This window comes from Chondromyces apiculatus DSM 436 (assembly GCF_000601485.1).
Taxonomy (GTDB): Bacteria; Myxococcota_A; Polyangia; order Polyangiales; family Polyangiaceae; genus Chondromyces; species Chondromyces apiculatus.
The window spans coordinates 56977-112400 of sequence record NZ_ASRX01000044.1 but is presented as its reverse complement, the minus strand read 5'-3'; the positions used below and the strand labels follow the sequence as shown (position 1 = coordinate 112400).

The 55424-nt window shown below is 71.8% G+C and carries 39 protein-coding genes (1 of these 39 running past the window's edge); 15 read left to right on the top strand and 24 right to left on the bottom strand.

Features of this window, described 5'->3' with window-relative positions; genetic code table 11:
• From CAP_RS25990 to CAP_RS45550, 5 genes are all read right to left on the bottom strand, one after another.
• Window positions 1-1397: MXAN_5187 family protein (locus CAP_RS25990; RefSeq protein WP_044245774.1), on the bottom strand; the 1397-nt coding region annotated here is incomplete at its 3' end.
• Between the two features lie 3 nt (window positions 1398-1400).
• The gene (locus CAP_RS25985) at window positions 1401-2219 is read right to left on the bottom strand and encodes a cupredoxin domain-containing protein (protein ID WP_156041146.1); all 819 of its coding nucleotides are present in this window, start codon (window positions 2217-2219) and stop codon (window positions 1401-1403) included.
• A gap of 510 nt (window positions 2220-2729) precedes the next feature.
• Entirely contained in the window at window positions 2730-3566 is an 837-nt protein-coding gene (locus tag CAP_RS25980; RefSeq protein WP_044245770.1) for an inositol monophosphatase family protein, read from the bottom strand.
• A complete protein-coding gene (locus CAP_RS25975; protein ID WP_044245767.1) occupies window positions 3566-5059 on the bottom strand; it encodes a UDP-N-acetylmuramate--L-alanine ligase in 1494 nt (497 codons plus the stop codon). The genes CAP_RS25980 and CAP_RS25975 overlap by 1 nt, the downstream gene beginning before the upstream one ends.
• Window positions 5060-5165: 106 nt before the next feature.
• Window positions 5166-5858, bottom strand: a complete 693-nt coding sequence (locus tag CAP_RS45550) for a ComEA family DNA-binding protein (RefSeq protein ID WP_197041356.1) — start codon at window positions 5856-5858, stop codon at window positions 5166-5168.
• Between the two features lie 386 nt (window positions 5859-6244).
• Between CAP_RS45550 and CAP_RS25965 the strand changes: the two genes are divergently transcribed.
• A complete protein-coding gene (locus CAP_RS25965) occupies window positions 6245-7345 on the top strand; it encodes a DUF362 domain-containing protein (protein WP_231511698.1) in 1101 nt (366 codons plus the stop codon).
• 45 nt (window positions 7346-7390) lie between these two features.
• Window positions 7391-8116 (top strand): hypothetical protein, encoded by a 726-nt coding sequence (locus CAP_RS25960; protein WP_197041355.1) that lies wholly within the window; start codon window positions 7391-7393, stop codon window positions 8114-8116.
• 22 nt (window positions 8117-8138) lie between these two features.
• Here CAP_RS25960 and CAP_RS25955 read toward each other — a convergent pair whose 3' ends face one another.
• Together CAP_RS25955 and CAP_RS25950 are read right to left on the bottom strand one after the other, a co-directional pair.
• Window positions 8139-9866, bottom strand: a complete 1728-nt coding sequence (locus CAP_RS25955; protein WP_044245764.1) for an acyl-CoA dehydrogenase family protein — start codon at window positions 9864-9866, stop codon at window positions 8139-8141.
• A gap of 42 nt (window positions 9867-9908) precedes the next feature.
• On the bottom strand, window positions 9909-12065 hold the full coding sequence (locus CAP_RS25950; RefSeq protein WP_156041145.1) for an HDIG domain-containing metalloprotein: 2157 nt from the start codon (window positions 12063-12065) through the stop codon (window positions 9909-9911).
• Window positions 12066-12269: 204 nt separating this feature from the next.
• Here CAP_RS25950 and folP point away from each other — a divergent pair, with 204 nt between their 5' ends.
• The 3 genes from folP to CAP_RS25935 are packed head-to-tail and all read left to right on the top strand — an operon-like array spanning window position 12270 to window position 15456.
• Window positions 12270-13175 carry a dihydropteroate synthase gene (gene folP, locus CAP_RS25945; protein ID WP_044245761.1) on the top strand — a complete coding sequence of 302 codons (906 nt, stop codon included), beginning with the start codon at window positions 12270-12272 and terminating at the stop codon, window positions 13173-13175.
• Window positions 13172-14524: a diadenylate cyclase CdaA gene (gene cdaA / locus CAP_RS25940; RefSeq protein WP_044245758.1), complete on the top strand. Its 1353-nt coding sequence runs from the start codon at window positions 13172-13174 to the stop codon at window positions 14522-14524. The genes folP and cdaA overlap by 4 nt, the downstream gene beginning before the upstream one ends.
• A complete protein-coding gene (locus CAP_RS25935; protein WP_044245757.1) occupies window positions 14521-15456 on the top strand; it encodes a CdaR family protein in 936 nt (311 codons plus the stop codon). Before cdaA ends, CAP_RS25935 begins: the two co-directional genes overlap by 4 nt.
• Before the next feature lie 175 nt (window positions 15457-15631).
• On the opposite strand, the gene CAP_RS25930 is transcribed toward CAP_RS25935, so the two are convergent.
• Window positions 15632-17452 carry a c-type cytochrome gene (locus CAP_RS25930; RefSeq protein ID WP_044245755.1) on the bottom strand — a complete coding sequence of 607 codons (1821 nt, stop codon included), beginning with the start codon at window positions 17450-17452 and terminating at the stop codon, window positions 15632-15634.
• Between the two features lie 431 nt (window positions 17453-17883).
• Window positions 17884-19179 (bottom strand): aminotransferase class V-fold PLP-dependent enzyme, encoded by a 1296-nt coding sequence (locus CAP_RS25925; RefSeq protein WP_044245752.1) that lies wholly within the window; start codon window positions 19177-19179, stop codon window positions 17884-17886.
• A gap of 612 nt (window positions 19180-19791) precedes the next feature.
• Between CAP_RS25925 and CAP_RS25920 the strand changes: the two genes are divergently transcribed.
• Window positions 19792-20349 (top strand): hypothetical protein, encoded by a 558-nt coding sequence (locus tag CAP_RS25920; protein WP_156041144.1) that lies wholly within the window; start codon window positions 19792-19794, stop codon window positions 20347-20349.
• Here the strand turns inward: CAP_RS25920 and CAP_RS25915 are convergent.
• From CAP_RS25915 to CAP_RS25905, 3 genes are all read right to left on the bottom strand, one after another.
• A complete protein-coding gene (locus CAP_RS25915; protein ID WP_044245746.1) occupies window positions 20322-20873 on the bottom strand; it encodes a hypothetical protein in 552 nt (183 codons plus the stop codon). The genes CAP_RS25920 and CAP_RS25915 overlap by 28 nt on opposite strands.
• A gap of 227 nt (window positions 20874-21100) precedes the next feature.
• Window positions 21101-22591: a vWA domain-containing protein gene (locus CAP_RS25910; protein ID WP_044245744.1), complete on the bottom strand. Its 1491-nt coding sequence runs from the start codon at window positions 22589-22591 to the stop codon at window positions 21101-21103.
• Window positions 22592-22817: 226 nt separating this feature from the next.
• The gene (locus tag CAP_RS25905) at window positions 22818-25046 is read right to left on the bottom strand and encodes a serine/threonine-protein kinase (protein WP_156041143.1); all 2229 of its coding nucleotides are present in this window, start codon (window positions 25044-25046) and stop codon (window positions 22818-22820) included.
• A 523-nt stretch (window positions 25047-25569) separates the two neighbouring features.
• On the opposite strand from CAP_RS25905, the gene CAP_RS25900 reads away from it, so the two are divergent.
• From CAP_RS25900 to CAP_RS25890, 3 genes are all read left to right on the top strand, one after another.
• Entirely contained in the window at window positions 25570-26739 is a 1170-nt protein-coding gene (locus CAP_RS25900) for a hypothetical protein (protein ID WP_044245741.1), read from the top strand.
• 3 nt (window positions 26740-26742) lie between these two features.
• Window positions 26743-27273, top strand: coding sequence for a tRNA (adenosine(37)-N6)-threonylcarbamoyltransferase complex ATPase subunit type 1 TsaE (tsaE, locus tag CAP_RS25895; protein ID WP_044245739.1), 531 nt, complete (start codon window positions 26743-26745; stop codon window positions 27271-27273).
• A 64-nt stretch (window positions 27274-27337) separates the two neighbouring features.
• Window positions 27338-28099 carry an MlaE family ABC transporter permease gene (locus tag CAP_RS25890; RefSeq protein WP_044245827.1) on the top strand — a complete coding sequence of 254 codons (762 nt, stop codon included), beginning with the start codon at window positions 27338-27340 and terminating at the stop codon, window positions 28097-28099.
• A gap of 103 nt (window positions 28100-28202) precedes the next feature.
• Here CAP_RS25890 and CAP_RS25885 read toward each other — a convergent pair whose 3' ends face one another.
• Window positions 28203-29372: a beta/alpha barrel domain-containing protein gene (locus tag CAP_RS25885; protein ID WP_044245738.1), complete on the bottom strand. Its 1170-nt coding sequence runs from the start codon at window positions 29370-29372 to the stop codon at window positions 28203-28205.
• 62 nt (window positions 29373-29434) lie between these two features.
• Window positions 29435-30427, bottom strand: coding sequence for an ArsA family ATPase (locus CAP_RS25880; protein WP_044245736.1), 993 nt, complete (start codon window positions 30425-30427; stop codon window positions 29435-29437).
• Window positions 30428-30703: 276 nt separating this feature from the next.
• Here CAP_RS25880 and CAP_RS25875 point away from each other — a divergent pair, with 276 nt between their 5' ends.
• Window positions 30704-31471, top strand: coding sequence for a phosphoadenylyl-sulfate reductase (locus CAP_RS25875; RefSeq protein ID WP_044245735.1), 768 nt, complete (start codon window positions 30704-30706; stop codon window positions 31469-31471).
• On the opposite strand, the gene CAP_RS25870 is transcribed toward CAP_RS25875, so the two are convergent.
• Window positions 31447-32139, bottom strand: a complete 693-nt coding sequence (locus tag CAP_RS25870; RefSeq protein ID WP_063748756.1) for a hypothetical protein — start codon at window positions 32137-32139, stop codon at window positions 31447-31449. The two genes, CAP_RS25875 and CAP_RS25870, sit on opposite strands and share 25 nt — an antisense overlap.
• Before the next feature lie 112 nt (window positions 32140-32251).
• Between CAP_RS25870 and CAP_RS25865 the strand changes: the two genes are divergently transcribed.
• Window positions 32252-32869, top strand: coding sequence for a TetR/AcrR family transcriptional regulator (locus CAP_RS25865; protein WP_231511696.1), 618 nt, complete (start codon window positions 32252-32254; stop codon window positions 32867-32869).
• On the opposite strand, the gene CAP_RS25860 is transcribed toward CAP_RS25865, so the two are convergent.
• The 3 genes from CAP_RS25860 to CAP_RS25850 form a co-directional block, all read right to left on the bottom strand.
• Window positions 32859-35117 (bottom strand): molybdopterin oxidoreductase family protein, encoded by a 2259-nt coding sequence (locus CAP_RS25860; RefSeq protein ID WP_044245732.1) that lies wholly within the window; start codon window positions 35115-35117, stop codon window positions 32859-32861. The genes CAP_RS25865 and CAP_RS25860 overlap by 11 nt on opposite strands.
• 78 nt (window positions 35118-35195) lie before the next feature.
• Window positions 35196-36215, bottom strand: a complete 1020-nt coding sequence (locus CAP_RS25855; RefSeq protein ID WP_044245729.1) for an LLM class flavin-dependent oxidoreductase — start codon at window positions 36213-36215, stop codon at window positions 35196-35198.
• Between the two features lies 1 nt (window position 36216).
• The gene (locus tag CAP_RS25850; RefSeq protein ID WP_044245727.1) at window positions 36217-37662 is read right to left on the bottom strand and encodes an aminotransferase-like domain-containing protein; all 1446 of its coding nucleotides are present in this window, start codon (window positions 37660-37662) and stop codon (window positions 36217-36219) included.
• A gap of 154 nt (window positions 37663-37816) precedes the next feature.
• On the opposite strand from CAP_RS25850, the gene yedA reads away from it, so the two are divergent.
• Window positions 37817-38851, top strand: a complete 1035-nt coding sequence (gene yedA, locus CAP_RS25845; RefSeq protein ID WP_231511695.1) for a drug/metabolite exporter YedA — start codon at window positions 37817-37819, stop codon at window positions 38849-38851.
• 132 nt (window positions 38852-38983) lie between these two features.
• On the opposite strand, the gene CAP_RS25840 is transcribed toward yedA, so the two are convergent.
• The 5 genes from CAP_RS25840 to acnA form a co-directional block, all read right to left on the bottom strand.
• Window positions 38984-39439 (bottom strand): universal stress protein, encoded by a 456-nt coding sequence (locus CAP_RS25840; protein WP_044245724.1) that lies wholly within the window; start codon window positions 39437-39439, stop codon window positions 38984-38986.
• Window positions 39440-39661: 222 nt separating this feature from the next.
• Entirely contained in the window at window positions 39662-40678 is a 1017-nt protein-coding gene (locus CAP_RS25835; RefSeq protein WP_044245722.1) for a hypothetical protein, read from the bottom strand.
• A gap of 29 nt (window positions 40679-40707) precedes the next feature.
• On the bottom strand, window positions 40708-42912 hold the full coding sequence (locus CAP_RS25830) for an ATP-binding response regulator (protein ID WP_231511700.1): 2205 nt from the start codon (window positions 42910-42912) through the stop codon (window positions 40708-40710).
• A 5-nt stretch (window positions 42913-42917) separates the two neighbouring features.
• On the bottom strand, window positions 42918-44219 hold the full coding sequence (gene serS / locus CAP_RS25825) for a serine--tRNA ligase (protein ID WP_044245719.1): 1302 nt from the start codon (window positions 44217-44219) through the stop codon (window positions 42918-42920).
• 41 nt (window positions 44220-44260) lie between these two features.
• Window positions 44261-47002, bottom strand: a complete 2742-nt coding sequence (acnA, locus tag CAP_RS25820; RefSeq protein ID WP_044245716.1) for an aconitate hydratase AcnA — start codon at window positions 47000-47002, stop codon at window positions 44261-44263.
• Between the two features lie 237 nt (window positions 47003-47239).
• Here acnA and CAP_RS25815 point away from each other — a divergent pair, with 237 nt between their 5' ends.
• From CAP_RS25815 to CAP_RS45545, 3 genes are all read left to right on the top strand, one after another.
• The gene (locus CAP_RS25815; RefSeq protein WP_063748755.1) at window positions 47240-48109 is read left to right on the top strand and encodes an SOS response-associated peptidase; all 870 of its coding nucleotides are present in this window, start codon (window positions 47240-47242) and stop codon (window positions 48107-48109) included.
• 143 nt (window positions 48110-48252) lie between these two features.
• Window positions 48253-50625 (top strand): sulfatase-like hydrolase/transferase, encoded by a 2373-nt coding sequence (locus tag CAP_RS50900; RefSeq protein ID WP_044245714.1) that lies wholly within the window; start codon window positions 48253-48255, stop codon window positions 50623-50625.
• Window positions 50626-51010: 385 nt separating this feature from the next.
• A complete protein-coding gene (locus CAP_RS45545; protein ID WP_052375942.1) occupies window positions 51011-52012 on the top strand; it encodes a hemerythrin domain-containing protein in 1002 nt (333 codons plus the stop codon).
• Between the two features lie 46 nt (window positions 52013-52058).
• Here the strand turns inward: CAP_RS45545 and CAP_RS55145 are convergent, their stop codons facing one another.
• Window positions 52059-55424: the 3' portion of a response regulator gene (locus tag CAP_RS55145; protein ID WP_081865254.1), read on the bottom strand. The gene runs 333 nt beyond the window's last position; only the last 3366 of its 3699 coding nucleotides appear in the window; the start codon falls outside the window, past its right edge; it ends in the stop codon at window positions 52059-52061.

The following is a 55424-nucleotide window of genomic DNA, read 5'->3' as shown; positions in this document are numbered from 1 at the left end:
CGTCGCGGCGGCGGCGGGCGCGGCGGCCCACCCGGAGGACCCGGCGGCTCCGACTGCATGTCCACCGCGGCCTCCTCGGCGCGCGCGGCGGGGCTCGGCCCAGGGCCTGACGGACGCGGCCCCGGCCCCCGCCCGCTCAGCGGAGGACGTTGCGCCCCCGAGCGAGGCCCGCTCGACGGCCCCGGCACGTCCGGCACCGCGAACGCGCTCATCGCCGGCTGCGCGGGGATCGGCCCCAGCACCTGCTCCAGATCCGCAGCCTTGCGCGGGGCTCCCCCCTTGGCCGCGACCTTGTCGATGCCGTCGTTCAGGTCAGCCGCGATCTTCTTGTAGGCGCCGCCGAACCGGCTCGGGGCGAGCACGTCGATCTCGCCCTTGGCCAGGCGGATCGCCTCGGCCCGGAACACCTGCAGCGGCCGCGTGTGCTCCAGGAACGAGAACAGGAGCCCCAGCGCCGCGACCACGAGCACCCCGAGGAGCACGAACACCGTCGGCACCTGGGCCTTGTCCTCGTTGGTCGCCAGGTCCAGGAACCCTCCTGGCGAGTCCACCGCGGCGGCCAGCCGACCCACCGCGTACCCGGCGCCGAGCTCCCAGGCCTCACCCGCGAGCCGCGCGTACACCACGCCGAGGTGGGCGCCGATCACCCGCACCTCGGTGCGCCCCTTCTCCTTGTAGTCCTTGTTGTCGTCGAGCAGCTTCAGATCCTGGGTGATCTGATCCATGTTCGCCTTGTCGAACCCCTCCGGCGCGCCCGACGCCACCCGGGCACCCTCCGCGTAGAAGGCGATCGCGGCGCCCGTGCGCTTCGACACCGCGCGCGCGAAGCCGTCGTCGACGATCTTGGCGCCGATGATCGCGCCGACCGGATCGCCGTTCACCTCTTGCTCCACCGGGCGCGTCATCACCCGGTAGATCCTCCCCTTCCACACCCACGCGTCGTCACGGATCCAGCCGTGCAGCGCGTCGGCCACCGCCGGGTAGCCGCCGAGCTCCCAGTCCTCCCGGTGCTCGAAGCCCACGGCGGCGATCACCCGACCCCCCGCGTCCACGGCCCACACGGCGTCGAACTTCAGGTCGGCCGGGAAGTCCTCGACGTCCGCGCGCAGCGCCTTGCGCGCCTTCTCCCGCACCTCGGCGCCGGGCTTCGCCTCGCTCGACGCCTTGGCCAGCGCGGCGCGCAGGTCGGTGTTGAGCGAGGGCCGGATGAGGAGCGCCGAGCGCTTGCGCGCGTCGTCGTTCAGATACCACTCGACGGCGCTCGAATCGGCGCCGAGCGCCTCGCTCATCGCCCGGTGACCGACGCGGTTGTACACCTGCGCGGCGACGAAGAGCATGAACACTGCCGCGCCGAGCGCGAGGGCCAGGACGCCGTACCAGAAGCGGGAGAGCAGCATCGCCTACTTGTCCTTCGCCTTGTCGGGCTCGGCGACCTTGAGCGGGTCGCGCAGGAGTTGCTCGGCAGGCGCGGGGGTCACCGTGATCGGCAGCTCCACGCCGACGGGCTCACCGTTGTGATACCCCCGCAGCGAGTACGTCCCCGGGGCCAGATCGATCGCAAAGTTGCCGAGCCGGTCCGGGAACCCCACGGCCACCGTCTTCGGCTCCACCACGATCCAGGAGCGCACGCTCGGCGCGAGCTGATCGCGCACCTCGTACTTCCCCGGCCCTGGCGGCGTCCACGTGCGCGACTTCCCGGAAGCGGTCTCCACCGCCTGCAGCCCCTTGCCCCCCAGGTCGTAGAGCTTGTGCGGGAATGGATCCTGGTTCTCGAACAGGATCTGCTGACCCTCGGCGACCACCAGCGTCACCGGCGTGGTGCGCCCCCCGGCGACGACCACCCGCAGCGGCGCGCTGAGCGGCGTCCCCTTCGCCCCGAGCGCGGCCACGCACACCTCCTTGGGGAGGTAGCTCGTCAACGTGCGCACGTCCGCGCGCACCGTCGGCGACGGCTCGCGGAACGTGTACCGGCTCGACTTCGCCTCCTTCGCCTCGCCCCACACAGGGTTGAGGAGCTTCGCCGCCCCGACGAGCTTCCCCTTGACCGAGACCGTCGCCCCGATCGCGGCGCCGGGCACGAGGAGGATGGCCACCGCGAGGGCGGCACGCCGGAGCACGCGCACCGCGCGGGAAGAGGATCGGGTGCGCAGGTTGCCGCCCACGGTGAGACCTTCACCAGGGCAGCCCACCCCGGTGGGCTGAGGGGATTTCGTCTCCATCGCAGGGGGAAGCTACCGGAAGGGCCTAGAGAAATGAAAGCAAAAGCCCTTCTGCAGGCCCGCGCTTCCGCGGCCTCACCTCACCCGCGCACCGAGCACCGCCGGAGCGCCGCCGGAGCGCCACCCAAGCGGAATGCGCTGCGCGCCGGAGCCAGCGTCACGGTGGAAAATGACCGCGTACCCTGGACCTGGTGTCCTGCGCCCGCCTCTGCGCGCGCCGCTGCGCACGCGCCCGGAATCCAGGCGACAAAAAAGCCACGGGCCGGCGCGAGCCAGCCCGTAGATGTTCCGTACCGCCAAGAGCGTGGGCGAACAAGGGCGTGAACCCCTAGCGCATACGCTAGGTGGGAGCCGATATACCGCTTCAGGCTTCCCGGTGATTGATTTCCGGGCCTAGCACACCGCGGCAGCGAGAGGCTCCCTGGTTCGTGCTTACTCGGGATTCATTCGCCCTTACCCACAGGACTGGCAGAGGGAACACTCAGAATGATAGGTCGCCGGTCTGCGACGTCAACCGATCGTTGAAGCTCGCGAGGCCGCGAGCACCCGGAGCAGCTCGGCGTGCAGGTGGCCGTTCGAGGCCACCAGGTGACCCACGTGCCAGCGCGGCGCCCCCCCGTCCAGGGCAGTGATCGTCCCGCCAGCCGCCCGCACGATCGCGGCCCCGGCAGCGACATCCCAGACGTGCAGCTTGCGCTCCCAGTAGCCGTCGTACGTGCCATCGGCGACCATGCAGAGATCGATCGCCGCGCTACCGCATCGCCGCACCGCGCGCGCCCGCCGCTTGACGGCCTCGAACGACGCGAAGTTGTTGTCGGGCGCGCGGTCTCGCTGGGTGGGGAACCCCGTCGCGATCATGGCGCGGCCGATCTCGGTCGTCGCGCTCACCGCGCAGCGCGCTTGACCCCGCTGCGCCTCGCCGCTGCTCCCTGGCGTGCGCGCGCGGAACCCCACCCAGTGCAGGTTGAGCTCGGGCGCGACGACGGCGCCCACCACGGGCTCGTCCCCCTCCATCAGCCCCACCGACACGCACCAGAACGGGTGACCGTGGACGAAGTTCACCGTCCCATCGAGGGGATCGACGTACCACACCGGCCCGGCGCGCCCTGGCTCGTCGGCGACGCCGGTCCCCTCCTCCGCCACGATCGGCACGCCCGGCGTGAGCGCGCCGAGGCGCTCCACCAGCAGCGCCTCGCTGGCCCGATCGAACTGGGTCACCAGATCGTGCTCGCCCTTCTCCTGCACGAAGGGCCGTGACCTGAACCCCGCGCGCGCCACCCCCGCCGCCTCGTGGGCGATGCGCAGCGCGGCTGCCGCGAGCTCGGGCAGCTCTCGCTCACCGAGCATCACGGCACCTCCCGCGCCGCCGCGCCGCGCGCCGTGAGCGCCGCCCGCAGCTTGTCGTAGATGCCGCCGAACGCCCCGTTCGAGAGCAGCGCCACCGTGTCGCCAGGGCGCGCATCCACCGCGATCATCCCCACGATCTCCTCCACGGAGGACGCGGCATCGGCGTCCTTCCCTCCCCCCCGGATCGCCGCCACGATGCGCTCCCGATCCAGCCGCTCCTCCGCCGGGATCTCCGACCTCCCGAGCGGCGCGAGCACCACCCGGTCCGCCGCGCCGAACGCGCGCTCGTACGCCTCCTGGTGGAGCGCCCGGCAGGCCGTCGCGCTGCGCGGCTCGAACACGGCCCACAGCCGCCCGCCCTGGTGCCGCGTGCGCAAGCCACGCAGCGTCTCGTCCACCGCCGTCGGGTGGTGCGCGAAGTCGTCGTAGACGCGCACGCCACCGATCTCGAACAGCAGATCCTGCCGGCGCCGCACCCCCTCGAACCGCGCCAGCGCGGGCACCACCGTGGTGAGCGGCACGCCGTATCCCTGTGCCGCGGCCGCGATCGCCGCGAGCGCGTTGCGCACGTTGTGCAGCCCCGGCACCTGCAGCGCCGCCCGCCCCGCGAACACCCCACCTGCGTACAGATCGAACGCTTGCCCGCTCGCATCGGCGCCCGCGGGTGCCGCCAGCCAGTGTGGCGGCATCCCGTGGGTGTCGTCGCCTTCCAGCGCGAACCAGGCCACCTCGGCGCGCGCCGCGCTGTTCACCACCTCCACCACCCGCGCATCGTTCGCCGCCGCGATGAGGAGACCGCGCTCGGGCACGCGCTCCACGAACCCCCGGAACGCCGCCAGGTACGACGCCTCGTCGGGGTAGATGTCGATGTGATCGTGCTCGATCGAGGTGATCACCGCCACCTCGGGGCGGTAGTGCCAGAACTTCGGCGTCTTCTCGAAGAAGGCCGTGTCGTACTCGTCCCCCTCGACCACGAACGGCGTACCGCGCAACCCGCCACCCTGACCTGGCGCGAGGGGCAGCCCGCGCCCCGCGGGCCCCTGGGGCAACCTGAAGCTCGCCTCGAAGTTCTTGGGGAGCCCCCCGATCAGAAAGCCTGGCTCGCGCCCTCCCTGATCGAGGAGCCAGGCGCACATCGTGCTGGTCGTGGTCTTGCCGTGCGTGCCGGCCACCACGAGCGGCGACCTGCCGCGGAGCAGGTGGTCCGCGAGCGCGTGCGCCATGCTGGTGGTCTTGATCCCCCCGTCGATCGCCGCGCGCGCCTCGGGGTTGCTGGGGCGGCACACGTTGCCGATCACCACCAGGTCTGGACGCGGGTCGAGGTGGGCCGGGTCGAACCCCGTCATCAGCCGGATCCCCCACTGCTCGAGCGCGGGACCCATGGGCGGGTGGAAGGCGACGTCCGAGCCCGTGACCTCGTGCCCCGCAGCCTTGAACAGACCTGCGAGCGCGCCCATACCCGTGCCGGCCACCGCGACGAAGTGCACATGCATCGGCCCGGAGTGTGCCCGAGCGGTGCCGCCGGGCAACAAAAGCGCGGAGAGCACGCGGGAATCGCGCAAGAATCGCGCAAGAATCGCCAGAAAACGCGCCAGAACCCTACGGCGGATCCACCAGGCAGTGAGGCCGCAGCCGCTCCAGCGAGCGCCGCCCGATCCCCTTCACCCGCCGCAGATCCTCGACCTTGCGGAAGCGCCCGAGCCTCACGCGCAGCGCCAGGATGGCCGCCGACTTGGCGGGCCCGATGCCTGGCAACCGCTGCAGTTCCTCGGCCGTGGCCAGGTTGAGGATCACCTTCCCGTCCGGGGTGACCCCGCTGCCTGTCGCCGCCGCCTTGCCGGCTTCCGCGCCCGCCTCCGTCCCACCATCGGAGGGCGTCCCTGCATCCCTGGCCGCCGCAGCCGCGTGCCCCTCCTCCGCGCCGCCCTTCGCGCCACCCTCGGCGGCTCCGTCGGCGCTCTCTGCGACGTTCGCCCTGCTCCCCGCAGGGGGTGCCCCCGGGACCGGCGCCCCCAGGAGCAACGCAGCCTCTGGCGCCGCGCTGCCCGCCAGAAACGGGACGGCCTGGAGCAGCTTGCCCGACCCGACGAGCGCCAGCAGGAAGAACCCGGCCAGGTATGCCGCCGCCCGGGCCCCCAGCGAAGCCCACGCCGACTGCTTCAAGGCATCACGCGCATCACGCGCCCGCCCGAGCAACGTGCTCCTCTCCTCGCCGGTCACCTCCTCCTTGGGCCTCTCGACCCCGGGTATCCCCTCCTCCAGCCTCGCGACCCTCGATCCCTTGCGGTGCATGGACACGACCTCCTTCCCTCGCCTCTCCTCGACCGGTGGAGTGCAGCCCTGCTTCTCCAGCGGCCTCGGGGCGAGGCGAGCGCGCACGAGCGAAGTCCATGCCCGGGCATGCACCCCGAAATCCCCGGGAAAAAGGCCCATCCGCCCGCTGCCCCAAGTGGCGGCGCCATGGCGGGCCTGCGCAGATCGCGCGAGAGCATGACTTTTCACCGGGGCATCTTTCACCGCTCCGCGGTGCCGCGACGCCGTCGGTCGGCTACCATCAAACCCTGCGTGGACATGCAGGCCACGCCGCTCTGCCTCACGCTGAAGCCGCTGGCCGCGGGGCTCACCCGTCCTCTGGCCCCCGTAGTCCTCGGCGTCCTCAGCGTTCTCTGGAGGTCCCCTTGTCTCGCGACTGCCGCCCGCTCCCCGCTGGAATCGACCGACGCGCCTTCCTCGGCCTCGCCACGGGCACGGCTTCCGCCGCGCTCCTCGGGGTAGACCCCGCGCATGCTGCCGAGGGATCCCCAGCGCCCCTCGCAGGGCTCGCGGCCCGTCCTCCCGCAGGGTTCGCGCCCTTCACGATGCCCGGCAAGATCGTCAAGGTCAGCAAGTCGAACACCATGCAGGGGAACGGCCTGTGGCCCGAGGCCGATGCCGCCAGGCTGATGCTGCAGCGGACCATGGAAGAGCTCACCGGCAAGGCGGAACTCGGCCAAGCCTTCGCCATGTTCGTGAACAAGGCGGACAAGGTGGCAATCAAACTGAATGGCATCGCCGGCAAGACGGGGGCCACCATGGCCACCAACAAGGAGCTCGCCGTCGAGGTGGTGCGGGGCGTCATCGCCGCCGGCGTCCCGGCGGAGAACATCGTGCTCTTCGAGCAGTACCCCTCGTTCCTCGCGGGCACCCGCTGTGCCGACCGGAACCGGAAGCTCGCCCCCGAGTTCCCCGCCGGCGTGACCGCCATGGTCCACGAGAACAAGGACGCCGTGATGCCGGAGATCCGCGTCGCCGGCATCCCCACCAAGTTCGTCCGCCCCTTCACCGAGGCGACGGCCGTGATCAACCTCGCGCTCATGAAGGACCACGGGATCTGCGGCTACACCGGGTGCCTCAAGAACATCACCCACGGCGCGTCCATCAACCCCCACGCCTTCCACGAGCACAACGCCAGCCCCCAGATCGCGGAGCTGTACGCGCAGAGCGTGGTGAAGAGCCGCGTCAGGCTGCACATCACCGACGGCTTCAAGCTGATCTACGACGAGGGCCCCCTCGACACCAACAAGCGGCGGCGGGTGCTCCACGAGGCCCTCTATGCAACGACCGATCCGGTGGCCATGGACGTCATCGGCTGGGGGGTCATCGAGGAGTGGCGGCGCAACAACGGGCTGCCCACCCTGAAGGAAGCGGGACGCGAGCCCACCTACATCCGGGTCGCGGCCGATCTGGGGCTCGGCGTCTTCGACAAGAACCGAATCTCCATGCGCGAGGTCCGTCTGTAATCTGGTGAGCGACAGAGGGTCGCCGCACGCACCCACCGTCCACCTATGCTCCGTCCCCTACCCTTCGCGTCCTTGCTCTTGCTCCTCGCCGCGAGCGCGGCCTCCTGCGGCGGCGCGCCCACCGCGGCCCAGCCCCCACAGAAGCCGCCGACGCCCACCTCGGTCACGCGCGACAACCCGGGGGGAGACTCGTCCGATCCCGAGTATGCCGCGCTGGAGCGGCTCCTGAAGGAGCCCTGGGGCCACCGCAAGGACCGCTTCAACACGATCGAAGTCCCGATGCCCGACGTGAAGAAGTGGCGCCGGGTGCGCATCTGGAGCCATCCCACCAGGGCGACCTTCCGCTACGGCAACGACCACTACGCCGTCTCGACCGTGCTCTACACGCCCATCGTGGGGCGAGACGACCTCGACGCCTGCCTTGACGATTTCTGGAAGAAGAACATCCCGCTCGCCGACGCTTACGGGGTGCGCCTTGGCCAGACCAGGCTGGTGCGCACGACCCAGGACATCGACGGCGAGGTGCGGCCGGTGCTGATCAAGGTGGTCGACGGCAGCGTCGACTCGGTCTTCGCCAGCGACGACTACGTGGGCGCGGTGTCGGTCTACCAGTCCTGGCCTGGCACCTGCCTCGTCCACGCCATCGCCTTCAAGGCGAGCACCCACCGCAAGCTCGCCGAGTCCGTCCGCGACCGCTGGGTCAGCGAGGGCGCCCCGAAGCTCCACTGGCTGAAGAAGGTCACCGAGGCGCCCGAATTCAAGGCCCGCTGAGCCGCGGCTCCGGCCGCATGGTTCAGAGCACGTCGAACGGATAGGCGCGATCGGCGTACGCGCGCACCGCGACCGCCTTGCGCAGCTCGTCGTCGTTGTCCTGCACGTCAGCGACGAGCTGCTTGAGGCGCCGCTGGGCCATGCCCGTGTAGATCGAGGTCAGGTCGATCTCGCGCCGCGCCCCCTCCTCGCCCCGCCGCTCGATCGCGCGCGTGGTCCTGGCGAGGCACGCCGCGATCCCGAAGAGGTCCATGGCGATCTCCGCGACGCGCTTCTGCACGTACTGCATCTCGGCGATGTCGCGCCCGTGCTTGCGCAGGACCGCCTCGGTGATGCTCACGAGCTGACCGGTGTGCTCCTCGAAGAGGACCGCCTCGCGGCTGAGGAGCGGGTGCGTGCGCGTCATGCGCTCCCGCCCGAGCACCGTGCGTGCCTTGCGGATGGCGAAGTCGCTGAGCAGCCCGAAGCCCTTGATCGGCTCGCGCATCGCCCGCGCCACGTCCTCCAGCGCGCGGCCTGGCCCGCTCATCCCGGAGAGCGCCACGAAGGCCCGCAGGATCTCGTTGGTCCCCTCGAAGATCAGGTTGATCCGCGCGTCGCGCAGGAGCTGCTCGTACGGGTAGTCCTGCATGTAGCCGATACCCGCCGCGATCTGCAGGGTCTCGTTCGCCACCGACCACAGGGTCTCGCTGCCCACGATCTTGCAGATCGCGCTCTCCAGCGAGTAGTCCACGACCCCCGCGTCGATGAGCCCCGCGGCGAGGTAGGTCATCGACTCGAGCGCGTAGATCTGCGCGAGCATGGTCGCGATCTTGTCCTTGATGAGGCCGAAGCCGCCGATGTGCCGGCCGAACGCGCGGCGCTCCTGCACCCGGTCGATGGCCATCCGGACCAGCGTCTGGCAGGCGCCGATGCTCCCCGCGGCGAGCCCGAGGCGCCCGCTGTTCAGCACCTCCATGGCCACCCGGAACCCCTTGCCCGCCTCGCCGAGCACGTTCTCCACCGGCACCCGCACGTCCTCGAAGAACAGCTCTGTCGTCGAGGAGCCGCGGATGCCGAGCTTGTGCTCCTCGGGGCCGCTCTTCACCCCCGCGCTCCGATCCACGATGAACGCGGTGAGCCGGGGCTTCTTCCCCTCCTCCAGCGCCGAGGTCCGCGCGAACACCGTGAAGACGTCGGCGAACCCGCCGTTGGTGATCCAGATCTTGGACCCGTTGAGCACGTAATGCTTCCCGTCCGGCGACAGCTCCGCGCGGGTCTTCACTGCGGCGGCGTCGGACCCCGCGCCTGGCTCGGTCAAGGCGAAGGCCGCCATGTGCTCCCCGGTCGCGAGCCGCGGCAAGTAGCGCTGCTTCTGCTCCTCGGTCCCGAAGAGCAGGATGCCCTTCAACCCGATGGACTGGTGCGCCCCCAGCGTCACCGCGATGGACGCATCGAGGCTCCCCACCTCCTGCATGACGCGCGCGTACGCCATGGAGCTGAGCCCAGCCCCGCCGTGCTGCGCCGGGATCTGCAGCCCCATGAGCCCCAGATCCTTCAGCCCCGAGAGCACCTCGGGTGGGATGCGGCAGGCCCGATCGATCTTGGCGCTGTCCACGTTCGCGCCAAAGAACCGCCGGACGCTGTCGAGGAGCAGCGAGACGTTCTCGCGCTCGTCGGAACTCATCTCGGGGAACGGGAAGAGCATCTCCTCGGCGATGACGCCGTGGAAGAGCGCCTTCATGAAGCTCTGTTCGATGTTGCGAGGCATATCGTGCGGGACTCGGTCGAGAGCGTAGTACGCCCGAGCGCTTCAGCGAGGCGTTTCCTCGGACCCCGGCGCCCGAGCGGCGGTCGCTTCCGCCTTCGGCGCTTCCTTCTCCCCCGCCTCCCCCGCCTCCCTCACCTCCGGTGAGGCCTCCGGCTTGGGCGACACCTTCGCGTCCGCTCCCGCCGCCGCCTTCTCGGCAGCCTTCACCTTCTCCTCCGCCGCCTTCGACACTCCTGCAGACTTCAGCGTCTCATCCGCCTTGGCCACCGCGGCCTTCACCGCCGTCGCCTTCGGCGTCTCCTCCACCTTCGGCGCTGCGACCTTCGGCGTCTCCTCGGCCTTCACGGCGTCCGCCCTCGCGGCGTCCCCCTTCACTTCCGACTTGGGCGCCGCAGCCTTTGCGTCGGCCTTCGCGCCTTCAGCCTTCGCGCCTTCAGCCTTCGCGCCCTCGGCCTTCGCGTCCGCCTTCTGCGCCTGCGCGTCGCCACCCTTGGCTTCTGCGCCCTTCGCCGGCTCCGCCGCCTCGCCGCCCTTCGGCTTCGGGGTCAACACCGACCCTGGCAAGGGCGTCAGGATGGACGGCGGCTGCATCGCGCGCTCCGCCTCGCGCTGCCACGGGTACTTGATGCGGCCGTGGGACATGTTCACGAGCGTCGAGGCCATGCGCGAGGAGAGGATGCGCAGGTCCTGCAGCGTCAGCCCCGACTCGTCGAGCTGACCGCCCGCGAGCTTGTGGAACACCACCCGCTGGATCATCTCCTCGAACTTCTTCTGCTCCGGGGGCCACACCGTGCGTGACGCAGCCTCGATGGAGTCGACGAGCATCAAGATGGCCGTCTCCTTTGTCTGCGGCTTCATCCCGGGGTAGCGGAAGTGCTCCTCCGTGAGCCCCTTCGGGTTCCCCTGCTCCTTGCACTTGTGCCAGAAGTACTCGACCATCTGCGTGCCGTGGTGGGTGTAGGCGAACTCCACCACCGGCTCCGGGATGTGACCGTCGCGCAGGATCTTGGTGCCCATCACCACGTGGGCCATGATCGCGTCGGCGCTGACGTCGGGATCGAGCTCCTCGTGCGGCGAGCGCTCACCGTGCTGGAGGTTCTCGATGAAGTACTTGCTCTGCACGGTCTTGCCGAGGTCGTGGTAGTAGGCGCCGACCCGGGTGAGCAGCGCGTCGCACCCGATCGCGGCGGCCGCGGCCTCCGCCAGGTTCGCCATGGCCCGCGCGTGCTCCCAGCTCCCGGGCGCCTCGGTGGCCATCTTCTTGAGCAGCGGCTGCTCCAGATCGGTCAGGTCGAGCAGCTTGTCGCGCGACACGTGGCCCATCACCCGCTCGGCGGGCTCGCGCAGCGTCCGCGCCAGGACGCCGGCCAGCACCCCGCCGCCCACGCAGGCGATCACGTTGGAGCTGAGCCCGCGCGCGAGATCCGCGCCGATGCTGAAGCGCCCCTCGAAGATCACCGTGAGCGAGACGAGGCCCACCGCGCCGGAGATGCCCGCGAGGGCGCCGGCGACCAGCATCTGCCGCGGGTGCTTCCGGTCGAAGAAGAACAGGGTCGAGGCGATGCCCCGCACGAGCAGCACGCAGAGCAGGATGAGGTCGAACCGGAGCAGCGACGCGGCGATGAACGCGCCGCCCACCTCGATGAGGAACGCCGTGCGGCGATCGAAGGCGAGGGCCACCCAGAGCGGCAGCGCGGCGACCGGAATCCAGAACTCCGGCAGCGCCGTGAACAGGAGCAGGGCCTTGGCGAAGACCAGCGACCCCGCCATCAAGGCCAGGAGCCCGACCTGCGCCCGGAGCAGGTGGACCCGGTTCTGCCCGAACCGCCGCAGGTAGGCGGTGAGCATCATGCCGATGATGAAGTACAGGACGTAGAGGCTGCCGAGGCGCCCCGTCGTCGGCGGGCGCCGGATCGACTCGTAGGCGAAGGCCGCGCGGTGGTTGTCGTCCCACTCGTGGAGCACCGTCCCGCGGGGGACGATGAGCCGCGCGTGCTCGTACACCAGCCGGTGCTGGGTATCGCGGACGATGCGCGGGCCGTACGGGAGCCGCAGCGTGAAGGGCGCCGGGGAGCCCATCCGCGGCGACAGCGCCGGCAAGTAGAGGTCCGCGACGCTGATCCCGGTGACGACCAGGGCGAAGAGGAGGCTCACGACGAAGCCGGCGACCGGCCCTGCTCGAAGACGCGTGCGCAGCATCGAATCGCGCGAGCTACCTGAGGGTCCGGCCCATGTGGCGTGTGCCCGAACGCGGGCGACGCCGGCGACGCCAGCGACCTGTAGAGCCTCGCCGGTGTGGCCGGCGATACTCCGAGGGAGCCCGACAGACCCTCAGGCTAGCAAAGCCGCCCATCTCCGGACAAGGGAATTGCCGTTCGGCGTGAAAGTTGCTACCCACAGGAAATGTCCCGGTTACTCACGCTGCTCTCGGGTCGCAAGCGTGTGGTGATCATGGGCGTGCTTAATCGAACTCCGGACTCGTTCTCGGACGGGGGCCGGTTCACGGATGACGGGGCAGCGAGCGCGCACATCGAGGCGATGCTCGACGAAGGGGCTGACATCATCGATATCGGCGCAGAATCGACGCGGCCAGGCGCGCGCCTGGTTCCAGACGACGAGCAGATCGCTCGCATCGGTAGCGGTGTGCGCGACGCCGTCCGCCTCGGCGCGCTCGTCTCCATCGACACCACCTCGCCTGTCGTCGCCGAGCGCGCGCTCGGCGAGGGCGCCGCCATCGTCAACAGCGTCTCGCTCGACGTCGCGCCTGCCCTCGGCGCGCTCTGCGCACGCCACGACGCCTCCCTCGTGCTCATGCACAGCCGTGGCGCGATGACCGGCATGGCCGGCTTCTCCGTCTACGACGACGACGCCTACGACGACGTCGTGGCGGACGTGTCGCGCGAGTGGATGCACGCCGCCGAGCGCGCGATGGAGGCGGGGCTCTCCCGCGACGAGCTCCTGCTCGACCCTGGACTCGGCTTCGCCAAGAACGCGCGGCACTCTCTCGAACTCGTCGCCCGCCTCGACGAACTCTGCGCCCTCGGCTTCCCGGTGCTGGTCGGCCCGAGCCGCAAGTCGTTCGTCGCGCGCGCCGCCTCGGCCGCCGACCCGGACCTCAAGGAGGCGCCCCCCGAGCAGCGCCTCGGGGGCACCCTCGCCGCGTGCCTCGCCTGCGCCTCGGCCGGCGCCGCGGTCCTCCGGGTCCACGACATCACGCCCACGCGGCAAGCCCTCGCCTTCGCCGCGGCCCTCACCGACGCGCGCCGCGCCACCAGCGCCAGCGCAGGAAAGGAAGACCTGCCCCGATGATCGAGGGCTTCCTCCGCCTCTTCTCGGCGCGGCCGCCGCTGCAGATCCTCCGCGATCTGCTCGACATCTTCATCGTCGCCTACGTCGTCTACCGCGCCCTGCTGGTGCTCCGCGGCACGCGCGCGATGCAGATGGGGCTCGGCCTCGGGATCGTCTTCCTCGTCTACCTCGGGGCCAAGGTCTTCGGGCTGACCACGCTCCTCAACCTGCTCTCGTGGCTGCTCTCCTCGATCATCCTCATCGTGGTCGTGGTGTTCCAGAACGACATCCGCCGCGCCCTCATCCGCGTGGGCGGCAAGGCGTGGTTCTCGTCCGGCCGCGAGCAGCAGTCGCGCGTCATCGACGAGGTGGTCGCCGCGGCGACGGAACTCGCCCGCCACCGCATGGGCGCGATCATCGCCTTCGAGCAGGACGCGAACGTCCTCGAGTTCGTCAAGAGCGACGGCATCCCCATCGACTCCATGGTCACCCGGGAGCTGCTCGTCTCGCTCTTCGTCCCCGAGTCGGTCAACAAGCTCCACGACGGCGCGGTGCTCATCCGCGACCTCAAGATCGCCCGCGCTGGCGTGTTCTTCCCCATGCCAGAGACCAAGATCCTCGACGCGAGCCTCGGCTCCCGCCACCGCGCCGCGCTCGGCATCACCGAGGAGACCGACGCGGTGGTCGTGGTGGTGAGCGAGGAGCGCGGCACCATCAGCTTCTGCTTCAGCGGCAACATCGTCTCGAACCTCGACGGCCAGTCGCTGCGCCACGCGCTCCTCGGCCTCTTCGGGCGCTCCTCCCGCAAGCGCCGCTTCGCGCGCCGGCCCATGCGCCCCGGCCTCAGCGCGGTCGGTCCCCAGTCGCTGCCCTCGCCGCGCGTGACCACCACCCCGCCCGCAGGCAGCGGCTCCCTCACCAGCGGCGGCGACGGCGCGACGAGCAAGTCGCCGGCGCTGACCCGCACCCTCCCCTCCGAGAAGAACGTCCAGGCCCCCAAGGCCGCGGCGACGCCGACGTCGACGCTCAACGCCGCGTCCGCGCCCTCACCCACGCCCGTGCCCACGCCTGCGCCGAAGCTCCCCACCTCGACGCCGATGAAGCCCGCGGAGATGCGCGCCTCCATCTCCCAGGACCCCGAGCGCGTCTCCAGTGAGCGCGGCAGGCCGGCCCTCGTCGACATGCCGGTCGGCAAGCCGGTGGACCCGCGCGGCGAGCGCAGCGAGAGCGCGGACGACGCCGACGGGCGCCCCGTGCCGAGCCAGCGCACCTTCGTCCCCACCGGCGCCACCGCCCCGGGTGGCGGCGCTTCCGGTGGCCCTTCCGCGAGCGGAGGCGTGGAGGGCAGCCCTCCGCGGGATGAGCCGTGAACCAGGGCATCCGCGGCGTGATCCGCTCGGCATTCCTTGAGAACATCGGCCTCAAGGCCCTGTCGCTCACCTTCGCGCTCGGCTTCTACGCCTTCATCCACGGCGCCGAGAACGCCCAGCGCACCTTCTCGGTCAGCGTGGTGTCGGTGATGCCCAAGGAAGAGCTGAACCGTCAGCTCATGACCCAGCTCCCCACCGAGGTCGCGGTCACCCTGACCGGGTCACGCACCACGCTCGACGACCTGCGCGCCGACGACCTCGGCACCCTCCAGCTCGACCTGCGCACCGGCCGGGTGCCCTACGTGGAGCTCGACGCCTCCATGTTCCACGTCCCCGAGGGCCTGGTCGCGGAGCAGGTCTATCCCCCGCGCATCGAGCTGCGCTGGGACGACGTGATCACCCGCGTCATCCCCGTGCAGGTCTCCCGCACCGGCGAGCTGGCCACGGGCTTCGAGGTGAAGGGCACCATCGTCGTCGACCCCACCTCGGTGAAGGCGCGCGGCCCCCAGTCCATCGTCGAGGTCATGCAGTACGCCCGCACCGAGGCCTTCGACGTCACCGGACTGACCACGGGCAGCTACGACCGCACCCTCGCCCTGGACCGCCCTCCCAAGCTCGTCACCTACGACGTGGACAGCGTGAAGGCCACGCTGGAGGTCACGCGCGAGCTGGTCTCCCGCTCCTTCGACCGCAAGGTGGAGGTGGTCGGCCTCCCCCGCGCCAGGACCACGCCCGCAGCAGTGACGGTGCGAATCACGGGGACGGCCGAGGAGGTGAACGCGCTCGCGCCCGAGGCCATCGTGCCCCTCGTCGAACTCAAGGGCACCGCCGTCGACCCGAACCAGGCCGGCAGCGCCTTTCTCGACGTGGTGGTCGACGTGGGCTCGCTCCGCGCCGACGTGAGCCCGCCCCGTGTCCTCGTGAAGTGGTGAGTGGTGAGGGCGAGGGGGCGCGCGTCCCCTCGTCGAGTCCCCAGGGCAACCCACGGCGAGACGTCGTGCCCAGGGGACACAGCGTCATGGCTGGCGAGAGCGGTTCGCGGGGAGTGGGGACCCGTCGGGATTCACTCCCGGCGGGGCGAGGGGGCGCGCGTCCCCTCGTCGAGACTCAGAGCGTTTCCAGGTAGACGACGAGATCGTCGATGTCGGCGTCGGACAGGGTCGACAGGTCGCCGTGCGCCTTGCCGCCGCAGGCCTCGTCGTCGAACCGGTCGCGCAGCGTCGCGGCGCAGCCGTCGTGCATGAAGGGCGCGCGGCCGCTGAGGCCGACGAGCGTCGGCACCTGCAGCTTCTCGCCGCGGCCCACGTCCTCGTTCCGGTTGTTCGTGAACATCGCGCCCGAGTGGCACGACGCGCAGCCCACCGCCTCGCTCTTGAAGATCGCCTCGCCGCGCGCCACGGCCCCCTCGTCGTCGGGCGGCGACGCCGGGAAGGCGGGGATCCGGTCGAGGAACCGCACCATCAGCCGCTCCTGGCGGATCCCGGGGCTGCTCCCGGCCATGCGCCCCACGAACACCTCCGTCATCAGCTTGTCGAAGTCCTCCATGTCGCCGTCCCAGTGGAGTGGCGCCGTCTGCAGGATGCCTCCGCCCATGGACTGCGTCCGCCGCTGGCCGATGGGGTCGAAGTTCCAGGTGTGCCCGTCCTCGTGCCCCTGCGGGTGGCACGACGCGCACGACATCGCCGCGAAGCTGCTCGGGGGCCGGTGGAACATCTCGTGGCCCGTGTCCTTCACGCTCTCGCCGGGGAAGTCGATGGTCCGGTTCGCCCCGTCCACCACGAACAGCCCGGGAGGCTCGCGGAGCTGCACCACCGCGTGACCTTCCCCGTCGAACGCCACCGCCACCGGCTGACCTGGCACCGACTCCTCGGTGGTCGTCGGCATGCAGTTGCCCTCACCCGAATCGTCGACGATCGCGGACCGCGTGGTGAACACCAGCTTGTCGTTGGCGGCCCCGACGATCGCCACGTCCATCCCGTCCCGCGAGATCGCCACGTCGACCGGCAGGCCCACCATGGGGATTGCCGCGACGGGCCTCGCGACCTCCGGAGCGTCGGCCGTCTCGTCAGCCGGATCGATCAGGCTCACGGCCGTGTGGACGATGTTCCCGTCGCAGTCGGGGTTGCCGTAATAGAACTGCCCCGGGTTCACCACCACCGGCGACGACTGCGCCCGCTGGTGCACCATCGCCGCGCCGCCGCCCGGGAGCGCCGTGAGGCGCCACGCCACGGAGGGCACGTAGTTCAGGCTGATCCCGGTGAAGGAGGGATCGGAGTCGAACGCCGGCAGCTTCCGCCGCTCCACCACCTTGCCGGAGGCGTCGACCACCAGCGTCTCGGCCGAACGGAAGGTGCTGACGAGGAGGTGCTCGCCGTCGACCACCACGTCGCGCAGGTCCCGATCGAGCCGGACCTTGCGCGTCGGCGTGCCCCCCGCCGCGGGGAGCGTCAGCAGCTCGCCGCCCATGCAGGCCACGTGGATCACGTCGGTGGCCGCGTCATAGGCGACGCCGCTCGGCGCCACGCACACCTCGCGGCGCTCGACGATGCTGCGGCTCGCGAGGTCCACCGTGACGAGCGCCCCGCCGCGCCGCAGCGCCACGTGCGCCCTACCTGCGCCATCCTCGACGACCCGCCCTGGCTCCTCCGTCTTGCCCACCGGCAGGAACGTCACGTCCTTCCGCTCCAGGTCCGTCACCCAGATCCCGTGCCGGTCGGGATCCCCCGCGACCGCGGTGCGACCATCGCCCGCGACGAGCAGCGTCCCGCCGCTGATGGGAGGCGGAGGCTCCGCCGTCATCGTCACCGTCTCCTCTCTGGGATCCGGGGGCGTGAGGCCCTCGCCAGAGCAGCCGGTGAAGGCCGCCGAGACAGCGCCAGTGGCGACGAGCGCGATCAAGGTGCGCGGGTAAGAGATGGTGCGGTGCATTGGTCCCTCCGACGTTCAGTCAGGCAACGCAGCAAGCGGGACGCCAGGATCCCTGTCGAATTTCCGACGCTCGCTCGTCCCACGAAGAAGTGCAAGTCCTGCGAGAACCCAGGGCGCATCTCTCGACGCGCGTCGCCAGGCCGCCATGCAACGCAGAGGCCATCGTCGGCGACGTGCGTAACCCCCGGCGCTCCCTGCGATGCGCAGCGCGCAGGGATGGTGGCACAGTCCTCGGGAGCGGCGGCGGGTGTGACATCGATGCCACAGGAGGCACCTCGATCCGAGGTCCCATGGCGACACAGCCCTCCGCCCACGCCCCTCGGACATCCGGTCCCTCTGCACCGCGTCACAACGTCCACGGCCGATCGTCCCTCACCCTCCCTGACCCGTGATCCCGTGGTGCGCTGCCGACCGGGAAGCAGGGCCGGGGGTCAGAGAGAGGAGGAGAACCGGGGGAGGACCGCGGCAGGCAGCGGCAGGAGCATCGAGAGGGCCTCGGTCAAGCGCGCGTACTCTCCCCGCGCGTTGTAGATCTGCGCGGAGATGCGCAGGAGGCGCCGGGGCGCTGCGGGCGCTGCGGGCGCTGCGGGCGCGGTGGACGCCGCGGTCCAAGGGATCACCGGCACCTCGATCCCGCACTGCGTGAACAGCGCCTCCTGCAAGGGATCGAGGAAGAGGGGGCCACGCGGCGCGGCGCCGTCTCCGGGGGGCAATGGCACGGACGCGAGGGCTCCGATCATGTCCTCGGGAGAGGGCGCGGCGCAGCCGAGGGCGGTGCAAAGGAGCGCCCGCGCCGCGAGCGCCTTGCGTCGGTTGTGCTCCATCAGGCCAGGCCACCCGCTGCCGTCGGGCATGAGCGTCGCCATGAAGCGGAGCGCCTCGGGGATGCACAGGAACGGCGTGGGGTCGAAGGTCCCCGTCCAGTCGAACTCCAGCCGGTAGCGCGAGCGGTCCTCGCGCGGCGCGTTGGCGCCGTGGCTGATCGACAGAGGGCGCACCGCGCGCTGCCTGTCGCGCCGCACGCAGAGGAACGCGGCTCCCTTGGGCGTGCAGATCCACTTGTGGCAGTTGCCCGTGTAGTACGCGGCGCCGAGCGCGCGCAGGTCGAGGGGCAGCATGCCTGGCGCGTGGGCGCCGTCGACGAGCACGTCCACGCCCCGCTCCGCGAGCGCCGCCACGATCTGCCCGACCGGGAAGACGAGCCCCGTCTGGCTGGTGACGTGATCCACGAGCGCGAGCCGCGTGCGCGGCCCCACCGCGCCGACGAGGGCGTGGACCACCTGCTCGGCGGCCTCGATCGGGAACGGCACCTCCACCACCACGACCCGCGCGGAGGCCCGCGCCGCGGCCGCCTCCAGCGCGTTCCGGCAAGCGTTGTACTCGTGGTTCGTGACGATCAGCTCGTCGTCGGGGCGAAGGTCGAGCGAGCGCAGGACGGCATTCACGCCAGCCGTGGCGTTGGGCACGAGGGCGAGGTCGTCCGGGTCCGCCCCGACGAAGGCGCCGAGCGCCGCGCGCGTGCTGTCGAGCAGCGGCTCCAGCGCGCGGACGAAGAAGCGCACCGGCTGGCGCTCCATCTGCTCCCGGAAGCGGGACTGCGCCTCCAGGACGACGCGGGGGCAGGCGCCGAAGGAGCCGTGGTTGAGGAAGGTGGTCTCCGGATCGAGCGTCCAGTGATGACGTACGTCCGCGGCATGGTCTGGGGGGAAGGAGGCGAGAGCGTCCATCGAGGTCGGGGAGGAGCGTACCCAGGTTGGACCGCGAGGTGGGCACGGGCACGTCATCACCCCTCGAACGAGGCACACCCACCGCCACACCCCAGCGTTCCAGGCGTCCCGCACCGCCGTGGGGCGGGTGAATGGCCTGGAGACTGCGCTTCGGGTCACTTACCCGAGGCACAGCGACCCGAGGCGCTCGGGTCACATCCCTTACCCACGGCACAGTGGCCCGAGGCGCTCAGGTGGCACCACTTGCCCACGGCACAGTGGCCCGAGGCGCTCAGGTGGCACCACTTGCCCACGGCACAGTGGCCCGAGGCGCTCGGGTCGCGCCACTTACCCGCGGCACAGCGGCCCGAGGCGCCCGGGTCGCGCCACTTACCCGCGGCACAGTGGCCCCGCGAGGTCTTCGACCCCCATTGGCGTGTGTTTGTGGAGGAGCCCACGGGCCCCCTGGGGTGGTGGGCCGGGTGGGGAACGTCCTGAGGCGGCGGCAGAAGGAGCGTCACCTCGCCCCACACGTCCGTGCGCTGCTGCACCCGGCGCTGTACCCTTGGCTGGCGACCGAGGGGAATGGCTGCCGCTCTGCGGCGCGGCTTGCTTGAAGATGGAGGTGTCTCGATGGTTCTGACCCGCGTACTGCCTGTGTGTCTGGCGCTGGCGCTCTGGAGTGGGACGGCGATGGCCGACGTGGTGGGTCCGCCGCCGGACACCTGTCCGGATGGCTCGACGCCGCAGACGTGTCACGGCGGGCCCTACTGCGCGCCCCGCACCTGCGCCTCGGAGAACGACTGCGACGCGGGAGAGCTGTGCGTCGATCGCAAGCTCTGCCTCGGTGAGCTGGGCTGCGGGGGCCTCCTGGAGCCCGACGCGATGCCGCCCATGACGCCGACCATCACCGGGACCTGTGAGGGCACCACGGCCTGCACGGCTCCCGCGACCTGCACCACCATGAAGGTCTGCGCGGTGAACGAGGGGGGCGTGACGCAGAGCTCGACCACGTCGTCCGGAGGCTCCAGCGGCAACGGCGGCTCCGACGGCGGGAGCGGGGACAGCGGCGGGTGTAGCTTCGGCGCCGCGCAGACCCGCGGCGGGCTCGTGGCGGCGCTCGGGGTGCTCGCGGCCGGCGCCGCGCTGCTCACCGCCCGGCGTCAGCGCCCCTCGCAGCGCCGCCGGTAGCCGTCTCCCAGCGCGTCCACGCCCTGCCCTCCCGAGGGATGCGCCGTGAGCCAGGCGAGGATCGCCGGCTCGCGCGCTTCCGGAGATGCCTGCCAGTACGCCTCCTCGAACCCGTAACGGATCGAGGTCACGCCGAGCGCGCGTCGGAGCCGCAGCTCCAGCGCGAAGGCGCGCGCTTCCAGGGTGAGCGCGCGCGCGACGGCAGCGTCGCAGTCCGGTGACCCGGGGTGCGGCGCTGGCGATCCGGCGATGGCGTGGAGGGCGAGGTGCCCGAGCCGCGCCGCCGCCTCGGCGTCCGGCGAGGCAGTGTCGAGCAGCACCACACCGTCGTCGGTGAGGGCAGAGACCGGGACCCGGCCGAAGCACACCCGCGGCGCGCCCCGGGGGAGCCGCCGCAGGATGGCCGCGCTCTCCGGGACCTCTGCGAGCTGCGCGACGAGCCGCTGGACACGGGGAGGATCGGCGGTGAGGCCCGCGGGGCAAGGTGGCGGGGGTGCTCCGCAGGCGACGGTGAAGGTCAGCACCCCGAGGAGACCCGGGAGGCAAGACCGCCGTGGACCGGGGCCGCGACCGCGACGAAGCCACCTCACCGACTCACCCGCGCGCGCTGGCTCCGCATCCAGTGCCTGGATCTACCACGGCAGAGCGCTCTGGAGACCGCGGGTGGCTGCGGGTGGAGCGCGGAGGGGGGCGCGACGAGCTCGGCTCGATGCTGGGGGGGCTGGCGCGCTGCGAGCCCCTGCCGTGTGGCTCAGTAACCCATCTGCTGCATGCCGGCGCCGTTCATCTCCAGGGCCCGGGCGCGGCGCGCAGGGGCGGGCGCGGCGGCCGCGGCGCGCGTTGTCGAGCGCTGCTTGGACATCACCGCCGCGGCGGCGAGGGCGCGCTGCTGCTCGTCCTTCGAGCGCGCCCTCGACGCGGTCTCCTGGAGCTTCTTCTCGGCCACGGCGAGCTTCTGGTCGGCGGCCTCGAAGTCGCCGGCGTTCACCTGCTGCGCGGCTTCCACCGTGGCCTGACCCGCGTCCATCATCGCCGCGATGGTCTGGGTGCGGGCGTTCTGGTGGGCGCTGACCACCGCGGTGTCGGGGGTGACCTGGTAGCGCGCGACGACCTCCTGCACCCGCTCCAGGTTGCCGTCGGCGGCGTCGCGGAAGTGCAGGCGCACGCTCGCCAGCGGGTGGGCGCCGTTCGCGGGCGCGTCGAGGTTGACGCGCACCAGCAGCTCGCGGTGCTGGCCGGAGAACATGCTCCCGAGGGCGACGCGCAGCGCGCCGTCGGAGGAGCGCTCGGCCCGGGCGCCGTTCACGCCGATGAGGGTCACGCCGGGTGCGGGCACGATCTCGACGAAGGCGTCGGTCGCGGCGGTCTCCTGCAGCAGGGCCAGCTCCTTCTGGAGGATGGAGGGCATGTCGCGGGGCTGGGTGAGGTGGTACAAGCGACCGCTGGAGCGCATGGCGAGCTCGTTGAGCGTGCTCTCGTCGTAGTCGACGCCGACGCCGAGGGAGGTGACCTGCACGCCCCGCTCGGCGCCGCGCTGGGCGATCTCGCCGAGGACCTCGGGGGAGGAGGGGCCGACGTTGGCCTGGCCGTCGGAGATGAGCACCACGCGCCGGACGGCATGGGTGCTCGGGGCCGTGACGGCGCGGCCCTCCCCGAGGCGCAGGCCGTCGAACATGTTGGTGCCGCCGACGGGTTCGAGCTGGTCCACGGCCGCGCGCACCGAGGCGCGGGTGCGGCTGTCGAGGACCACGGGGGGGACGATCTCGCGGGCGGTGTCCGAGAAGGTGACGACCGAGATCAGGTCGCCGTCGGAGAGGCCGTCGACGAACGCACGCGCCGCGGTGCGCGCGTGGAGGATCTTGTCGCCGCCCATGGAGCCGGAGACGTCGACGACCAGGGACACCGCGGAGGGGACGCGCGCCCTGCGCCGGGCAGCCGGCACGTCGATCCAAACCCCGAGCTGGGTCTCCTGGCGGCCCGGCACGACGAAGTCGCTCGCGCCGGCAGCGCCGATCCAGGTGCCAGCGTGCTCCTTGCGGCCAGGCTCTCCGCGCGCGCCGCCGGGCGTGTCGCTCGCCAGGATCTCGGCCGGGGAGGGCGCGGCGACGGCGAGCTTGCGCCCGGAGTCGGGGGAGGCCGCGGCGGCGTTCGCGGCCGTGGACAGGCTGGAGGTCGCGGCAGGGTTCCCGGCGCAGCCGGCGAGGAGAGAGGCCATGACGAGTCCGGTGAGGATGGTGCGCATGGAAGTGTCCTTCGCAGCCCCGAGGGCTAGCGGTGCGTGAGCAAGGAAATGGGTCGGGCGTCGCGGCGCGGCGGCGGCGCCTCGTCTCCCGGATGACGGGTCCGGGCCACGCAGCGCGGGCGCGCCGGGTGGCCCTGTTGCCTGGTCGGGGGCTTCTACGGACGAGGCGCGGAAAGGATCTGGGGGGCGGGAGAGAAAAAGATCGGGGGGACGGGCGCGGAGGCGCTCAGCGGCGCTTGGCGCGGCGGCGGGCCGGGGCGGCTGGGACCGCGGCGGCGGCGCGGGCAGCATTGGGCACGAGGTGGCGCAGGTTCCAGCTATGCAGGAAGAGGCGGCGCTCCAGCTCCTCGGTGCGGGCGCGGGCGCGCTGGATCATCACGGAAGGGATGAGGACCGTCGCGATGCTCACGAAGAGCAGGAAGGCGGGGGTGGCGATGGGGGGGAAGGCCATCATCCGCGAGAACACGGTCACGCCCTCGCCGTAGAAGGCGTAGGCCGGGGGGAGGACGCCGAACATCTGGAGGAGCGCTGGGGCGAGGATCGCGAGGACGTTCGCGACCATCGCGTGGAGGTGGTAGCGCCGGTCGCCCTGCACGATGAAGCCGATGGCGTGGCTCGTGGCGAGGGCGGGGACGATGAGGAAGGGACCCATCCAGAAGCTGAGCAGGCCGATCACCACCGTGGCGAGGGCGTGCACGGCGAACGCGGCGCGCGCGCTGACCCGCCGGCGGGCGGCCCAGATCGCGCCGGCAACGAGGGCGCCCATGAAGCCGAGCCCGATGTAGTACCAGTGGCTGCGCACGCCGAGGGGGAAGGCGAGGAGCATGCCCCCGAGCCAGCAGGCGTAGGCGATCATCAGCGCGCGGCGGCCGGCGCGGGAGACGCCGCTGCGGCTCGCCTCGAACTCCTGGCGGGCCTCGGGGGGCATCTCGCCGGGCGCCGAGAGCAGGAGCTTGGCGAGCGTCTCCATGGCGGCGGCGCTGTGGGGGTCGAAGGCCAGCGCGGCGAGGACGTTCTGCATGGCGTGCTCGCGGGAGCGGCCGACGTCGGGGCCCCCCTCGGCCGCGGCGGCCGCGGCGCGCGCCGCCTCCGCGACGTGCTCGGCGGCGAAGGCGCGGCGGCGCTCCATGTCGCGGTCGCCGTCGAGGAAGCGCTCCAGCGCCTCGTGCATGTCGAGCGCGCTCGGGTAGCGCTGCGCGGGCTCCATGGCGGTGGCGCGCACGCAGATCGCGTCGAGCTCGGGGGCAATGTTGCGCTGGGGCGCGCGGACCGAGGCGCGGGCGTCGGCGCCGTGCAAGGTGGAGGCGAACAGGGCCTGGAGGGTGGGGCGGCCGTGCAGCGGTTCGAGGGTGAGCATCTCGAAGAGGATGGCGCCGAGGGCGTAGACGTCGGTCGGGGGGCCCTGCAGGTCGATGTCGCCGCGCATCTGCTCGGGGGCCATGTAGCCGGGCGTGCCGAGGATCTGGCCGACCGCGGTCTTGGTGGCGAAGCGGGGATCGGTGGTGATGGAGGCGGTGCCGTCCTCGGGGTTCATGATCTTGGCAAGGCCCCAGTCGAGCACGTGCACCTCGCCGTAGTCGCCGAGCATGATGTTGCCGGGCTTGAGGTCGCGGTGGAGGACGCCGCGGGCATGGGTGAAGGCGATGGCGAGGCAGACGTTGCTGAACGCGCTGAGGAGCTTGCGGAGCGAGTACTTTGCGGCGATCTCCTGGTTCTCCTCGGCGAGGCCGTCGATGATGTCCTCCAGCGTCTTGCCGTGGACGCGCTTCATGGTGAAGAACGCCTCGCCGTTCGGCTGGATGCCGAGGTCGTAGACCGGCACGACGGCGGGGTGCTCGAGCTGCCCCTGCACGCGCGCCTCGCGCTCGAAGCGGGCGCGGACCTCGGGGTTCTGCATGTGCTCGGCGCGGATGACCTTCACCGCCACGTCACGGCCGATGAGCCGGTCGTTGCTGAGGAAGACCTCGCCCATGCCGCCCTCGCCGAGCAGGTCGCGGATCTCGTAGCGCTGCCCGGTCTGCAGCTCGTTGAGCGAGCCGAGGGCGATGTTGACGCTGGAAGGCGGCAGGGTCGCCAGGGGCGCGCGCACCGCGCTGCTGAAGCGGACGAAGGGCTGCGTCTGCCGGCTCTCGTCGAGCATCGAGTCCGTGCCGAAGCCGTCGCTGCTCATCGGGGCCACCTGCGTGGGCAGGGCGGGGAACTGCTGGCGGGGCTGTGGCGCGGGGGCAGCCGGCTGCGGGGTGGGGACGGACGGCTGCGGGGCAGGCGCCTCGACGTACGCCGTGGGGTAGCGAGGCTGCGTGGGGGGAACCGCCTGGAGCGCGGGGGCCGGCTGCGCCTGGGGCGCGGCATGGGCGGCGTACGCGGCAGGCGCGGCGTACGCCGCATGCGCCGCATGCGCGACGGGCGCGGCATGGGCGGCGTATGCGGCAGACGCGACAGGGGCCGCGTACACTCCGTATGCCGCGTGCGCTCCGTGTGCCGCCTGCGCTCCGTGTGCCGCCTGCGCGATGGGCGCTCCGTGTGCCGGCGGGGGCGCTGGACGCACGGGTGGGGCGGGAGGACGCGCGGACGGGGAAGGGGGGCGCGCCGAGGGCGCGGGGGGGCGCGCCGAGGGTGTGGGGTGCGGCGTGGGGTGCGGCGGGGAGAGCGCCTGGGGATACGCCGGGGGCGGTGGCGGCAACGCTTGAGGTGCCGCCGGGCCGGGAGCACGCGGCTGCGGCATCGGACGCGGCGGCGACTTCGGGGAGGCAGCCATGCACGGTCAGGCTACTCAAGTCGCGCGGGCTCCGCGAAGCTCATGCGTGAGAACTTTCGACACTGCGCGCCCGGCCAGGCCAGCGGGCCAGGAAGCGGACGCACGCGCCGGCAGCACGGGCGCACCGTTTCTGGAGAAACGGTGCGGCGGTCGGGTGGGGTGCCGTCCAGATCCGGCCGCGCTCTTGGGGCCGAGCCCTGCTGCCGGTAGCATCCGGCCGATGACCCGCTGGCTCCCGTGCTCCGCCGCGACGCTCGCGACGTTCCTGTTCGCCGGGGCGGCGCTCGCCGACCGCGTGGCGGTCCTCCCTGCCCGCGGAGGCACCGACGATGCGGCGCGGCAGACGGCGCAGGCCGAGATCACCCGAGGCCTCACGGCGCTGGGACACGAGGTGGTGGCTGACACGGAGGTGACCGCCTCGCTCTGGGCAGTGCTCGACGGTGTGCCCGACAGCACCGACGAGTACCGGACCGTGGGTACCGCCACCAGCGCGGGGTGGGTGCTCCTCGGGCTGATCGAGCCGGCGGTGAAGACCACGCGGGTCGAGCTCCTGGCGTTCCACGGATCCACCGGGAGGGTCGAGTCCGTGGCCCGCGAGGTCGAGCAGGAGCAGATGGGGCCGCAGATCCAGGAGATGCTGTCGGTGCTGGTGCGGCCGGAGGGCATCGGCGAAGGGGAGCTTCCCTGGGAGCGCGCGGTGACCCCGCCTGCGCCGTCGCCCGCGCCCCCCACGGCTCCGCCCGCGGTGCCCCCGGCAGCGCCAGGGCCGTCAACGCCGACCTCGCCGCCACCGGGAGAGGCGTCCGCAGCGGGGGGCTCCGACAAGCTCGCCACGATGCACTACCTCTCGGCGGTGCGCCGGGTGTGGCCGCCCTACTCGGGGGGGAAGCCGTTCGGGCTCTCGGCGTTGATCGGGTTCTCTCACGCGACAACCCGGCCCGAAGGCGCGATCGGCTCGGCCAGCGCCGCGTTGGTGTCGCTCCGCGCGAGCTACGCGTTCGCCGGGACCTTCGAGCCGTTCGTGCAGTTCGGGAGCAACCTCTCGGGGCCCGGCGCGGTGTGGGTCGAGGGAGGCGCGCGCTACCTGTTCACGCCCGGTCTGCACATGGGGCCGAAAGGCCTCGAAGGGATGGCCCTGCACTTCGGCCTGGAGGCCACGGCCGGCGCGTTCATCCGGCCAGGCCAGAGCGATCTGGAGGGGCCCAGCGACGTGAGGTACGAGCGCTCGCTCCAGGCGGGGTTCACGATGAGCGCGGCGGGCACGGTGATCGTGGGCATCTCACCCGGGCTGCAGCTCGAGGCACAGGTCGGCAACCTCCGCTTCGTCCCGCTCAGCGAAGGCTCGCTGGTCTTCGTGGGGGCGACGGCCGGCGTGGGGCTCCGGTACTGAGCCTTGAGGGTCGACCTTCCCACCCGGCGCCGGACGACGCAGCTCGCGCGCGCGCTCGCGCCACGGCTCACCCCCGGGGATCTCCTGGTCCTCGTGGGCGATCTCGGGGCTGGCAAGACGTTCTTCACCCGCGCGCTGGCGCGCGCCATGGGGGTGCCGCACGCGGTGCCGGTCACGAGCCCCACCTTCACGCTGGTCCACGAGCTGGAAGGGCGCCTGCCCCTCGCCCACGCGGATCTCTACCGGCTCGACCCGGCGGCCGCCGAGGAGCCGGACGGGGAGCTGGCGCAGCTCGGGCTGCGGGACCGGCGCGCCGAGGGGGCGGTGCTGCTGGTGGAGTGGGGGGAACCCTTCGTGGAGGCGCTCGGAGGGGACGCCCTGATGCTCCGCCTGCTCACCTCCCTGCCAGGGCCCGGGCCCGAGCGCGCGGCGGTGCTCTCGGCCACTGGCCCCCGCAGCCACGATCTGCTCGCGGCCCTGGCCTCTTCGCTGGCTGTGCTGCCGCCGGTCTGCGGCAGATCGCCGGGCCCCTGAGGGCCGTGCTACAAGGGCCGCCGTGGCGCAGGATGGGACGGACAAGAAGAATTCCCTGAGCGGGATGTTCGAGCCCGTCCTGTACTGGCTCGACAACGTCGGCAACATCATCACCCTGACCTTCGAGACGCTGCTCTGGCTGTTCCGGCCTCCTTTCCGGATCGGGCAGTTCCTCGCGGCGATGGAGTTCATGGGGGTGCAGTCGATCTTCATCGTCGGGCTGACGGGGACGTTCAGCGGGATGGTGCTGACCCTGCAGACGTCGTACGCGCTGCGCGCCTTCAGCGCGGAAGGTCGGGTCGGCGGGCTCGTGGCGGTGTCGCTCCTGCGCGAGCTGGCGCCGGTGTTCTCGGCGATCATGGTGACTGCCCGCGCCGGGAGCTCGATGGCCGCGGAGCTCGGGAACATGCGCGTGACCGAGCAGATCGACGCCATCACCACCATGGGGGTGAGCCCGGTGCAGTACCTCCTCTCCCCGCGGCTGCTCGCGTCGGTGACGATGCTGCCGCTGCTCTGCATCCTCTACTCGGCGCTGGGGATGGCCGGCTCGTACCTGGTCGGGATCGTGCTGCTCGAAGGCGACGTCGGGGTGTTCCTGCAGAGCATCCGCGACACGGCGGTGCCGAAGGACCTGTTCATGGGCCTGATCAAGGCCGGGGTGTTCGGCTTCATCCTCTCCTCGATCTCGTGCAGGCACGGCTACTACGCGAGCGGGGGCGCGCGCGGCGTGGGCCTGGCGACGACGCGCGCCGTCGTGGAGAGCTGCGTGACGCTGCTGATCGCGAACTACATCCTCACGCAGCTCCTGCTCGACACGGAGATGTGAGCGGCGGCGCGGGCGGCGCAAAGGACCTGCAGTCGCCGCAGGCCTGCGGGTCGCGGCGAGGCGCGGAAGTCGCGGCGGGGGTCGCGTCGGGGGTCGGCCCGGGTCACTCGGCGGTGCGGAGGCCGAGGACGCCGGCGGAGAGCTCGACGCGGTAACGCTCGGGGGCGTGGAGGTGGGTGACGGCGCGGGGGAGGAGCTGGCGCGCGGAGACGGCGCGCTCGCGGCCGGCGCGCGGGGGCTCGGGAGCTTCGAGGGCACGGCCTCCCCGGAGGACGGCGCGGGCGAGGGGCTGGAGCCTGGCGGCGCCGAGGGCGCGGGGGGAGCGCATGCGCTCGTGGGTCAGGTGCACGACGTCGACCACGGCGCGGCCGTCGGCGTCGAGGTAACGGGTGACCATCTTGCGGCCAGGGTGCGCGCCGGAGCGGTCGCTCACGCCGCGTCGAGGTACCCAGGCGCCCTCTTGCTCCAGCGCCACGATCTCGTGGCGGAGCGCGACCTGCACGCCCGTGGTTCCGGAGAGGCCGGAGGCGATCCAGCCGCCGGCGCGCTGGTCGAGGCGCTGGGCTTCGACGAGCTGGGCCTCCTCGTCGTCGCCTCCGAGGGGGATGAGGCGGTCCGGAGGGCCCCAGCCTTCCTCCGTCGGCATCTCGGGGGTGACGAGGGCGCCGAAGTCGAGCGTCGGCTCGCCGCGGAAGGGGATGCCGAGGGCCATGGCGGCGAAGGCGCTGGTGGTGGCCGCAGCGCCACCGACGTGGGCGGCGCGGGCGATGGCGAGGGACTCGCCGGACGAGGCCGCGCGCGCCGCGGAGCCGTCGATGAGCAGGCCGCCTCCCGCGGCGAGGTGGAGGCGGGAAGCGCGGGTGGCGACGAGGATGCCGCGGTGCAGGGCCGGGGTGACGAGGGCGCACGCGAGGAGCGCCTCGACGAGCGGGCCTTCGATGGTGGCGAGCGGCGCGCCGGCGAAGACCGGGGTGCCCTCGGGGACGGCGTCGACGTCGACGGCGAGGAGGGCGCCAGCGAGGCGGCGGGCGAGATCGTCGCTGAAGCCGACGGTGCGCTGGAGGCGCTGCAGCTCGTCCGGATCGGGGCCTTTCCGGGTGAGCTTCGCGGCGGCCTCTTCGAGCCCCGCGGCCACGAGGAAGCCTGCGTGGCGCGGCATCTCGACCACGGAGAGCTCGAAGCTCGCGCGGCGATCGCCAAGACCGGCGCGGAGCGCGCGATCCGCGTCGAGGAGCGCGATGCCGTCCTGGAGCAGGGGGCTCGAAGCGATCATCAGGCCAGGATAGCGCAAGCGGCGCGAGACAGGCGGCCCTCGCCAGCGTGCTCAGGATGGCGTCAGAGCCGCTTCGCGAGGCGACGCGTCCCTGCGGGCGTCGAGGCTTCGTCGAGGAGGAACGGCAACGTCACCATGGGGAGATCGATGGCGTGGCGGAGCCGCTCGAGCGTCTCGTGCTGCACCGCTTCACGCATGGCACGGCGGGCGCCGGCGACGAGCGCGAGCCGGGGTGTGCCGGTGTTGAGGAGAGGGGCCTCGATGTCGAGGAGGCGCGCGTCACCGAGGAGGCGCTCCCGCTCCGCGGCGGAGAAGAGGGGCGCCATGGCGGCGTTGATGACGAGCCGGTGCACGGGGAGGCCGAGGTCGCTCCGGATGGCGGTGGTGAGCTCGACGCTCTCGGTGGCCGGCAGCTCTTCGGGCAGGGTCACCACGACCACCCCGGCGCGGGCCGGGTCCCGGAACATCTCCCAGGCGGCCTCGGCGTCGCGGCGCAGCGCGCCGGCCGGGGCGACGTCGAGGATGATGCGGGGCACGCGGAGCATCTCCATGCCGTGGCCGGTGGCGGGCGCGTCGAGGATGACGACGTCGTAGCGGAAGGAACCGTCGGGCAGGGTCTCGGTGGTGTGGAACCAGGCCTTGCCGAGCATGGCCCACTCGGAGAGGCCCGGGACGGCGCGGAAGAAGGTCTTCGTGTACTTGTTGTCGAAGACGGCGTGCGCGACGGCCTTCACCTTGAGGACCATCTCGCCGTACTCGCGCAGGGCTTTGTCGGGCGAGATGTTCACCGCCCAGACGCGCTCGGAGACCTGCATGATCTCGTCGCCGATGGGGGGCGAGCCGAGGATCGCGGAGAGCCGCTCCTTCGTGTTGCACATGGCGACGAGCACCCGCTTGCCACGGGAGGCGAACGCCAGCGCCAGGGCGCCCGAGACCGTCGTCTTGCCGACGCCACCCTTGCCGCACACGAAGAGAAAGCGGCGGTCTTCGAGGACCGGAGCCGCAGAGACATCGGAACGGGCAGACTGGCTCGGGTTCTTCGGGCTCTTCGTCATCAGAAATCGCGCTGGGGGTTAAGCTCGGCTGGTGGCGGCCGCAACCTGGATCGCCGTGAAGGCTCGGGCGCAGCGTCGACGTTCGCCGCAGCGCGTTGCACTATACTCCGGTGACGCCGCCAGGGCCTGCGTGGAGTGCTCGCTTCTGCCGGTGGCGCACCGTCCGAGGAGCTCCGGTATGCGTGTTCATCGAGGTCCGCTCAGCCGCGCGACGCTGCGTCATCCCGGGAGGCGGGAGCGCCCCCGCCATGGAGCGCCAGGGCGAGAGGGGCGCGGATGAAGATCACCCACGCTGATCTGGACGCGCTCAACCGGCGCTTCGAGGGGAGCCCGCCGAGGGCGATCCTGCGCTTCGTGCACGAGGTGTTCGGGGAGCGCGCTGCCATCCTGAGCAGCATGCAGCGGGCGGGGACGGCGCTGTGCCACCTGGCCGATCGCGCGGGTCTCGACCTGGACGTGCTCTTCGTGGACACCGGCGTGCTGCACGCCGAGACGCTGGCCACCCGGGACACGCTCGCGGCGACGCACCCGCACCTGCGGGTGCACACGCTGCAGCCGGAGCACGGGTTCCTGGAGCAGACGCGGCGGGAGGGGCTCCTGTACATCACGAAGGAGGGCCAGGAGCGGTGCTGCGAGCTGCGCAAGTCGGCGCCGCTGCTCGCGGCGCGAGGCAAGTACGACGTGCTGATCGGCGCGCTGCGCAGGGACGAGGGCGGCGCGCGCGCGGGGGTGAAGCCGTTCGCGCTGGACGTCGAGATGAACGCGCTGCGCGCCCACCCTTTCGCGTCCTTCACGCGCGAGGAGCTCGACGCCTACATCACCGAGCACCCGGATGTGGTCGTGAACCCGCTGCACCTGATGGGGTTCCCCACCATCGGCTGCTTTCCGTGCACCACGCCGGTGCTCCCCGACGAACCGGAGCGCGCCGGCCGGTGGCGGCACCTGGCCAGCGTGGCTTACTGCGGCATCAACCCCACGGACCGCGGCGCGCCTGGTGAGGAGGTGGTGCTCGACGATCGCTACGCGGCCGCGCTCCTCGGCTGAGAGGAGGGCGCGGAGGACGTGGGAGGCGCGGGGGCGCGCTCGCTCTGCGTGCGCTCGACGGGCTTGCCGCGCTCGGAGCGTCGGAACAGGCCGGCCAGCACCAGCGGGGGGCTCACCACGACGAGCGCGGCGAGGGAGGGGACCGCGAGGACTGCGCCAGCGAGCGTGGCCAGGATGAAGAGGGGGAGATCGGAGGCACGCGCCTCGATCGGCTGGTCGAGCCCGCACTCCGCGCGCACCTCGGCGATGGTCTTGTCGAGCAGCGCCTCGTAGTCGCGGCCGTAGAGCGAGGAGGCGCGACGCCCGCGCACGAAGGCCCGGAAGGCGCGCCGCGGGAGGCCGAGGGCACCGGCGGCGAGGCCGCCCAGGTTGAGGTGCCACGCTGCCCAGAAGCCGCGGCAGCCCGCGCCGACCTCCCAGGCTGCGATCTCGAACTCACCCGTCGCCTGGTCGGCGCGGTAGCCGGTGATCAGGTGGTGCATGTCGTGGTAGCGCACGGCCCGCAAGCGCCCGGGGGTGTTGGGGAAGGGCATGGGGATGGGCCCCAGCTTGAAGTCGACCCAGGCGTCGCCATATCCGCCATCCTCGCCAAAGCCGTTCTCGGCGAAGTAGAGGGGGAGCGCCGCGCGGAGGGACAGGGATGGGTCGTAACTCGCGACAGAGGACATGGGAGGGACCTCGCTTTTCGTGACCTGAGTCAATTATGACCATGGTCATGGTGGCGTCAAGAGCCTGTTCTTTCTATTCGTGCGCCTGAATCCTGGTATGCCGAAGATGAGCATGGTCAGTGAACGTAAGGGCAACCGGCGCGCGCAGCAGAAGCTCGACAAGCGGGAGCGCATCCGCCAGGCCGCGTGGGAGCTGTTCACCACGGTGGGTTACGAGGAGACCACCACGAAGCAGGTGGCGGCGGCGGCGGACGTGGCCACGGGGACGCTCTTTCTCTATGCGCGCGACAAGCGCGACCTCCTCTGCTTGGTGATGCACGACCGGCTCGGGGGGGTGGTCGACGCGCGCTTCCAGACGGTACCGCGGCAGGCGCCGCTGCTCGATCAGCTCATGCACCTGTTCCGCGGCCTCTTCGAGATGTACGGCGAGCACCCCGCGCTGTCGGCGGCGTTCATCCGGCACTATCCGGGCGCGGATGGGCCGAACGGGCAGCAGCTCAACGCGCTGACGTCCAAGTTCCTCTACCTGATCAGTCAGCTCGTGCTCGACCAGCAGGCGCGCGGGGAGGTGGGGGCCGACGTCGAGCCGCTCCTGGCCGCGGCCAACATCTTCTCGCTCTACTTCGGCGCGCTGGCGTCGTGGATGACCGGCTTCATGTCGCTGGAGGACGCGCTCGATCCAGGTCTCCGGCGCGCGCTGGCGCTGCAGATCCGCGGCTTCAGGCCGTGATGTCCGGGGGCCTGGTCCCGCCGTCCGCCGGCTGGGGCCCTGGCGCCGCGGCCTCGACCTGCACGGGCACGCCGTTCAGGGCTGCGTTGCCGGTGAGCGCGTCGAGCGCGTGCTCGTCCGTCAGGTCGTTGACGCTGACGCCCGCGTGCCGGGAGGCGACGCCGAGCCTGATGCCGGCGCGGTCGTGGCCCCAGCCGTGCGGGATGCTGATCACGCCGGGCATGATCTCGTCGCTGATCTCGAGGGCGACCTCGACGCTGCCGACGCGCGAGGACACCCGGATGCGCTGACCGTTCGTCAGGCTGCGTCGCGCTGCGTCCTCGGGGTGCATCAGGGCGGTGCAGCGGTCACGGCCCTTCACGAGGCGGTGGCTGTTGTGCATCCAGGAGTTGTTGCTGCGGAGCTGGCGTCGGCCGATGAGCATGAGCGCGCCGCTCGCGGAGGTCCCGGGGGCCCCGAGGGCGTCGGGGGCGTCGGGGGCGTCGGATGGGAAGGTCGCCTCGACGCGCGCGAGGTCCTGCAGGAGAGGCTCGGGGGCGAGGTGGATGCGCTTGTCCGGGGTGATCAGGCGCTCCGGGAGGCAAGGGGCGAGCGGGCCGAGGTCGATGCCGTGAGGGGCGCGCTCCAGCGCGCCGAGCGACAGGCTGTCGCGCAGGCCTCTGCGCACGCCGTAGGGTCCGGTGCGGAGGCCGAGGTCGAGGACGTGCCGGGGCGTGAGCCGGCGGAGCACGGCCTTGCGCGCGCCCGCGGCGAGGCGGCCCTGGAGCCCGGGCCGCGCCTCCATGCGGGCCGTGAGCTCGCCGAGGATCTGCCAGTCGTGCCGGGCGTCGTCCGCGGGGGCGAAGAGCGCGGGCGCGAACTTGGCCGTGTTGCGGACGGCGAGCACGTGGAAGATGAGGTCGTAGTGGTCGCGCTCCAGCGGGCCGGTGGGCGGCAGGATGAGGTGCGCGTGCCGGGTGGTTTCGTTGATGTAGAAGTCGATGCTCGCCATGAAGTCGAGCGAGGCGAGCGCGTCGTCCAGGCGCCGGCCGTTGGGGGTGGAGAGGACGGGGTTGCCGGCGGCCGTGACGAGCGCGCGGATCTGGCCCGCGCCCTCGGTGAGGATCTCGTCGGCCAGGGTGGCGACGGGGAACTCGCCGCTGAACTCGGGCAGGCCGCGCACGCGGCTCCTCCGGCGGTCGTGGTGGCCGCGCAGGGACGAGCGGGCGCTCATGCCCACGATGTCGATGGCGGGCAGGGTGAACATCGCGCCTCCTTCGCGATCGAGGCTGCCCGTGACCACGTTGAGGGCGTTGACGAGCCAGATGCAGAGGCCACCGAAGGGCTGGGTGCTCGCGCCCATGCGGGCGTAGACGGTGGCGCGCGGGGTCGAGGCGAACTCGCGCGCGAGGCGGCGGATGACCTCCGCGGGCACGCCGGTGGTCGCCGCGGCGCGCTCCGGTGGGAAGGGGCGCACGGCCTGCTCCAGCGTGGGGAGCCCCTCCACGAAGCCCGCGAGCCGCCCGGGCGCGGCGAGGGACGAGGCGAAGATCTCGTGGAGCAAGGCGAGGAGCAAGAGCACGTCCGTGCCGGGGCGGATGAAGTGGTGCTCGTCGGCGCGCTCGGCCGTCTCGGTGCGGCGCGGGTCGACCACCACGACGCGGCCGCCCCGGTCGCGGATGGCCTGGAGGCGCCTGGGCATCCCGGGCGCGCTCATGAGGCTGCCGTTCGAGACCACCGGGTTCGCGCCGATCACCAGGAAGAAGTCGGTGCGGTCGACGTCGGGGATAGGCACGAGGAGCTGATGGCCGAACATGAGCAGCGCCGCGAGCTGGTGGGGGAGCTGGTCGACCGAGGTGGCGGAGAAGCGGTTCCTGGTGCGCAGGCTGCGCAAGAAGGGTGGGCCGAAGAGCAGGGCACCGATGCTGTGCACGCTGGGGTTGCCCGCGTAGAAGCCGACGGCGTCGCGCCCGTGCCGCGCCTGGATGTCCTTGAGGCGCGCCGCCACCTCGTCGAAGGCCTCGTCCCACCCCACGCGCTCCCATCCGCCCTTCACCCGGCGGACAGGGTGACGGAGGCGGTCCGGGTCCTCGTGGATGTCCTGCAGTCCGGTGGCCTTGGGGCAGAGGTAGCCCTGGCTGAAGGGGTCCGCCTTGTCGCCGCGGATCGCGATCACCCGCTCCCCCTCGGTCTCGATCTCGACGCCGCACATGGCCTCGCAGAGCGAGCAGGTGCGGTGATGGAGCCGTGCGTCGGGCGAGGTGCTCATCGGCGGAGGATCTCACGGGATTGCCGGGTCCACAACGCACGGACCGGGGGGCCCAGCCGCGCGCCGACGCTGCAGCGCTCAGGCCTGGCGCGCTTCTTCCAGGCCGAAGGCTTCCGCCAGCCACGTGTACGAACGCTGCCGCACGGCGGGGTCGTGGGTGATGGTCACCGCCAGCAGCTCGCGCACGCCGTAAGCCTCCGTGAGCGCGCCCAGCGCATCGCGCACCGTGGCGGGTGTGCCGGTCACGGTCTGGTCGAGCCGCGCTTCGATCAAGGCGGTCTCGTCTGGCGTCCAGGTGGGCCGCTGCGCCTCCACCTCGTCCGGGCTGGGGAAGGTGCCTCCTTCGCCTTGCACCAGGCGGGTCCCCCAGCAGGCCGAGGGTATCGCGAGCTGCCGCGCCTCGGCAGCGCTCTCCGCACACACGACGGACACCGCGATGGCGCCCCGGGGCTCGCGGAGCCACGGCGAAGGGCGGAAGCGGCGCCGGTACACGTCCATGGCCTCCTCGCCGCCGGGGTAGAAGAAGTGGGCGTAGCAGAAGGAGATGCCTTGCTCCGCGGCGCGCTCGGCGCTCTCGACGCCGGAGCCGAGGAGCCAGACCTCGGGCGCGCCACCGCCACCCGGCACGGCGCGGACGCGGTGGAAGGGGTGCGCGGGATCGAGGCGTTCGAAGAGGAAGTCGAGCAGGAGCCGGAGCTTCTCGTCGAAGGCCGGTCCCTCCAGCTCGGAGGTGCCGAGCGCGCGCGCTGCCCGCGGCATTCCGCCAGCGGCGCGTCCGACGCCGAGGTCGACCCGGCCGGGGTGGAGGATCTCCAGCATCCGGAAGCACTCGGCCACCTTGAGGGGGCTGTAGTTGGGCAGCATCACGCCGCCGGAGCCGACCCGGATGCGGCGCGTCTCCATGGCCACGCGGCCGATGAGGATCTCCGGGACGGAGCCCGCGAAGCCGCCGGCGCTGTGGTGCTCGGAGAACCAGTACCGCTGGTAGCCGAGGCGGTCGGCGAGGCGGGCGAGGGCCAGCGTCTCGGCGATGGACTCCGCGGCGGTGCTTCCGGTGCGGATGGGGGATTGGTCGAGGATGCCGAGGGACAGGTCCATCTCAGCTCCCCACCATCTCTCCTGCAAGCCGCCCCAGGGTGCGCACGCCGTGGTCCAGGAGATCCGACCAGGGGAAGCCGCAGTTGAGCCGCACGCAGTGGAGGAAGCGGTGCTTCGCGGAGAAGAGTGGCCCCGGCGCGACGCTGATCCCGCGGTCGAGGGCGCGGTCGTGCAGGTCGAGCGCGCTCACGCCGGTGGGCATCTCCACCCACAGCACGAAGCCACCCGAGGGGCGCGCCACGCGCGTGCCCGCGGGGAAATGCTCCGCGACCGCCTCGCTCACCCGGGCCACCTGCGCCGCGAGCCGGCGCCGCAGGGCGCGCAGGTGGTGGTCGTAGCCGCCCTCGTCGAGCAGCTCCGCGACGGCCATCTGCGTCAGGGTCGGTGAAGCCACGGTCTGCGCGAACTTGAGCTGCTCCACGGTGTCGCGGAACCTGCCGGGGGCGACCCAGCCCACGCGGTAGCCAGGCGCCAGGGTCTTCGAGAAGGAGGAGCACAGCATCACCAGGCCGTGCCGATCGAAGGACTTCGCCACCCGCGGGCGCACGTCGCCGAAGTGGAGGTCGCCGTGGATGTCGTCCTCGATGAGGGGGATCTCGCGCCGCGCGAGCATCGCTACCAGCCGCTCCTTGGCCTCGTCGGGCATCAGCGCGCCGAGGGGGTTGCTGAAGTTGGGGACAGCCAGCACGGCCTTGATGGCGTGCCGACCGAGCGCCTCCTCGAGGACGTCGAGGTCCATGCCGGCGCGCGGATGGGAGGGGATCTCCACGGCGCGAATGCCCAGGCTCTCGATGAGCTGGAGCAGGCCGAAGTAGGTGGGGGACTCGATGGCGATGGTGTCACCGCGCCGCGCCACGGCCTTCAAGCAGAGGTGCAGCGCTTCCATGGCGCCGATGGTGGTCACGATGTCGTCCGGGCCGAGCGCGCAGCCCCAGTCGACCGAGCGACGAGCGATCTGGCGCCGGAGCGCGGGCAGTCCGGGCGGCGGGTCGTACGCCACGCCTGCTCCGCCGGCGCTCCGGGCGATGGCGGCGAGGATGCGGTTCAGCTTGTCGGTGGGGAGCAGCTCGGGGCTCGGGCTGGCGGCGCCGAAGGGCACGATGCTCGGATCGCGCGAGGCGCTGTACACCCGCGCGGCCACGCTGCGCACGCTCACCTTGCAGGCGGTGGTGGTGGGGCGCGGCAGGCGCGGCTCGGGCGGGAGGGGGGCGCGGCGCGCGCGGACGTAGTGGCCGGACTGGGGTCGCGCTTCGACGAGGCCACGGTCTTCGAGGCCGAGGTACGCCTGCACCACCGTCGCCACGCTCACGCCGCGCTGCCGGCTGAGCCGCCGCACGGAGGGCAGGCGGTCGCCCTGGCGCAGGGTGCCAGCCTCGATGAGCGCCGCCATCTCGGCCATGACCTGCTCGTACAGGTGGCCATCCGCTGCAGAGCTGCTCGCTTGCATGGTCCTGAAGTGTACCGCTCCCCCACAAGGGCTCACCAGTACAGCCGAGTCTCGTCCCCGCCGACACAGTACGGATGAGCGCCGAACTGTACTGGTGACAATGAGGGCTTGCTGGCTCTGTGCTGGTCCGGGATCCAGGACCAAGCTGGCGCCCATGCAGACGTCGGCAGGAGGCATGGGGGGGATCGCTCCTGGGTGCAGCTCCCCGGCAACCCAGGTGGAGGTGCCGGCGCCAGGGGCTCCACCGTCGCTGACCCCTCCTGCGCCGGGCGCCGTGAGCCATCGCCTCTTGATCGGGGGGTCCCTCGCGGCGCTGTACCTGATCTGGGGCTCCACGTACTTCGCGATGAAGGTGGCGCTGGAGACGCTGCCGCCTTTCCTGATGGCGTCGGTGCGCTTCATCCTCGCGGGGGGTCTGCTCTACGGGGGGCTGCGGCTCAGCGGCGCCCCGAACCCCACCGGGCAGCAGTGGATCTCCGCCGCGCGCACCGGCGTGCTGCTCCTCGCGTGTGGCAACGGCTTCGTCGCGGTCGGCCAGCGCTGGGTCAGCTCCGGGTTTGCAGCGGTGGTGGTGGCGACCATGCCCCTGTGGATGGCGCTCATCTCGACCTTCCACGCCCTCCGCGGAGTCCCCGGGGCGCAGCGGCCCTCGCGGGGTGAGTGGACAGGGCTGCTCGTGGGCTTCGCCGGCGCGGCGCTGCTCCAGGCCGGGGGTGAGCTGCGCGCGGCGCACCCCGCGGCGCTGGTGATCCTGCTCGCCCCGGTGTGCTGGGCGTTCGGCTCGCTGCAGAGCCGCACCTTGCCCATGCCCGCAGGGCCCATGGCCAACGCCGCCCAGATGCTCACCGGCGGCGCGGTCATGCTCGTGGTGAGCTTCGCGCTCGGGGAGCCCTTCCCCACCGCGCCGTCGACGCGCTCGTTGCTCGCCGTCGGTTACCTGATCGTCTTCGGATCCATCGTGGCGTTCAGCGCGTACGGGTTCCTCCTGCGGCACGCGCGCCCGGCCGTCGCCACGAGCTATGCCTACGTGAACCCGCTGGTGGCGATCGTCCTCGGGGCGATGCTCGCTGGAGAGCTGGTCGCCACGTCAACCTGGGTGGCAGCGGGGATCATCCTGGCCGGCGTGGCCATCGTGGCGCAGGCCCGCGCCGCTGCGCCCGCGTCTCACCGGGCGCCCGCGCAGCGCTGACGGCGCCACGATGCCTACGGCCCCTCGGGGTGGCGCTGCCATGGAGAGGCGCTGCCATGGAGAGGCGCTGCCTCGTCCCTCAGCGCCGCGCTGCTACTGCGCCCCGCGGCCGGCCGTCCCTCCGCGCCGCGCTCACGCCTGCTTCGCGACGCGCTCACGCACCACGAGCACCGAGCGATCGGCGTGGTTGACGACCCGCGAGGCCGTCGTGCCGAGCAGCTTGTCGATGCCGTGGTAGCCGTGGGAGCCGATCACGATCAGGTCGGCGCCCACCGCCTGGGCCTCGTCGCAGATCACCTGCCAGGCCACGCCCGTACGCACCTCCACGCCGTGCAAGTACTCCGCGGGGACCGCGGCCGCGCGCCGGGCCAGCTCCTCCCGCGCCACGCGCGCCAGGATCTCCGGAACGTCGTTCGGGGTCGCGCCGAGCGCCTCGGCGGGGATCTCGTGCGGGATGCCCACCGCGCGCACCAGGAGCAGCTTCCCGCCGAGCTTCTGCGCCAGATCGATCCCCTCTTCCAGAACGCCTGCCGCCCGGCTGGAGGTGTCCAGCGCGACCACGATGATCTTGGGGTGCTTGAGGCTCATGTCTCGCTCTCCTTTTCCGGCGTTCCAGCCATCACGACGCCATCGCCACAGGGGGACTCGCCCCCTCGCCGCGCAGCAGGGTAGGGGGAGCGCGGGCTCACGTCCACGCGCGCTTTCCAGCAAGGGCGACGGCGCCGCTGGAGGCGCACGCTGGAGCGCGCATGCTGGAGCGCGCGCGCTGGAACCCATTGACCGGAGCGGGCGAAAGCCCTGCGGTGTGCGTCAGGCCCGGATGGGAACGCCGTGAGTCCGGTCCTCGGTGAGGATCTCGAACGCCGCGCGCCTCGTGGCCCGCAGCGTCTCCACGCCGAGGAGCCGCCCGCCGCGCTTGCGGCGCAGGGTGAGCGTGCACGAGGCGATCTTGGTGTTGAGGCAGTCCTTGTCACCTCCCGGGGGGTTGTCGTACCGCAGCCCCACGAAGTCTCCGCCCTCGGCCTCGATGGAGCCCTCCACGGCCGCCCGCGCATCCTCGGCTTCGACATGGAAGGAGAAGCCCTGCACCGATCCCGCGTTTCGCAGTGACTGGCGCACGGAACGCAGCGCTATCTCCTCGCCCGCGTGCCGCAGCACCAGCGGCGTCATCGGAGGCGTCCACACCGGCCCGAACCTGAGGCGCGCGGTGGCCACCTCCAGGAAGGTCCCCGGCGCTCCATCGAAGCCCGCCACCTGCGCCCAGGTGTACCGGTCGGTGTGGCGTGTGCCCCAGTTGTGGTTCTGGCTGCCCAGCCATCCGTCGACCGGGATCTCGCGCGAGCCTGCGCGCAGCACGCCGCGGTAGGTGCAGAGGGGCACGCTGACCAGGCTCTTTGCCCTCGGGAGGCGCGCCGCGTAGAGGGCAGGGGGCAGGAGGAAGAGAGGTCTCTCGCCACCTTCCCAGGAGAGCGCCCACGCCATCGGCTCGCTGCCTGCATCGCCCGCCCCGATCTCTCCGGTCATCTCGCCGGGAGCGAGGAGCGCGTCGCCCACGCGCACGGAGAAGCTGTCGCGCGCAAAAGTGCAGCGGCCTGCAAAGGGCACTTCCTGCTTGGCCACATGGTGCACGCCCGACTCGCCGTCGAACACGATGGCCCACAGCTCGCCTCGCGCGGCCTCGGGGTGCTTCGCAGGGCTGAACAGGGTGTAACGCACCCAGAACGCGAGCGGACGGGTGGGGTGATTGGCCCGCTGGAAGTAGCTCTCGTAGAAGCCCTCCTGCTGCCCCGCGTACCGCGCATGGTTCGCTCGCGCTTCGAGGTCCACGTCGCCTCCTCCCCCTTCAGCCGGACTCGTCACCTTCCCACGGGCGCGGTAGCTCCGACAGGATCGTCACCTTCAGACGGGTCGCCATCCTTGGACGGCGCGTCACCTTCGGGCGCGCTCTCGCCGCTCTGCTGGAGCAGGTCGGCAATGGCGCGCTCCAGGTCGTTGAGCGCGATGGGCTTGGCGATCTTCGGGTTGGGGACGCGCTCGACGAACTCCCGCGCGCGCTCGGTGAAGGCGCCGCCCGACATGAACGCCATCCGCGAGCGCAGGTGCGGGTAGCGCTCGCTCACGGCGTCGTAGAGGTCCATGCCGCTCATCTGGGGCATCAGGAGGTCGCAGATGATCGCGTCGATCTGACCGCCGCGCTTGCTCAGGAGCTCCAGGGCGGCCTCGCCGCTCGACGCCACCAGCACCTCGTGCTGGCCCTCGAAGCCTCGCGCGAAGGCGCTGAGGAGCATCGGCTCGTCGTCCACGAACAGCACGGTCGAGCGGCTTGCCGGCGGCGGTGGTTCGGGGAGGGGACGCGGCATGGGTATCTCCTCGGGGTCGAGCCCCATGATCCGGATGGTAAAGCATGTCCCCACCTCGGGGGTGCTCGTCGCCACCATGGTGCCGCGCTGCTCCTCCAGGATCTTGCGCGAGACCCACAGGCCAATGCCGGCGCGCGTGCTTTGCTCCTTGGTGGTGAAGAAGGGGTCGAAGATGTGCTCCAGGACCTCGGCGGTCATCCCTCGGCCGTTGTCCTCCACCTCGGCCTCGTGGATTCCGCCCTCGTAGCGCGTGGTCACCCGCACCACGTTCTCGTCGCGGGGCCGCCGCGGCATGGCCTGCGCCGCGTTCAGGAACAGGTTCACGAACACCTGGGACAGCCGGCCGGGGAAGCCGACGAGGGGCGGCATGTCGCCATAAGCGCGCTCGATCCGGCAGAGCTGGCTGAGCTGCGGGCCAGTCATCCGGAGCGCAAGCTCGATCACGTCGACGAGGTCGAGCCGCTCGGGACGGCGCTCGTTGCTGCTCGAGAAGACATTCAGGTCGGTCACGATGTCGCGCATGCGCTCGACGCCGGCGAGGGCCTCGTGGCAGGCGGTGTCGATGGACTCGGCCTCGCGGAGCAGCTCTGCGTCGAACTCGAGCCGGCAGCCCACGGCGAGGAGGTGCACCGAGGCCATCCGGATCTGTTCGAGGTTCGCCATGACCCACGCGAGGGGGTTGTTCAGCTCGTGGGCGACGCTGGCGGCCACCTGGCCGATCGAGGCGAGCTTCTCGCCGAGCAGGATCTGGGCGCGCCGCGCGACTTCGTCGGTGATGTCGCGCATCACCACGAGGAGCGCCTCGCCGCCGGAGAGCGGGGATAGGCGCACCGACATCTTGCGCGTCGAGCCATCACGGGCGGGGCAGCGGGTGGTCACCTCCTGACGGGCGACGCCGCTGAGGGCCGCGGTCACCGCGTCGCGCAGCGCCGGGGCATCGGCGGGCGTTGCCAGCTCCTCGAGCATCCTGCCGATCCACGACTCCGCTGGGCGGCCGAGCAGCGGCTCGATGCGGCCGTTGATCTGGGTGAGGCGGCCGCTCTTGTCGACCGTGGCCAGGACGTCGGTCGCCAGCTCGAAGATATCACGGTAGCGCTCCTCGGATTCCAGGAGCGCTCGCCGGGTATAGGCCTCCGCGAAGTGGTGCTCGAACTGGAGCACCAGCTCGTCGGAGGCGAGCAGTACGTCGAGCGTGGGGGGCAATGGCTCGTCCTGGGTGCCGACGTGCATCGTGTCGAGCACCCCGGCGACGGCCGCGCGGAACTGGGAGGCGACGAGGAGGGGGCTGCCCACCGCCGTGCCGCCGGAGAGCCGCTGCTCCACCAGCTCGCTCACCAGCGCTTCGAGGAGCAGCTCGCCGCCGGCCTCCAGGATCTCGGTGAAGGCACTGAGGCAGGCGCGGATGGTGTCCATCACCTCGGCCACCGGCCGGTCGGCGAAGCGCGTGCGCCCGGGCGGCAACGCGAGGACATTTTCCAGCCAGTCGTTCAGGAGCTCGTTGCGGTGCCGCGTGCAGATGGTGAGGAGCCAGTGGCGCGCCTGCGCGCGGGTCTTCTCGTCGCGCGAGATGCCGGCCCGCGACAGCGCGCGTGGGCCCGCGCTGCCAGTGCTCGCGCCGCTCCCGCCGCCCCCGCCGCTCTGGCGAGCCGTCCCCTCCGCCGCCTCCGCGGCGTCGTCAGCGCTGCTCGGCGGCGGGTTCATCGCGCTCACCGGCCCCGGATCACCTCGCAGCCCATGAAGGGCCGCAGGGCCTCGGGGACCACCACGCTGCCGTCGGCCTGCTGGTACTGCTCCAGCACGGCGATCAGCGTCCTGCCCACCGCGAGGCCGGAGCCGTTCAGGGTGTGCAGGAGGCGGGGCTTGCCCTTCGGCTCGGGGCGGTAGCGGATCTGGGCGCGGCGCGCCTGGTACTCGCCGAAGTTCGAGCAGCTCGAGATCTCGCGGTACACGCCCTGCGACGGGAGCCACACTTCGAGGTCGTAGGTCTTCTGCGAGATGGCGCCCATGTCGCCCGCGCAGAGGAGGGAGGTCCGGAAGTGGAGGCCGAGGCGCTTCAGCACCTCCTCGGCGTGGCTCGTGAGCAGCTCGTGCTGGGCGCTGGAGGTCTCGGGCGTGGTGAACCGCACGATCTCCACCTTGTCGAACTGGTGCTGGCGCACGAGGCCGCGCACGTCGCGCCCGTGGCTCCCGGCCTCGGCGCGGAAGCAGGGGGTGTAGGCGGCATAGGCGATGGGAAGCGAGGCGGCCTCCAGGATCTCGTCGGCGTGCAGGTTGGTCACCGGCACCTCGGCGGTCGGGATCAGGTAGAGGTCGTAGTTTCGCTCGGCGGAGCGACGCTCGATCTTGAACAGGTCCTCCTCGAACTTCGGGAGCTGGCCGGTGCCGAAGAGCGCGGAGTCCTTGACCATGAAGGGCGGCAGGACCTCCACGTAGCCCTGCTCGCGGGTGTGCAGGTCGAGCATGAAGTTGATGAGGGCGCGTTCGAGCCGAGCCCCGGCGCCGAAGAGCACGGTGAAGCGCGAGCCGGAGAGCTTCGCGGCGCGGTCGAAGTCGAGGATGCCGAGCCCCGTGCCGATGTCCCAGTGCGCCTTCGGGGTGAAGCTGAACTCTGGCTTCGTACCCCACGCGCGGACGACCACGTTGGCCGTCTCGTCGGCGCCATCGGGGACCGAGGGATCGGGGAGGTTGGGAACTGCCGCGACGAGCTCGGCGAGCTTCTTTTCGAGCTCACCGAGCTTGTGCTCGCCTTCCTTGATGCGCGTGCCGAGCGCCTTCAGGGCCTCGCGCTTCTCGGCGAAGTCGGTCGACTTCTTGTCGAGCTTGGCCATGGCCTCGCTCTCGGCGTTGCGCTGCTGCAGGAGGCCTTCGACCTCCTGCACGGCGGCCCGACGCGCGCGCACGGTCTCGGCGAAGTCGTCCCCGAGGGATGCAGCCGCCGCCGGGGAGCGGCGTCCGAGAGCGGCGCGGACCTCGTCGACGTGTTCGGCTACATAGCGGGGATCGAGCATGCTCCGGGCTCTAATCGAACCCGGAGCGGGCGTCAGCAGGATCAGCCGCCGAGGCTGCGCAGCACGAACTGGAGGATGCCCCCGTGCTGGTAGTAATCCACCTCGTTCGGCGTATCGATGCGGGTGAGCACCGTGAACGTCTTCAAGGCCCCGTCCTTGCCCGTGACCTTCACCTCAAGCTTCTTGCCGGGAGTGAGGCCCTCGGCGATCCCGCCGATGTCGAAGGTCTCGAGGCCGGTCAGGCCGAGGGACTGAGCGTCCTCGCCGTTCGTGAACTCGAGGGGCAGGACGCCCATGCCCACCAGGTTCGAGCGGTGGATGCGCTCGAAGCTCTTGGCGATGACGGCCCGCACGCCGAGGAGCATGGTGCCCTTCGCGGCCCAGTCGCGGGAGGAGCCGGTGCCGTACTCGGCGCCGGCGATGACCACGAGGGGGGTACCGTCCTGCTTGTAGCGCATGGCGGCGTCGTAGATGGTCGCCTTGTCGCCGCTCGGCACGTGCACGGTGATGCCGCCCTCCTCGCCCTGGCGGAGCAGGTTCTTCAGACGGATGTTGGCGAAGGTGCCGCGCATCATCACCTCGTGGTTGCCGCGGCGGGCGCCGTAGGAGTTGAACTCCTCGGGTTTGACGCCATGCTCCTGGAGGTACTTCGCCGCCGGGCTGCTCTTCGAGATGTTGCCGGCGGGCGAGATGTGGTCGGTGGTCACGGAGTCGCCGAGGAGCGCGAGGACGTTCGCCTTGGTGATGTCGGTGAGCGGCGCCGGCTCCCTGGACAGATCGTCGAAGAAGGGCGGGCGACGCACGTAGGTGGAGTCGTCCTGCCAGGCGAAGGTCTGGCCCTCGGGGACGGAGAGCTTCTGCCAGGCCTCATCGCCGCGGAAGACGTCGGCGTACTCCTTCTGGAAGTGCTCGGACTTCACCGCCGTGCGGACCGCCTCGGTGACCTCGGCGGTGGTCGGCCAGATGTCCTTGAGGAACACCGGCTGGCCGTTGCGATCATGGCCGAGCGGCTCGTTGTACAGGTCGGCGTCGACGTCGCCGCGGAGGGCATACGCCACCACGAGCGGGGGTGACGCGAGGAAGTTCATCCGCACGAACTGGTTGATGCGGCCCTCGAAGTTGCGGTTTCCGGAGAGGACGCTGGCGACCACCAGGTCGTTGGCGCGCACGGTGTCGCCGACCACCTCGGGCAAGGGGCCGGAGTTGCCGATGCAGGTGGTGCACCCGTAGCCGACCAGGTGGAAGCCGAGCGCCTCCAGGTAGGGCGTGAGGCCCGCTTCGTTCAGGTAGTCGGTGACCACCTTGGAGCCCGGCGCGAGGGAGGTCTTCACCCAGGGCTTCACCTGGATGCCGCGCTCCACGGCCTTCTTGGCGAGGAGGCCTGCGCCCAGCATGACCGCGGGGTTCGAGGTGTTGGTGCAGGAAGTGATGGCGGCGACGACGACGGCGCCGTGACGGAGGGTGTACTTGTTGTCGCCCTGAACGATGTCGGCGGGGCGCATGATCTTTTCGAGGGCCGGGTGCTTGGCCGCCTCGCTCCCTGCGCCCTCGGAGAGGTAGCGCTCCACGGCCTCCTTGTCGGCCGCGCCGAAGTCCTTCTCCAGCATGCTCTGGAGGGAGGTGCGGAATGCGCGCTTCGCCTCGCGCAGGAGCACGCGATCCTGGGGGCGGCGGGGGCCCGCAAGCGAGGGCTGGATGTCGGCGAGGTCGAGCGAGAGGGTGTCGCTGAACTCGGGGTCGGGGGTCTCGTCGGTGCGGAACATGCCCTGCGCCTTGCAGTAGACCTCGCAGAGGTCCACGGCCTCGGGCGAGCGGCCGGTGAAGCGGAGGTAGGAGAGGGTCTCCTGGTCCACGGGGAAATAGCCGATGGTGGCGCCGTACTCGGGCGCCATGTTCGCGAGCGTGGCGCGGTCCGGCAGCGAGAGGGCGGAGAGGCCAGGGCCGTAGAACTCCACGAACTTTCCGACGACCTTCTTCTGCCGCAGCATCTGGGTGACGGTGAGCACGAGGTCGGTGGCGGTGGCGCCCTCGGGCAGGCTGCCGGAGAGGCGGAAGCCGACCACCTCGGGGATGAGCATCGACATCGGCTGGCCGAGCATGGAGGCCTCGGCCTCGATGCCGCCCACGCCCCAGCCGACGACGCCGAGGCCGTTGATCATGGTGGTGTGGGAATCGGTGCCGACCAGCGTGTCGAAGTAGGCCATGCCCGCCTCGTTGCGCATGACGCAGGAGGCGAGGTGCTCCAGGTTGATCTGGTGGCAGATGCCCTGGCCGGGGGGCACGACGCGGAAGTTCATGAAGGCCTGGCTGCCCCAGCGGAGGAAGTTGTAGCGCTCGACGTTGCGCTCGAACTCGAGCTCCTCGTTCTGCCGCACGGCGAGGCCGGTGGCGAACCGGTCGACCTGCACGGAGTGGTCGATCACCAGATCGGCCGGCTGGAGGGGGTTGATGCGGGTGGGGTCACCACCGAGCTTGGCGAGGGCCTCGCGCATGGCGGCGAGGTCGGCGACGGCGGGGACGCCCGTGAAGTCCTGCAGGAGCACGCGCGCGGGGTGGAAGTTGATCTCCTGGGTGGGCTTCTTCTTCGGAGCCCAGTTGAGGATGGCCTCGATGTGCTCGCGGCGGACAACGCGGCCATCCTCGTGGCGGAGGAGGTTCTCCAAGAGAACGCGGAGCGAGAACGGGAGCCGCTCGACCGCCGTGCCGGTCTTGGTGACGTTGAAGTAGGTGTGGGTGTTGCCGTGATTGAGAAGGGTGCTCTTCGTGCCGAAGCTGTCGACCATGCGCGGCCTCCGTGGACCTAAGCGGTGCCCAGCATCACCGGGCAGACGGCGCTTTTGTAGGGGCATCCGCGCCGCCAGGAAAGCGCTAATGCGGTGTGGCTTCGATCCCGGGCCGGAGGTGCCGCGCTGCGCTGGGGAATGACCCTCCGTCATCACGGCGCGCCGCGCCGCGCCGCACCGCGCCTCCGAAGCTCGGGGGGTGTGGAACCGTGAAACCGCCCATACTACGCGGAGACCATGTGCGCGCGGTACACCCTGACCATCCCGAACTTCGCGGCGATCGCCCAGGCGCTGCTGGTTTCCGTCGATCCTGACCTCGCGGGCGGTTACCGGCCGGGCTTCAACATCGCGCCCGGGACGACGCAGCTCATCTTGCGGGGGCTGGGCGAGGACGGCACCGACAGCGGGGACGATGCACCAGGGCCAGGGCGGGCGCTGGACACGGCGGTGTGGGGACTGGTCAACCGCTGGGTGAAGGATCCCACGCAGGCCATGAAGCACGTGAACGCGCGCTCCGAGGGGGTGCGGGAGAAGCCTTCGTTTCGGCAGGCGTTCGCGAGGCGGCGGTGTGTGATCCCCGCGGACGGTTTCTACGAGTGGACGGGGCCGAAGGGGGCGCGGCAGCCGGTGTGGTTCCATCCGCGAGAGGGGGGGCTGCTCAAGCTAGCGGGGCTTTATGAGAGTTTCCTGGAGCCCGCGACGGGCGAGAACGTGCAGACGTTCACAGTCCTGACGACCGCGGCGAACGATGTGGTGGCGCGGCTGCACGATCGGATGCCCGTGCTGCTCGCGGACGAGGACGTGGATGCGTGGCTCGGGCTGGATGAGGGGGTGTCGCTCGACGCGGTGGAGGCGCTGATGCGGCCGGCGCCAAACGACCTGCTCCTCACGCGCCGGGTGTCGCGACGCGTCAACGGATCGTTCGCGAACGACCCCACCCTGCTCGATGAGGAGGTGGAGGTGGTGGCGGAGCGGCCGGCAGAGAAGGAAGGGTCCGGTACGGTGGAAGGAGCACCACGGCCCCGCCGCAAGAGGGGCAAGGAGGGGAGCGACAACGCCCAGCTCTCGCTGCTGCCGCTCGGGGACGCGAAGCCAGGGCGCCGGTAGCGTTTGCCGCTCTCGCCGAAGGCTCCGCCACTCTCGCTGAAGGCTCCACCACCCCCGCTGAAGGCTTCGGTCGGCGCGCCAGAGGGTGGACGGAGATCATCCTCTCTGGACCGCTCCGCCCCCGGTGGTGGTAGAGCGTCCGCGTGCGAGCCAGCGCCACTCCCCGAGCCTTCTTCCTGGCCGCGCTGGCGGCGGCCGCCCTGTCAGGGGCAGGGTGCCGTGGGTGCGATGCAGCGCCGCGGGAGCTGCCCGCAGGGGCCGCGTCGGTCGCGACGCCGGTGCCGGCGCCCGATGAGCCACGTCCCCAGGAGCTGATCCAGATCGCCGATGAACTGCCCTGGTGCGATGTCGAGCACCGAGGGCTCCTGTTCGATGCCTCGCCCAGGGGGCTGCCAGGGAAGGTGGCCTGGGGTGGTCCGTCCGTGGACGGGGCGGCGCAGCCCTTCGAGGATCAGCCGCGCTCGACGTTCGCGCAGGCGCCGCCGAGCGCGGGGGTGCAGGCGGTGGAGCACGCAGGCAGTACCTGGGCGCGGGTGTCGGAGCGGCAGATCAAGACGACGTTCGTGCTGCCGGAGACGAGCCAGGTGTTCGTGTCGATGCGGGTGATCGGGCTCGCGGCGAAGGTGGCGACGGTGAGCCTCGATGACTTCGTGCTGGGGACGGTGCGGCTCACGCGGGACCAGATCCGGATTGCCTCGACGAACGCGACGGCGATGCCGCTCGACAAGGGGCTGCACACGCTGACGATCCGCTTCGGGGGGAGGAGCGTGGATGGGCAGCCGTTCGCGGACGTCGACTGGATCCGGGTGGGGACGCCGGACGAGTCGCCCGCATCGTACGGGGCACCGACGCGGCGGGATCTGCTGGCGTCGGGGGCGGCGCTGGGAGGGGTGCCGCACCGGTCGATCTCGCTGCGGGCACCAGGCGCGGTGCGGTGCGCGGTGAGGCCGTCGCGCAGCTCGCGGTTCAAGGCGGCGGTGGGGATGCTGGGGCCCGGGGAAGGGGACGCGGAGATCCGGGTGATCCAGGACGGCAAGGAGCCGGTGACGCTGCACGCGCTGCACGTGACGGGGACCGACAAAGCGGCGTGGACCGACGTGGAGGTGCCGCTCGATCCCTTCGCGGGGCAGGTGATCTCGCTGGAGCTGCGGGCGGCGCAGAGCACGCGGGGGGGAAGGATCCTGTTCGGAGACGCGGCGGTGATCGGGCCGCCGGATCCGCCGCCGACGGTGCCGCGGGCGCGGGCGGTGGTGGTCGTGGCGCTGAACGGGGTGGAGCGGCCGGACCTGCCGCCGTGGAGCGGGCGCGCGGATCCGCGGTTGCCGACGCTGTCGGAGCTGACGGCGACGGGGGTGACGTTCGACAGGCACCGGGCGCCGAGCACGGCGACAGCGGCGGTGATCGCGTCGCTGCTCACAGGGCTGCCGCCGCAGGCCCACACGCTGATGGATCCGGGGGCGCGGCTGCCGGAGCGGATGACGACGCTGAACGCGGTGGCGCGGGACAGCACGGTGCGCACGGGGATGTTCACGGGGGTGCCGATGAGCTTCCGGGCGTTCGGGTTCGCGTCTGCCTGGGGCAAGTTCGTGGAGCACCCGCCGGCGAGCGGGGACGCGGCGACGGTGCCGCTCGATCAGGCGGCGGCCTGGATCACGGAGGTGGGCAAGGAGGGGTCGGAGGTGCGGCTCCTGGCGTTCATCCATGCGCGCGGGGGGCACCCGCCCTGGGAGGTGAGCCCGAAGGAGATCTCGGCGCTGAAGCCCGTGGACTATGCGGGTCCGATCGAGCCGCGGCGGGCAGGGCAGGTGCTGGCGCGCATCCGCGCGAGCAAGCGGCGGAACAAGGTGCTCAGCCAGGACGATCGGGACAGGATCCGGGACCTCGGGGCGATCGCCCTGGGGGCGCAGGACAGGGCGCTCGGGGGGATCATCACAGCGCTGAAGCAGGTGGGGCTGTGGGACGAGACGCTGTTCGTGGTGACGGGGGACGTGTCGAGCGGTCGCTCGGACGAAACGCTCTTCGGGGACGCGGTGGAGCTGTCGGAGCCGCCGCTGACGCTGCCGCTCTACGTGCACTTTCCGGGGGAGCTGTTCGCGGGCAAGCGGGTGATGGCGCCGACCGAGGTGGTGGACATCCCCCACACGGCGCTCGACGCGCTGGGGCTGGGCTTCGCGCCGGGGAGGCGGGTGTACGGGCGGGATCTGGCCTCGGTGGCGTCGGGGCTGGAGGGGGTGGGGAGGGAGCCGCAGGTGGCGGTGCTGGGGGAGCGCTACTCGACGCGGTGGGGTGACCTGGTGCTCTACGGTCGGTTCGGCGCGGCGCCCTTTCTGTGTGACCTCGGGCTGGATCCGACCTGTGCGTTCAACCGGCGCGATCTGATGCCGCACGCAGCGATGACCCTGTTCCGCAAGACGGTGGCCTTCGACGCGGCAGCGCACGCGTCGGCGCCACCACGCGAGCCGGCCACGATCGATCCGGATACGTCCGCGCAGCTCAGCGTGTGGGGGGCGCCGTGAGCTGCGTGACGAAAGGCGCAGAGGGCGGGTACAGGACGCGGGCAGGGACCGCGGAGGGGTGAGCGTGCGCGGCGCGTGAGAGGGGACCGAGGCGCGCGGGACATTGCTCCCTCGGGCGCCCGTTTGCCGCTCCGCGATGCTGTGTCGTGCCGCGGTTCCTCGGGGAGATCACGCAGCAGCGCGCTGCGTCGCTGAGGCGTGTGGAGATGCATCCGTGCGCGGTTCGCTCGCTCCGCAATGCCGTGTGCTTGGCATGCTTCACGCACGCGCGGCGGGCACGTGCCGCGAGCACGTGCTCCCGCGAGCGCATCGAGGCGCGTCGCGGGATGCAGCGCCGGCGCCCTGGAAAGAGCGCGCCGCGCCAACACCCGGAGCAGGAGCCGTCATGAAGGCGACCGAACTTTTGAAGACTCAGCACAAGGAAGTGGACGCGCTGTTCGAGAAGATCAAGGAGGCCAAGCCCGAGGAGGCGCGGGGGCTCGTCGAGCAGCTCGCGACCTCGCTGGTCGCGCACTCGAACATCGAGAAGGAGATCTTCTATCCGTCTGTCAGGAACGCGCTCGAAGACGCGAAGCTGCACGAGGCGTACGACGAGCATGCACTGGTAGAGTTCCAGTTGCAGAAATTGCTCACCACCGCGCCGGGTGACGAAAGCTTTCACGCTCGGTGTGACGTGCTGAAGGAGGTGGTGACCCACCATGTGAAGGAAGAGGAGAAGGAGATGTTCCCCCAGATCGAGCAGCGGGTCGGGGAGGAGCAGCTCGAGCAGATGGGGCAGCAGATGGAGATGCGTTTCGAGCAGATCCGGCAAGACGACATCCACGCGCTGCTCGCGACGGCGGTGCAGGAGGCGGTGGCGGAGGCCATGCCGGGGACGCAGCGAAAGGGACGCGCGAAGGCGACGACCAGGAAGCCAGGGGCGACGACGCGGGCGACGCGGACGACACGGGGCAAGGCCGTGACAGGCACGGCGTCGCGAGGGGCTGGCGGAAAGCGAGCGGCCCCGAAGCGGGGAGCGGCGAAGGGCACGGGGTCCGCGCGCACGGCCTCGGGGCGGAGCACGGCCAAGCGAGGAGGCGCGAAGGAAACGACCGGCAAGAGCACGACATCACGCCGGAGCACCGCCAAGAGCAGCACGGCGAAGAGCACGGCTGGCAAGCGGGGCGGAAGTCGGAGCACCGCGACCGAGAGCACGGGCGGCAAGGACACGACCTCGGGGCGGAGCACGGGCAAGCGGGGGACCACCGCACGGGCGACGTCCACCTCCACGCGGCGGTCGACCGCGCGTGGGCAGACGCGCACGCAGGGCCGGAGCCAGAGGCGGACGCCCACGCGGCGTACCGGGAGCGCCAAGGGTGGTCGGCGGCCCAGCAGCACCGCGGGCTGAGCAGTGGGGAGGGCACCCCTGCCCTCTGTGGCAGCGATGATCCGGATCAGCGGCGCCAGGGCGGAGACAGGCGAAGGCGGGTCAGGCGGCCGGCCTTGATCTGGACGAAACGCACGCGCTCCTCGCCGCGAAGGCGGGCACGGATCTCGTGGGGAGTGCTCTTGATCTCCAGGGAAGCACGCACGGTGCCCTTGCCGAGGAGCTTGCCGTCGACGAGGACCTCATCGTTGGGACCAGCGACGATCTCGATGAGGGCCTGGCCGTCCGGGACCTTCTGATCGGCGGGGAGAGGGAGGTCCTCGGGGAGAAGCGGGTTGTCGGCGCTCTCGCCAGGCGTGGCGTTGGAGGCCGCTGGAGTGGCGGACGGCTCGGGGGGCGGGGCTGCTTCGGCCTCGGCAGGGAGGGGCTCGGGAGCAGGAGCGGCGGCGACCTGGAGGTCCCGCTCGCGGGCGAGGCGCGCGCCGACGGCGAAGACGAAGGCAGCCACCGCGAGAAGGACCCACATGGTCGCGCGGCTCTCACGCGGGGGTTCTGCAGGGGCAGGGCCCATGGCAGAAGGCGCGAAGGAGGAGGGGCGGCGAACCCGGCGCGGAGTCGGCGAGGGAGACTCGTCGATCGGCGGGGCCGGGGGGACGGCGCGCGCCCGAGGGGGTGGCGGTGAGGGGGCGCTCTCCTGGACCGGCGGCGGGGTAAGAGAGCCGAGGGTGAGAAGGGGGGCCTGGGTAGGTGCAGACGGTGCGGGCGGCGCGGGCGGCGGGGCAGCGACAGCGGGAGCTGCCAGGGCGAGGAGGCGGGCCGCGGAGGCGTTCGCGGGGGTGCCCGGATCGGGGCGCGCTGGCCTGGCAGCGACGGTGGTCGCAGCAGCCGCGGAGGCCGCAGCGACGGAGGCATTCGCGGCGGAAGTGCTCGGCGCGGCGGGAGGTACCGGAGCCGCGGAGGGAACCGGGGAGACGCGCGCGGGGTTGCCAGGGGCGCTGGCGGCGACCGCAGGGAGTGGCGCGGCGAGGGGCGAGACCGGGGTCTGGCCGGTGGGCGCCGGCGCGGGGCCGACGAGGGTGCTGCGGTGCGCGGTCTCCTCGAGGTCTTCGTCGCGCTCGTCGGTGATGACGGTGGTGGACGGAGGCGCTGGGGGCGGGACGGAGGCGAAGGCTTCCCAGGGACGGGTGAGGCGCTGGGGGGGCTCGCGCTCGCTCTGGCCAAGGGCCGCGACGGAGATGGCGTCGCTGATGTCGCTGACGTCGCGCAGGTCCTCGCTGAGGAGCTCGGTCACGCTGGAGGGGAAGGGGGTGCCGGCTTCGTGGTCGGCGAGGGCGCACTCCATGGGGCTCGGAGGCGGGGGGAACTCGGCGCTCGGGGGGTTGCGGCGGAGGCCGCGGAGGACGTCGGCTTCACGGGCACGGGCAGGTTCGAGGAGGTCGGCGCCGCTGCTGTCGAGGACGCAGGTGACGCCGCCGTGGGCCGCGGCGTCGCAGAGGACGTCCTCGATGAGGCGGGCCGGGGCCGCAGCGGTGGTGATGAGAGCACGGGGGGAGGCGCCCGCCATGAGGCGGCGGAGGAGGGAGCGCGCCGGCTCGGGGGTGGCGTCGACATAGGAGGACATGCGCTGCTCGTCGATGTCGACGCGCTCGATCTGGGTGAGGTGCGGTCCAGAGAGGAGGCGCTGCGCGGCACGGGCGAGGGCGATGGGCGGGAGGAGCTGGTCGGCGAGGGTGCCCTCGAAGCCAGGGCGCACGGAGGAAGTGGCGTCGCCGTCAGCCGGGGGGCACACGGCGAAGCGGCCAGAGCCGACGCCGAGGAGGGCCGCAAGGACGGTGGTGCCGCGCTGGTAGGTACCGTCAGGCGCGGTGCGGGTGGCGGAGATGGGGCGGCCGTCGCGGAGCTGGACTTCGTAGAGGAAGGCAGCATCGCGGACCATGACGCGTGCGTCAGGGCGGCGGGCGCAGGCGAGAGAGAGGAGGGTGCGGGTGGTCATGCCGTCGAGGCGGCCGCGGGTCTCGCCGCCCGCAGCGATGCGCTGGGTGACGCGCTGGCGGGGGCGGAGGACTTCGCTGACGCGCTGGACGATGGCGGCAGCGCTGGCCTCCTTGCGGAGGTAGCCGTCGGCATCGGCGCCGAGTTCGCGGAGGCGCTGGAGGAGGTCTTCCTTCCAGGAGAGGAGGATGACGGGGACGTCGCGGAGGACGACGTCGCGCTTGAGGGCGCGGCAGAGGGCGAAGCCGTCGAGGTGCGGCATGAGGACGTCGGAGACGACGAGGTCGGGGCTCGCCTGGTACGCGAGGTCGAGGGCGCGGGCGCCGTCGTGGGCTTCGAGGACCCGGGCGCCAGCCGCGCGGAGGACGCCGGCGAGGAACCAGGTGACGGCCGGGTCGTCGTCAGCGACGACGACGGCAAGGCCTTCGAGGGCACTCTCGGGATGGCGGAGGGTCTCGGGGGTGATGCCCGGGGCGCCAGGCTGGGGGCGACCCGCGCGGGCGCGGGCAGTGGGGGCACTGAGGTCGGGGCCGAGCCAGGGGGCAAGGGGGAGGGCGCCCTCGGGGCCGCGGGGAGAGAAGCGGACGGTGCCCTGGGAGCGGATGGTGACGAGGTCGCGGATGCGGGCGACGGCACCCCAGAGGGCGGCGAGGACTTCGGCACCTTCGCCGAGGTCGACGCGGGCGCCACGGCCGCGGGCCTCGGCGGCGTCGCAAAGGCCGCGGCGGAGCTCTTCAGCGAGGCGGGCGCCAAGCTGGTCGAGGCTGATCTCGCCAAGGGGAGCGCGGGTGACCTCGCCACGAACGTAGGTGGCGGCGACCTCGATGGCCGCGCGGCGGAGGGTGTCCGGGGAGGCAGGGCGCGGGAGGACGCGGGCGACGCCGAGGGCGAGGTAGGGGGCGGCGTCGTCCGGGCGGGGGAAGTGGCCGACGAGGAGGAGGGGGGTGGCATCGGTGAGGGGGTCGCTGGTGAGGGCTTCGACAAGAGCGCGGGCGCCAGGGACGTCGGCGTCGATGAGGATGAGGTCGGGGGCGACGGCGCGGGCAAGGTCGAGGGCGATGGTGGGGTCGTCGATGCGCTCGACCTCGAAGGCGGCGAGGTCGGGGGCTTCGGCGTCCGTGAGGGCGTCCGCGAGGGGGGCCGGGCCGACGACGAGAGCCGTGAGGGCGTCGAGGCCATCGAGGGCCGCGCTGTCGGCGTCGGCAGCGAGGGCGTCCGTGGCGCGGGTGAAGGCGGGGCGCGTCGGGAGGATCTCAGCGAAGGAGATGGGAGGCGCCGGGGGAGGGGAGGCCTGGAGGGTGGCCACGAGGGGGCGAGGCTGGGTGTCGCTGCGGGGGACGAGTGTTGGGGAGGTGCTGCGGGGAGAGAGGAGGGGTCGAGAGGGGCGCTCGCCGAGCGCCGCCTGGCCCCAAGCGAGGGCAGGGAGTTCGTCGAGGGTGGT

Excerpts from the sequence above, each read along its gene's own strand:
- CAP_RS25855 (WP_044245729.1), bottom strand. The coding sequence starts at position 36,215 with ATGGACCTGTCCCTCGGCATCCTCGACCAATCCCCCATCCGCACCGGA.
- CAP_RS25840 (WP_044245724.1), bottom strand. The coding sequence starts at position 39,439 with ATGAGCCTCAAGCACCCCAAGATCATCGTGGTCGCGCTGGACACCTCC.
- CAP_RS25950 (WP_156041145.1), bottom strand. The coding sequence starts at position 12,065 with ATGCTGCGCACGCGTCTTCGAGCAGGGCCGGTCGCCGGCTTCGTCGTG.
- CAP_RS25980 (WP_044245770.1), bottom strand. The coding sequence starts at position 3,566 with ATGCTCGGTGAGCGAGAGCTGCCCGAGCTCGCGGCAGCCGCGCTGCGC.
- CAP_RS25890 (WP_044245827.1), top strand. The coding sequence starts at position 27,338 with ATGTTCGAGCCCGTCCTGTACTGGCTCGACAACGTCGGCAACATCATC.
- CAP_RS45550 (WP_197041356.1), bottom strand. The coding sequence starts at position 5,858 with ATGCACCGCAAGGGATCGAGGGTCGCGAGGCTGGAGGAGGGGATACCC.
- yedA (WP_231511695.1), top strand. The coding sequence starts at position 37,817 with ATGCAGACGTCGGCAGGAGGCATGGGGGGGATCGCTCCTGGGTGCAGC.
- CAP_RS25925 (WP_044245752.1), bottom strand. The coding sequence starts at position 19,179 with ATGGACGCTCTCGCCTCCTTCCCCCCAGACCATGCCGCGGACGTACGT.
- CAP_RS25900 (WP_044245741.1), top strand. The coding sequence starts at position 25,570 with ATGACCCGCTGGCTCCCGTGCTCCGCCGCGACGCTCGCGACGTTCCTG.
- CAP_RS25865 (WP_231511696.1), top strand. The coding sequence starts at position 32,252 with ATGGTCAGTGAACGTAAGGGCAACCGGCGCGCGCAGCAGAAGCTCGAC.
- acnA (WP_044245716.1), bottom strand. The coding sequence starts at position 47,002 with ATGGTCGACAGCTTCGGCACGAAGAGCACCCTTCTCAATCACGGCAAC.
- CAP_RS25830 (WP_231511700.1), bottom strand. The coding sequence starts at position 42,912 with ATGAACCCGCCGCCGAGCAGCGCTGACGACGCCGCGGAGGCGGCGGAG.
- CAP_RS25910 (WP_044245744.1), bottom strand. The coding sequence starts at position 22,591 with ATGCGCACCATCCTCACCGGACTCGTCATGGCCTCTCTCCTCGCCGGC.
- CAP_RS25815 (WP_063748755.1), top strand. The coding sequence starts at position 47,240 with ATGTGCGCGCGGTACACCCTGACCATCCCGAACTTCGCGGCGATCGCC.
- CAP_RS25870 (WP_063748756.1), bottom strand. The coding sequence starts at position 32,139 with ATGTCCTCTGTCGCGAGTTACGACCCATCCCTGTCCCTCCGCGCGGCG.
- CAP_RS25880 (WP_044245736.1), bottom strand. The coding sequence starts at position 30,427 with ATGACGAAGAGCCCGAAGAACCCGAGCCAGTCTGCCCGTTCCGATGTC.
- CAP_RS45545 (WP_052375942.1), top strand. The coding sequence starts at position 51,011 with ATGAAGGCGACCGAACTTTTGAAGACTCAGCACAAGGAAGTGGACGCG.
- serS (WP_044245719.1), bottom strand. The coding sequence starts at position 44,219 with ATGCTCGATCCCCGCTATGTAGCCGAACACGTCGACGAGGTCCGCGCC.
- CAP_RS25875 (WP_044245735.1), top strand. The coding sequence starts at position 30,704 with ATGAAGATCACCCACGCTGATCTGGACGCGCTCAACCGGCGCTTCGAG.
- CAP_RS25930 (WP_044245755.1), bottom strand. The coding sequence starts at position 17,452 with ATGCACCGCACCATCTCTTACCCGCGCACCTTGATCGCGCTCGTCGCC.
- CAP_RS25920 (WP_156041144.1), top strand. The coding sequence starts at position 19,792 with ATGGTTCTGACCCGCGTACTGCCTGTGTGTCTGGCGCTGGCGCTCTGG.
- folP (WP_044245761.1), top strand. The coding sequence starts at position 12,270 with ATGTCCCGGTTACTCACGCTGCTCTCGGGTCGCAAGCGTGTGGTGATC.
- CAP_RS25955 (WP_044245764.1), bottom strand. The coding sequence starts at position 9,866 with ATGCCTCGCAACATCGAACAGAGCTTCATGAAGGCGCTCTTCCACGGC.
- CAP_RS25975 (WP_044245767.1), bottom strand. The coding sequence starts at position 5,059 with ATGCATGTGCACTTCGTCGCGGTGGCCGGCACGGGTATGGGCGCGCTC.
- CAP_RS25960 (WP_197041355.1), top strand. The coding sequence starts at position 7,391 with ATGCTCCGTCCCCTACCCTTCGCGTCCTTGCTCTTGCTCCTCGCCGCG.
- CAP_RS25985 (WP_156041146.1), bottom strand. The coding sequence starts at position 2,219 with ATGGAGACGAAATCCCCTCAGCCCACCGGGGTGGGCTGCCCTGGTGAA.
- CAP_RS25885 (WP_044245738.1), bottom strand. The coding sequence starts at position 29,372 with ATGATCGCTTCGAGCCCCCTGCTCCAGGACGGCATCGCGCTCCTCGAC.
- cdaA (WP_044245758.1), top strand. The coding sequence starts at position 13,172 with ATGATCGAGGGCTTCCTCCGCCTCTTCTCGGCGCGGCCGCCGCTGCAG.
- CAP_RS25860 (WP_044245732.1), bottom strand. The coding sequence starts at position 35,117 with ATGAGCACCTCGCCCGACGCACGGCTCCATCACCGCACCTGCTCGCTC.
- CAP_RS25850 (WP_044245727.1), bottom strand. The coding sequence starts at position 37,662 with ATGCAAGCGAGCAGCTCTGCAGCGGATGGCCACCTGTACGAGCAGGTC.